Here is a 57,671-nt window from a genome sequence, read left to right on the forward strand (position 1 = left end):
GGTTCCTGGAAGATCATGGTGATCTCGCGGCCGATCAGGCGGCGGCGCTCGGAGGCCGTCATCTTCAGCATGTCGCGCCCGTCAAAGGTCATCTCGTCGGCCGTGACGGTCGCGGTGTCCGGCAGGAGCCCCATGACGGCGAGCATCGAGACAGACTTGCCCGAGCCCGACTCGCCGACGATGGCCAGCACCTCGCGGGCATCCACATGGACATCGATGCCGTCGACGGCGGTGAAGCTGCCCGTCGAGGTGGCGAAGCGGACCGTGAGATTGCGGATGGTCAACAGGGACATGGCTCAGCTCCGCTTCAGCTTGGGATCGAGCGCGTCGCGCAGCCCGTCGCCCATCAGGTTGATCGCCAGCACCGAGACGAGGATGGCGAGGCCCGGAAGCGTCACCACCCACCAGGCACGCAGGATGAATTCCCGCGCCTCGGCAAGCATCGTGCCCCATTCGGGTGCGGGCGGCTGCGCCCCCATGCCGAGGAAGCCGAGCGCGGCGGAGTCGAGCACGGCCGAGGAGAAGCTGAGCGTCGCCTGCACGATCAGCGGTGCCAGGCAGTTCGGCAGGATGGTCTTGAACATCAGCCGCGCGCGGCCCGCGCCGGCGACCTGCGCTGCGACGACATATTCGCGGTTCTTCTCGGCCATCACGGCGGCGCGCGTGAGACGGGCGAAATGCGGCTGGTAGACGATGGCGATGGCGATCATCGCATTGGTCAGCCCCGGCCCCAGCACGGCGACCAGCACCAGCGCGAGGAGCAGCGACGGGAAGGCCAGGATCACGTCCATCACCCGCATCAGCACCGCATCGACCCAGGAGCCGAAGAAGCCTGCGAGCAGCCCGATCAGGATGCCGCCCACGAGCGCGATCGAGACGACCACGATGCCGATGAACAGCGAATAGCGCGCGCCGAAGATCAGCCGCGAGAGGATGTCGCGGCCGACCGCATCGGTGCCGAGCAGGTACTCGGCGCTGCCCTCGGCGGTCCAGGCCGGCGGCACCAGCAGAGCGTCTCGGTATTGCAGGATCGGGTCATGCGGCGCCAGCACGGGGGCGAAGACCGCGGTCAGGACCAGGAGGACGAAGACGACCAGGCCCGCAACGGCGCCGCGGTTCTGGCGGAAGTAGAACCAGAACTCGGCAGCCATCCGGCGGCGGATCGTCCATGTGGAAAGACGTTCGGGAGTCATGTCGGTCATTTGTGCCGGATCCTCGGATTGATCAGACCGTAGGTCAGGTCGACGATCAGGTTCACGATCATCACGATGGCCGCGATCATCAGCAGGCCGGATTGCACCACCGGGTAGTCGCGGCGGGAAATCGAGTCGATCATCCATTTGCCGATGCCCGGCCAGGAAAAGATCGTCTCGGTCAGGATCGCGCCCGCCATCAGCACGCCGACCTGCAGGCCGATCGTGGTGATCACCGGGATCATCGCGTTCCTCAGCGCATGGACCGACACGACGCGGCGCTGGCTCAGGCCCTTGGCGCGGGCGGTGCGGACATAGTCCTCGCCCATCACCTCGAGCATCGCCGAACGGGTCTGCCGCGCGATCACCGCCAGCGGGATGGTCGCCAGCACGATCGAGGGCAGGATCAGGTGCGACACGGCGGAGGCGAAGGCGCCCTCCTGCCCCGAGAGCAGGCTGTCGATCAGCATGAAGCCGGTGACGTTGTCGAAATAGTAGAGCAGCGAGATCCGTCCCGAGACCGGCGTCCAGCCGAGCGTGCCGGAGAAGAAGATGATCAGGAGGAGGCCCCACCAGAAGATCGGCATCGAGAAGCCGACCAGCGCCCCGGTCATCGAGATCTGGTCGAAGAGCGAGCCGCGCTTGATCGCGGCGATCACGCCGACAGGCACGCCGACCAGCGTGGCGATCAGGATGGCGCAGACGGCGAGTTCGACGGTTGCCGGGAAGAGCGACAGGAATTCGTCGAAGACCGGCTTCTTGGTAACCAGCGAGGTGCCGAAATCGCCCTGGAACAGTCCGGCGACGAAATCGGCGTACTGGACCAGGAAGGGGCGGTCATATCCCAGCTGTGCCGACAGCTCGGCATGGCGTTCCGGCGAGATCCCGCGTTCGCCCGCCATCAAGAGGACGGGGTCGCCCGGCAGCACCCGCACGAAGCCGAAGGCGACGATGGTGATGCCGATGAAGGTCGGGATCAGGTATAGCAGCTTTGCGAGGAGAAATCGGAGCATGGGCCCTCCATGAAATCGGGCGCGCCACGAGGACGCGCCCGTCAAAGTCAGGAAACCGGATTTACTCGGCGATGTCGACGGTTTCGAAGGTGAAGTCGCCCAGCGGGCTCATCACGAAGCCTTCGACATTGGCGCGCATCGGCACGTATTGCGTCGAATGCGCGATGGTGGCCCAGGGGGCCTGGTCCTTGAAGACGACCTGCGCCTGTTCGTAGAGCTTGGCGCGCTCCGCCTGGTCAGAGACCTGCTTGGCCTTGGTGATCAGGTCGGAGAACTCGTCATCGCACCACTGCGCGCGGTTCGAGCCGCCATCGCCGGTCGCGGCACAGCTCAGCAGCACGGCCAGGAAGTTGTCCGGATCGCCGTTGTCGCCGGTCCAGCCGAGGATCACCGCGCCCTCGCGCGACGGATCGGTCGATTTCTTCAGGTACTCGCCCCATTCATAGGAGACGATTTCGACATTCACGCCGATCTCGGCAAAGTCGGCCTGCATCAGCTCGGCGGTGCGGCGCGCGTTCGGCATGTAGGGACGCTGCACCGGCATCGCCCAGATCTGCATGTTCAGGTCGCTGACGCCGGCTTCCTCGAGCATCGCCTTGGCGGCCTCGGGATCGTAGGCATCATCCTCGATCGCGTCGTTATAAGACCACATGGTCGGCGGGATCGGGTTCTTGGCCACCTCGCCCGCGCCCTGGAACACGGCGTCGATGATCGCTTCCTTGTTCATCGCCATGTTCAGCGCCTTGCGGACCTTCGGATTGTCGAAGGGCGCGATGGTGGTGTTGTAGGCGAGATAGGCGACGTTCAGGCCGGGCTGGCTGTCGAGCTTGAGGTTTTCGTCGGCCTGGATGTCCGCGATGTCGGCGGGCGCCGGATAGGGCATCAGATGGCATTCGCCGGCCTTCAGCTTCTGCAGGCGCACCGAGGCGTCCGGGGTGATCGCGAAGACAAGGTCGTCGATCGCCGGGGCGTCGCCGTAGAAATCCGCGTTCTTCCGGTAGCGGATGACGGCGTCCTTCTGGTAGGCGACGAAGCTGAACGGACCGGTGCCGATCGGCTTGTTGTTGAAGTCCTCGGTATTGCCCGCCTCCATCAGCGTGTCGGCATATTCGGCCGAGGCGATCGAGGCGAAGGGCATGGCGAGGTTGGCCATGAAGGGCGCCTCGGGGCGGGTCAGGGTGAACTTGACCGTGTAGTCGTCGATCTTCTCGACCGAGGCGATCAGGTCGCCCATTTCCATCGCCGAAAAGTATTCATAGGTGATGCCCGGCAGGTAGCCATGCATCGGGTTGTCGGCATTGCCCTGGCGGTCGAAGGAGAAGATCACGTCATCGGCGTTGAACTCGCGCGAGGGCGTGAAGATGTCGTTGGATTGCCAGGCGACGCCCTGGCGCAGGTGGAAGGTGATCTCGGTGCCGTCCTCGGAGACCTCCCAGCTTTCCGCCAGGCCGGGCTCGATCTCGGTCGTGCCCTTCTTGAACTCGACGAGGCGCGAATAGATCGGGTGGGCCGAGGCGTCGAAGGTGGTGCCTGCGGTGTAGGGCGCGGGGTCGAAGCCCTCGGGGGAGGCTTCCGAGCAATAGATGAACGTCTTGGCGGCTGCCGGCGCGGCAGCGGCAAGCGCCAGCGCGGAGGCCGCGGCAAGGCGGCGGACATAGCGGGTCATCGAGTATCCTTTCACTCGCTGTTGGCACGGGAAACAGTCCCGGTCTCGCGTCTCGGACCGGCTCCTCACATTCCCCTTGTCCGGTATGTCCCGAATCTTGACCATCCGGTCAATCTCTGTCGCGGCGTCACGGCAGGAATTCCGGAATGCGGGCGCTTTGTGCCTCTTTTCACGCCCCCAAACGCCGCAAGGATGTATCGGGCGGCAATCCGCCCGCAACCGGGGGGCCGGCGCGAAAGCCGCATGCAGATCCGCCGCGCGGGGGGAGGCATTTGCCGGCCGGACCTTTATATAGGTCCCCGGCGCGGGGTGTCCCGCGCCGTTTCCGCATAGTTTCCTGGATTGGACCACTCGACGCGCATGGAGATCGCCGCCCTCACCGCCATCGCTGCCGGCCTGTTCTTCTTCGTGGGGGTGTCGGAACCCCTCGCGGACCGGCTGAGGCTGCCCTACAGCGTGATCCTCGCCATAGTCGGGATCCTGATCGGCACCGGTTCCGCCCTGTTCCTGCGGGTGGATTTCGCCAATGAGCTGAACTTCATAGCCGAGAACCTGACCAACCTTCCGGTCCGGGCGAACACCTTCCTCTACATCTTCCTGCCGACATTGCTGTTCCAGGTGACGCTGGGGATCGACATCCGGCGGATCCTCGACGACTGGGTGCCGATCCTGCTCCTGGCGGTGGTCGCGGTGGTGCTCTCGACGCTGTTCATCGGCGGTGCGCTCTACGGGCTGGGGATTACCACGCTCTTCGTCGGGCTGCTGGTCGGCTCGGTCGTCTCGACCACCGACCCTTCGGCGGTGGCCAGCATCTTCCGGTCGCTGTCCGCGCCGAAGCGGCTGGGGCGGATCATCGAGGGCGAGAGCCTGCTGAACGACGCCGCGGCGATCGCGCTGTTCGGCCTCTTCGTCACCTATGTCATGGTCGGCATGCCCGACCCGACCATCGCCGATGCGCTGGAGCAGTTCCCCTATCTCGTCGCCGGCGGCGCCGCGGTCGGCTGGGTGATGGGGCGGCTCGGCATCTGGCTGATGTCGATGCTCAACCGGTTCGAGCTGGCCCAGGTCAGCATCTCGGTCGCCCTGCCCTACATGTCCTACGTGATCACCGAGCAGTTCGTTTCGGCCTCGGGCGTGATCTCGGTGGTGGTCTGCGGGCTGACCGCGAACTTCCTCGGGCCGGGGCGGATCGATCCGGCGCGCTGGTCGAAGCTGACCGAGGTCTGGGACATCCTCGCGCATTGGGCCGGGGCGCTGATCTTCATCCTGGCCGCGATCCTGATCCCCGAACTGATGGCGACGGCGACCTGGATCGACGCGGCCTATGTCGCGGTCGTGGCCATCGCGGCCTTCGCGGCGCGCGCGGCGGTGCTGTTCCTGCTGCTGCCCGGGCTGACGCTGCTGAAGCTCTCGCCCAGGGTGGAGACGCCCTACAAGGCGGCGATCCTCTGGGGCGGGCTGCGCGGCGCGGTCACGCTGGCGCTGGCGCTGGCGGTGACGGAAAACGCCCGCGTGCCCGACTCGATCCAGCGCACGGTCGGCATCCTGGCGACCGGCTTCACCCTCTTCACGCTGATGGTGCAGGGCACGACGCTCCGGATGGTGATCGGCTGGCTGAAGCTCGACCGGCTGTCGCCGATCGACACCGCGCTGTCCAAGCAGGTCCTGGCCGTCGCGCTGCAATCGGTGCGCGAACGCGTCTCGGTGGCGACCGAGAATTACGACCTCAGCCGCGACATCGCCCGCGCCGAGGCCAAGACCTTCGGCGAGCGGCTCGACAAGGCGGTGGAGGCTGCGGAATCCGAAAAAGGCGTGCATGACCGCGACCGCATCACGCTGGGCCTGATCGCGCTCGCGGGGCATGAGCGCGACCTGGTGGACCGCGGCTTCGAATCCGGCCTGATGTCGCCCAAGGTCTACGAACTGGCGCGCGGGCTGGCGGCACGGGTGATGGAATCCACCCGCAGCGGCGGCCGGACCGGCTACCGCACCGCCTATCGCAGCGGCATGGGATTCACCGCGTCCTTCCGGCTGGCGGTGGTGCTCGACAACCGCACCCGCATCTCGCGCCCGCTGGCCAACATGACCGCCAGCCGCTTCGAGTTCCTGCTGGCGCAGCGGCTGGTGATGAAGGGGCTGCACGATTTCATCGACACCCGCATCCGCCGCATCCACCGCCGCCGCGTCGCCGACCTGCTGCACGAGCTGGTCGACCGCCGGATCGAGACGGTGGAACAGGCGCTCGAGGGGCTGAAGCTGCAATATCCCGGCTATGCCGAGAAGCTCGAGCGCCGCTTCATCCGCCGCATGGGGCTGCGCCTCGAACAGCAGGAGCTGGACGACCTGAAGGAAGAGGGGCTGATCGGCCCCGAGCTGCACCAGTCGCTGACCGCGCGGCTCGACAAGCTCGCCGCCAAGCAGCGCCGCCGCCCCAAGCTGGACCTGACGCTGCGCCGCGCCGATCTGGTGCGGCAGCTGCCGCTCTTCGCCGATCTCGACGACAAGACGGTGAAGCAGCTCGGCCGCTCGATGCTGACCCGCTATGCCGGGCCGGGCGAGCTGATCCGGCGGCGCACCGACACGCCGCGCTCGGTTTTCTTCATCGCCTCGGGCGCGGTCGAGGTGAAAACGCAGATGCAGACCTACAGATTGGGGCGCGGCGACATGTTCGGCCAGATCGCCATGCTGACCGGGCGCAAGTTCCGCGGCGATGTCTCGGCCATCGCGCCGACCACGCTGCTGGTGCTGGACGAGGCGCGGTTCATGGCGATGCTGCGCACCAACAAGGCGCTGCGCAATTCGATCCTGGCCAGCGCCGAGGAACGCGACCTGCCCGAAGCGAGCCTGGTCCGGCTCAGGATGATGGTGGGCGAGGCCTGACGGCCCCGCCCGCGCGGCTCAGCCCAGCACCGAGGCGACGGCCTTCGCCGTGGCGCCCGCGATGCGGTCGGCTTCCGCCTCGGTCAGGCAGAAGGGCGGCGCGAAGCGAGGCTTCGGCCGCGCTCGGCAGCACGCCGGCATCCTGCAGCGCTTCGTTGACCGCGTCGCGCAGCGTGCGCGCCTTGGCCACCGGAGCGATCTCCGCCACCGGCTGGTCGGTCTCGGCCAGCTGCACCGGCTCGGGCGCCAGGGTGATTTCCTCGGGAACGACCACATCGGCCGCCGAGGACAGCTCGGTCACCGACATGCCCTGATGCGCGGCCTCGAATCCGCCGGGCGTTTCCGGCGCGACGCGGGCCGGACCTTCGAGCGCGGCGATCACCGGGATGCCGTTGGTTTCCCGCATGGCGAGGTCATAGCCCCACCATCCGACGCCGACGACCAGCGCAAGCGAACAGCCTGCGCCGAGCCAGCCCATGAAGGAAGAGACGACGGCCTCGGAGGATACGTCGTCCGTGAAGTCCTCGGTGAATTCCGGGTTTGCCATCTATGCCCCATGCGGCGGACCTGTTGACCGGCCCGTCCTCTTGTCTGCGGTTCTGCCTCAATGCCCGCCGCCGGGGTCGCCGTTAGATCAGCGCATTTCCTCCAGCGGGGTCACGCCAAGAATACCAAGCCCCGACGAAATCACAACGCCGACCGCACGGGGGAGCGCAATTTTCGCAGCCGTGGCTTGGGGACGTGACGGTGGAGCCGCCGCGCGACGCCTCGCATGGCGACATGGCCACCAATGCCGCGATGGTGCTGGCGAAACCGGCCAAGATGAAGCCGCGCGACATCGCCGAGGCGCTGGCCGCGAAGCTGCTCGAGGATCCGCGCGTGTCCGAGGCCGACGTGGCCGGTCCGGGCTTCCTCAACCTGACGCTGACCGCCGCCACCTGGCAGGCCGAAGTCGCGCAGATTCTCTCCCACGGACCGGCCTATGGCCGCTCGGANTATGGGCGCGGGCAAGAAGATCAATGTCGAGTATGTCTCGGCGAATCCGACTGGACCGATGCATGTCGGCCACACCCGCGGCGCGGTGTTCGGCGATGCGCTGGCGTCGCTGCTGGACTATGCCGGCTATGCGGTCACGCGCGAATACTACATCAATGACGGCGGCGGGCAGGTCGACACGCTCGCGCGCTCGGTTTACCTGCGCTACCTCGAGGCCCATGGCCAGGAAGTCAGCTTCCCCGACGGGACCTATCCCGGCGACTACCTGATCGAGGTCGGCGAGAAGCTGAAGGACAAGGCCGGCGAGGCCTATATCGGCCAGCCCGAAGACGTCTGGCTGGAAGAGATCCGCGAATTCGCCACCGAGGAAATGATGGCGCTGATCCGCGGGGATCTTGCTGCGCTCGGCGTGCGGATGGACAACTTCTATTCCGAGAAATCGCTCTATGGCACCGGCCAGATCGAGAAGGCGCTTGCGGACCTGAAGTCCAAGGGGCTGATCTACGAAGGCGTGCTGGAGCCGCCGAAGGGCAAGGTTCCGGAGGATTGGGAACCGCGCGAGCAGACCCTGTTCAAATCGACCGCCCATGGCGACGATGTCGACCGTCCGGTGATGAAGTCGGATGGCGCCTGGACCTATTTCGCCCCTGATATTGCCTATCATTACGACAAGGTTTCAAGGGGTTACGACGCGCTGATCGACGTGTTCGGCGCCGATCACGGCGGCTATGTCAAGCGGATGAAGGCGGCCGTCGCGGCGCTCTCGGGCGGGAAAGTGCCGCTCGACATCAAGCTGATCCAGCTCGTGAAGCTCTGGAAGGACGGCGCCGAATTCAAGATGTCGAAGCGCGCCGGCACCTTCGTGACGCTGCGCGATGTGGTCGACCAGGTCGGCCCGGACGTCACCCGCTTCGTCATGCTGACCCGCAAGAACGACGCGCCGCTCGATTTCGATTTCGACAAGGTTCTGGAGCAGTCGAAGGACAACCCGGTCTTCTACGTGCAGTATGCGTATGCCCGGATGTCCTCGGTCCTGCGCAAGGNCCGAGGCGCAGGGCGTCGACATCTCCGACGCGGCGATCTCGCAGACCGACCTGTCGCATCTGGCCGATCCGGCCGAGCTGAAGGTGGCGAAGAAGCTGGCCGAATGGCCGCGTCTCGTCGAGATCGCGGCGCGCGGGAACGAGCCGCACCGCATCGCCTTCTACCTGTACGAGCTGGCCAGCGAATTCCACGCGCTGTGGAATCGCGGCAACGACCAGACCGAGCTGCGCTTCGTCCAGGACGGCGATAAGTCAGTGAGCGGCTACCTAATGAAACGGCGCGGGGGCTGCAAGAGGGAAAACGGCAGAAAATTCACTTGGCTGAAAACTTGTCGTTCAGGGCCCTGCGGACATATCTTTCCGCAGACCAGCCGGAGGGTCCCGAAGATGCTTGCACGCATGCTGTCCACCACGCTTCTTGCCGTCGCGCTGCCCGCGGGCGGCTGGGCGCAATCCGCCGCCGTCACCGGCGAGATGTTCGACGCGCTGCGCATCGGCGACCTCCTGGAGATCATGGCAGAGGAAAGCCGCCGCCATGGCGAGGATCTCGACGCCTCCATGCTGCAGGGCCGCGGCGGGGCGGGCTGGGCGCGCATCGTCGAGGCGATCAACGACCCCGCTGCCTGGGAGCCGCAGCTGCGCGGCTCGGTCGGGGCGGCCCGGACGCACGCCCGGGGTGACGATCAGCCGGCCTTCGGATTCCGGCAGGCCGCGGATCAGCGCGGCTTCCTGCGGCGAGGCGATCACCCCGTCAGCCCCGGCGGCCAGCGCCCGCGCGGCGCGCTCCAGCACCAGTTCCTCGACCGGGCCGTCCTGGATCAGCGCGTCGTCCAGATCGGCGCGGTCGAGCGAGGTCAGGATGGTCACCGCGAGGATCTGCGTCTTCGAGCCGGCCGCGCCCTCCTTGGCGGCGCGCACCACATGGGGGTCGCCATGCACGGTCAGGAAATCCAGGTCGAACTGCGCCAGGCCGCGCACGGCGGCCTCGACGGTCGCGCCGATGTCGAACAGCTTCATGTCGAGGAAGATGCGCTTGCCGTGTTCCTGCTTCAGCTCGTTGGCCAGCGCCAGCCCGCCGCCGGTCAGCATGCCGAGGCCGATCTTGTAGAACCCGACCTCCGGTCCGAGCTGTTCTGCCAGCTGCAGCCCGGCAACGGCATTCGGAACATCGAGGGCGACAATCAGGCGGTCATCGGTCATGGGGCGGCTCCTGCGGACGTGAGTTGCCCCTGCCATGGGGTCCCCAGGGCCGAAGGTCAAGCCCGGCGGGCCGATCTCTCACGCGGGCACACTTCGCGGTGAGATGGACGGGGAATTCCGGATTTCCGCTCCGCCGCCGGACGGCGCGTGGCATGGTCGGCCCGCGGCGCGTCGCTTCCACCTAAAGCGAATGGAGAAATCATGTCATTCCAGTCTATTGCGCGACGGGCTATCCTGCCCGCCGTTCTGGCTGCCTGTGCCTTTCCGGCGGCGGCGGCCACCTTGCGGGTCACCGTAACGAACAATTTCGCGGCCGGGGGCTTTTCGCTGACGCCGCTCTGGGTGGCCTTCCAGGACGGCAGCTTCGATGCCTTCGACCGGGGCAGCGCGGCCTCCGGCGCGGTCGAGAGCCTGGCCGAACTCGGCGATCCGTCGGGGCTCGATGCCGCGCTCGCGGCAGCGGACGGCGATGCGGTGTCGGGCGTGATCCCGGCAACGGCGACGGGTCCCGGAACGATCGATCCCGGCGAAACCGGCTCGGCGGAGTTCGAGGTCTCGCCCGCTTCGGCGCGCTACTTCACCTTCATGTCGATGCTCGTGCCGTCGAACGACTCGTTCCTCGGCGCGGAGGACCCGCTGGCGCACGAGCTGTTCGACGCCTCCGGGGGCTTCCTCGGCGATCTGGTCCTGACCCTGACCGCCGCCGATCTGTTCGATGCCGGAACCGAGGTCAACAATGCGGAAAACGGTCCCGCCTTCGTCATCGGCCAGGACGGGACGGCGGGCGAAGACGAGAACGGCGTTGTCGGTCCGGTCTCCTCGCTTTCGGGCTTTGCCGGGATCGAAACGCCTCTGGGCGACCTGATCCTGCCCGATCTGACCGGCGATCCCGCGGGGCTTGCCGTGGCGACGATCCGCATCGAGCAGATCCCCGAAGTCCCGGTGCCTCCGGCGGCGGCGCTGGCCGTGTCGGCGCTGGCCGCGCTCGGGATGCTCCGCCGGCGCAGGGCGTGACAGATCGGCATCCGGGAGCCTTCCGCCCCGGGTGCCGTCCGGGCGGCACGCTCAGGCCGCGCTGGCCCGGGACGCGCCTCCGGAGGCCGTCATTGCCTGGAAGCAGAAATTTTCCATGCGGATTGCCGCGCCGAGCATCAGCCGGGCTTCGATCCGCAGCCGGTCGCGCAGCGTTCCGCCGCCCTCTTCGGGGACGGCTAGCGTCAGGTTGCGGGCCTGCAGTCCGTCGCCGGATTTCAGCAGGACGCTGACATCGACCTCGAGCAGTCCGGGTCCGATCTGGCGGAGGCGGCGGATTTCGAGATCGGCGAGCTCCGGGGAGGCATCAAGCCGGAGCATGGGAGAGGGGGCGTCTTCCATGGTCGATACCTGTTTTGTGTCCATCCAAAGTATGGGCAAACTGCCCATTTTTCAACTTTAGATTTTGTTTCAAACACCCCACTCGCGGAAAACCGCCGAGCCGCCGCATTGTTCCCGCCGTTCATGTCCGGAAAAATCCGGGATGGCCGGTCTTGCGGTGTGATCACAGACCGCCCATCTTCTGTGCAGAGGCCTCTCGGGCCCCGTGCCGCAATGGCGGGCGGGCAGGCAGGGGCGCTTTGAAAAGGGAGAATGTCCATGAACCTCGAGAAGTTCACGGAGCGGTCGCGCGGTTTCCTTCAGGCAGCGCAGACCATGGCCATGCGCGAAAACCACCAGAAACTGACGCCCGAGCATCTGCTCAAGGCGCTGCTGGACGACGAAGAAGGACTTGCGGCCAATCTGATCAAGCGTGCGGGGGGCGCTCCCGAGCGGGTGCGCGAATCCGTCGAGCTGTCCCTCGGCCGCATTCCGAAGGTTACCGGCGATGCCGGGCAGGTCTTCATGGACCCGCAGCTGGCGCGCGTGCTCGACGAGGCCGAGAAGATCGCCTCGAAGGCCGGGGACAGCTTCATTCCGGTCGAACGCATCCTGACGGCGCTGGCCGTGGTACGCTCGAAGGCCAAGGAGGCGCTGGAAGCCGGCGCGGTGAGCGCGCAGAAGCTCAACGAGGCGATCAACGACCTGCGCAAGGGCCGCACCGCCGACAGTGCCTCGGCCGAGGACACCTACGAAGCGCTGAAGAAATACGCCCGCGACCTGACCGAGGCGGCGCGCGACGGCAAGATCGACCCGATCATCGGCCGCGACGAGGAAATCCGCCGCGCCATGCAGGTGCTCAGCCGCCGCACCAAGAACAACCCGGTGCTGATCGGCGAGCCGGGCGTCGGCAAGACCGCGATCGCGGAAGGCCTGGCGCTCAGGATCGTGCATGGCGACGTGCCCGAGAGCCTGCAGAACAAGACGCTGATGGCGCTCGACATGGGCGCGCTGATCGCCGGCGCGAAATACCGCGGCGAGTTCGAGGAGCGGCTGAAGTCGATCCTGTCGGAAATCACCGCGGCGGCGGGCGAGATCATCCTGTTCATCGACGAGATGCACACGCTGGTCGGCGCCGGCAAGGCCGATGGCGCGATGGATGCCTCGAACCTGCTGAAGCCCGCGCTGGCGCGCGGCGAGCTGCACTGCGTCGGCGCGACCACGCTCGACGAATACCGCAAGCATGTCGAGAAGGACGCGGCGCTGGCCCGGCGGTTCCAGCCGGTCATGGTGCAGGAGCCGACGGTGGAGGACACGATTTCCATCCTGCGCGGCATCAAGGAGAAATACGAGGTCCATCACGGCGTCCGCATCTCCGATAGCGCGCTGGTTTCGGCGGCGACGCTGTCGCACCGCTACATCACCGACCGCTTCCTGCCGGACAAGGCCATCGACCTGATGGACGAGGCCGCCAGCCGGCTGCGCATGGAAGTCGACTCGAAGCCCGAGGAGCTTGACGCGCTCGACCGCCAGATCCTGCAGCTGCAGATCGAGGCGGAGGCGCTGAAGAAGGAAGACGACCAGGCCTCCGTCGACCGGCTCGAGAAGCTCGAAGGCGAACTGGCCGAGCTGCAGGAACGTTCTGCCGAGATGACGGCGCAATGGCAGGCCGAGCGCGACAAGCTCGCCGCCGCGCGCGACATCAAGGAGTTGCTGGACGTGGCACGGGCCGAGCTCGACCAGGCCAAGCGCTCCGGCGATTTCGCCAAGGCGGGCGAGCTGCAATACGGCCGCATCCCGGATCTCGAGAAGCGCCTTGCCGCGGCCGAGGAGGCCGAAGACGAGGTGCTGGTCGAGGAAGCGGTTCGCCCCGAGCAGATCGCCGAGGTGGTCGAGCGCTGGACCGGCATTCCGATGTCGAAGATGCTGGAAGGCGAGCGCGAGAAGCTGCTGCGCATGGAGGACGAGATCGGCCGCCGGGTGATCGGCCAGCATGCCGCCGTGCGGGCGGTGTCGAATGCGGTGCGCCGGGCGCGGGCGGGGCTCAACGACGAGAACCGGCCGCTGGGCAGCTTCCTGATGCTCGGCCCGACCGGCGTCGGCAAGACCGAGCTCACGAAGGCGCTGGCCGAGTTCCTGTTCGACGACGACAGCGCCATGGTCCGGATCGACATGTCCGAATTCATGGAGAAACATGCGGTCTCGCGGCTGATCGGTGCCCCTCCGGGCTATGTCGGCTATGACGAGGGCGGCGTGCTGACCGAAGCCGTGCGGCGCCGGCCCTACCAGGTGGTGCTGTTCGACGAGGTCGAGAAGGCGCATCCGGACGTGTTCAACGTCCTTCTGCAGGTGCTCGATGACGGGCAGCTGACGGACGGGCAGGGCCGGACGGTCGACTTCAAGCAGACGCTGATCGTGCTGACCTCGAACCTCGGCGCGCAGGCGCTGTCGATGCTGCCGGACGGGGCGGATGCCTCGGATGCGAAGCGCGACGTGATGGATGCGGTGCGGGCGCATTTCCGCCCCGAATTCCTCAACCGCCTCGACGAGACGATCATCTTCGACCGGCTCGGCCGCCACGACATGGACGGCATCGTCGACATCCAGTTGCGCCGCCTGGCCAAGCGCCTGGCGGGCCGCAAGGTCACGCTGGAGCTGGACGACGCGGCCAGGACCTGGCTGGCCGACGAGGGCTATGATCCGGTCTTCGGGGCGCGGCCGCTGAAGCGGGTGATCCAGCGCGCGCTGCAGAACCCGCTGGCCGAGATGCTGCTGGCCGGCGACGTCAAGGATGGCGCGGTGATCCCGGTCTCGGCCGGGGCTGACGGGCTGATCGTCGGCGACAGGGTCAGCAGCTCGAACCGGCCGAAGCCCGACGACGCCGTCGTCCACTGAGCGGGCCGGACCCTGAATGCGGGGCGCGGGGGGAAACCTCCGCGCCCCTTCCGTTTCCGGCTCCCGCCAGCGTGATCGCCCGTGTGCGTCCGGGACGAAACTTCGCGGCAGAGGGCGCGTTCTCCCGGGGCAATCCGAAGTCAGGAGCATCCCATGACCCGCACCGCCCTTTTCGCCTCTGTCCTGAGCCTCGCCGCAGCGCCGGTCCTCGCGGCCACCGCCACGGCCACGCTCGAGGGCACCGATGGCAGCCCGATGGGCACCGTCACCGTCGAGGACACAGCCTCCGGCATGGCGCATGTCACGGTGGAACTAGAAAACGTGCCCGAGGGCGTGCACGGCATCCACATCCATGAAACCGGCGACTGTTCGGCCGACGACTTCACCTCGGCGGGCGGCCACCTGTCGGGCGATGCCGATCACGGCATCATGGCCGGGAACGGCCCGCATCCGGGCGACCTGCCGAACGCCCATGTGCCGGAGTCGGGCATGCTGACCGTCGAGGTCTTCCAGCCGGATTTCGCGGTCGAGGACATGCTGATGGACGAGGACGGCGCTGCCTTCATCATCCATTCGGGCGCCGACGACTACGAAAGCCAGCCCTCGGGCGACGCGGGCAGCCGGATCGCCTGCGGCGTTTTCGAGTGAGGTGTCCCTGCGGCGCCTCCGGGCGCCGCAACCTTTAGCCCGGCTAAAGCGGAATGAAGCTGCGCGCGGCTTGTCGGAGCGGATGGGACAGGCATACTGACCCGGACAACGACACGCGCGAGGATATCATGGCACGCAGCGACAAGCTCCGGCTGGGCACTTTCGTCTACACTTTCGGCTTCCACCCGGCGGCTTGGCTGCATCCCGAGTCCGACGTGAACGGCGCCAACGACATCGCGCATCTCGCCGAGGTCGCGAAGATCTCCGAGGCGGGCAAGCTCGACTTCATGTTCTTCGCGGACAGCCCGGCGGCCGCGGTCGGCCACCCCGAGGCGCTGGCCCGCCAGCCCACCAAGATGAACCGCTTCGAGCCGATCACCGCGATCACCGCGCTCAGCATGGTGACCGAGAAGCTCGGCTTCGTCGCCACCGCCTCGACCAGCTATTACGAACCCTACAACATCGCCCGGCTCTATGCCTCCGCCGACCATATCTCGGGCGGGCGGGTCTGCTGGAACGTGGTCACCTCGGACCATGACGAGACCGGCTACAACTACAACCGGCAGGGGCTCGATCCGCATGCCGACCGCTACAACCGCGGCGAGGAATTCCTCGACGTGGTCTTCGGGCTCTGGGACAGCTGGGAAGACGACGCGCTGCTGCTCGACCGCGAAAACGGCATGTATCACGACCCGGAGAAGCTGCACCAGCTGGATCACGTGGGCGAGCATTTCCAGGTGCGCGGCCCGCTGAACATCGCCCGCACGCCGCAGGGGCGCCCGGTGATCGCCCAGGCGGGGGGCTCCGAGCGGGGGCGGGAACTGGCGGCGCGCACCGCCGAGATCGCGTTCTCGCTGGCGTCGAACATCGAGAAGAACGCCGCCTTCTACAAGGACGTGAAGTCCCGGATGGCGAAATACGGCCGCGATCCCAAGGATCTGAAGATCATGCCGGGCATCGTCATCAATACCGGCGAGACCCGCGAGGAGGCCGAGGCCCGCGCCCAGGAGATGGTCGACCTGATGCATCCCGAGGTGGGCCTGCTGATGCTGCAGGAATTCCTGGAGACCGACCTGCACGGTGCCGACCTGGACGCGCCCTTCCCGATGGAGCGGATGCCGGAAAAGCCGAAGGGCTCGGTTGCGATGTTCGAGGAGGTGAAGGGCTTCGTCGAGCAGGGCCACACGCTGCGCGAGCTGGTCACCCATTACGCGCGCCAGCACACCGGCAACGGCCTGACCGGCAGCTACATCGAAGTCGCGGATTTCATGCAGGAATGGTTCGAGGCCGAGGCGGCGGACGGCTTCATCCTGATGTTCCCGACCCTGCCGGCATCGCTGCGCGACTTCACCCGTCTGGTCGTGCCCGAGCTGCAGCGCCGGGGCCTCTTCCGCGAGGAATACGAGGCCGACACGCTGCGCGGCAATCTCGGGCTGAGCTGGCCGGTCACCCGCCACGCGGCGGCAAGGCAGGCGGCCGAGTAGCTTTCCTCCCTCTGCCGGTCTACACGGTCCCGCGGCGGGCTTGACCCGCCGCCTCTTCCTTGCCGGAGCCTTGCCATGTCCCATCCCGCAATTGCCGCCCTCCAAGCCCGCTTCGGCGGCCGGATCGAGACCGGACAGGCGGTCCGCGACCAGCACGGGGCAGGGGATAGCTGGCATCCCGCCGCGCCGCCCGAGGCGGTGCTCTTCGCCGAAACGACCGCCGAGGTCTCGGACGCACTTGCGATCTGCCACGCGCACGGCTTTCCGGTGGTGGCCTTTGGGCACGGCTCGTCGATCGAGGGCCAGACCCAGGCGGTCATGGGCGGGCTGTCGCTGGACCTGACGCGCATGGCCAAGGTGCTGCGGGTCTCGGCCGAGGACATGGATGCGACGGTGGAGGCCGGCTGCACCCGCCAGCAGCTGAACGAGGATCTGCGCGACACCGGGCTGTTCCTGCCGATCGACGTGGGCGCCCATGCCACGATGGGCGGGCTGGCCTCGACGCGGGCCTCGGGGACGATGACGGTGCGCCACGGCACGATGCGCGACCGGGTGCTGGGCCTGACCGTGGTCATGGCCAACGGCGAAGTGATCCAAACCGGCGGGCGGGCGCGGAAATCCTCCTCGGGCTACGACCTGACCGGGCTCTTCGTCGGCGCCGAGGGCACGCTTGGCATCATCACCGAGGTCACGCTGCGCCTCGCCGGCATCCCCGAGGCGGCGAAGGCCGGGCTCTACAGCTTCGCCGAGATTGCCGAGGCGACCGCGACGGTGGTCGAGGCGCTGCAATGCGGGCTCTGCCTGAACCGGATCGAGCTCCTGGACGCGCTGCAGATGCAGGCGATCAATGCCTATAACGGCACCGCGCATCCCGAGACCGCGACGCTGATGATCGAGATGGCCGGGAGCGAGGCGCAGGTCGCGGCCGATCTGGAGATGTTCGGCGCGCTGGCCGAGGGCCATGGCGCGGCGGCGGCGCCCTGCGCAACGCCCGAAGCGTACAATGCGCTCTGGAAGCTGCGCCATTCGGCGCTCTACTCGGCGCGGGCGCTGCGGCCGGGTGCAAAGAGCCTGTCCACCGATGTCTGCGTTCCGGTCTCGTCGCTGCCGCAGGTGATCGCCGGGATCCAGGCCGAAATCGCCGCCGCCGGTGTCATGGCACCGCTGCACGGCCATGTCGGCGATGGAAATTTCCACCTGGTGATGCTGTTCGACGGACCGGAGGAGCAGGAGGTCGTGCGCGGTTTGCATGCGCGGCTGATCGCCATGGCGCTGGAGGCCGGAGGCACCGCCACGGGCGAACATGGCGTGGGGCTGGGCAAGAAGCTCTTCATGCAGGCCGAACATGGCCAGGCCCTTGGAGTCATGCGGAAAATCAAGGCGGCCCTCGACCCGCAGGGCATCCTGAATCCCGGCAAGATCTTCGATCTCTGACCTGCCGGGCCCAAGGCTGCGGCGCGCGCGATTGTGACGCCCGGCCCCATGGCGGCCCGCCCCGGCCGGGTGTCTAAGCGGTCCTGCATGCAGCGACGCATGCGGCCCGGCCGCCGCCGCGGACGGCCCGCTGCGGGAAAGGACCGGCCTTGAACCAGAAAACCGTGCCGCCTAGGCTTTCCCCAACGCACCGGTGGGAGACGATCATGTACCGTGTCTGGGGCTTCGTCAGCGAATACTCCCTGCTTCTGATCAGCGGGGCGCTGATTGCGCTCGTCTGGGTGAATGTCGCCCCGCACAGCTACCATGACTTCGTCGAGTTCGTGATCGCCGACGATTTCTTCATCGGCCATCCGCATCTGGACGCAGAGGGCCATGTCCACCGCACGCTGACGCTGCATTACCTGATCAACGACGTGCTGATGGCGCTGTTCTTCGCCATCGCCGCCAAGGAGGTCTGGGAGGCGGTCGTGCTGCAGAACGGCTCGCTGCGGGGCAAGAAGGCGGCGACGCCGCTATTCGCGACCGCGGGCGGCATGGCCGGGCCGGTGCTGGTCTATCTCGGCATCGCCGCGGTCATGGGGTCCGAGACCTTCGACGCGGTGTCGCGCGGCTGGGCGATCCCGACCGCGACGGACATCGCTTTCTCCTATCTTGTCGGGCGGATCGTCTTCGGCGCGGGCCATCCGGCGGTGCGCTTCCTGCTGCTGCTGGCCATCGCCGACGACGCGGCCGGGCTGATCATCCTGGCGGTGTTCTACCCGTCGGGCGAGCTGGCGCTGGAATGGCTGCTGCTGTCGATCGCCGCCTCCGCCGCGGCCTACATCCTGTTCAACGAATTGCCGCGCCGCATGGACCGCGGCGACCAGCTGAGGCTGCATTCGACCTGGGTGCGCCAGCGGCTCGGCTTCTGGCCCTATGCGGTCGCGGGCTGCCTGAGCTGGTACGGCTTCATGCGCGCCGGGCTCCATCCGGCGCTGGGGCTCCTGCCGGTCGTTCCGGCCATCCCCCATGCCGACCGCGCCTTCGGCTTCTTCGCCGATGCCGAAAGCCATCTGCACGACCTGCTGAACGAGATGGAGCACGCGCTGAAATACCCGGTGGAGGTGGTGCTGTTCTTCTTCGGGCTGGTCAATGCCGGGGTGGAGCTGAACGCGATCGGCCCGGCGACGCTGCTGGTCTTCCTCGGCCTGGTGATCGGCAAGCCGCTCGGCGTGACCCTGTTCGGCTGGATCGCGGCGCGGCCCTTGGGGCTCGGCCTGCCCGAGGGCATGCGGGTCGTCGACCTGACGGTGATCGGCTGCGTCTCGGCGATCGGCTTCACCGTCTCGCTCTTCATCGCGACGGTCGCCTTCGAGCCGGGGCTGGTGCAGGACGCCGCCAAGATGGGCGCGCTCCTGAGCTTCGCCGCCGCGCTGCTGTCCTTCGTGGCCGGGCGCGTCGCGCGGGTGAAGCGCCGCCCGGCGTGACTTCCAGCCTGTTAAGCATGTCTTCAGGCCGCATCTGCTAGACCCTCTCCGTCCCCGCTCGCGCGGGCCGGAGAAGGTGCATGATCGAGTTTTCGGGTGTCAGCAAGGCGTTCTGGACGGGAACCCGCTACAAGGTGATCCTTGACCGCGCCAGCTTTGCGGTGCGGCCCGGCAACTCGCTGGGCATCCTCGCCCGCAACGGCACCGGCAAGACCACCCTGATCAACATGATGGCGGGGCTGGAAAAGCCCGACGAGGGCGTGATCCGCCGCAACTGCCGGGTGTCCTTCCCGCTGGGCTTCATGGGAGGCGTTCTGGGGCGGCTGACCGGCATGGAGAATGCCCGCTTCATCGCCCGGCTCTACGGGCTCGATCCGGATTACGTCGAAGCCTTCTGCCGCTGGCTCTGCGGGCTCGACGAGTATTTCGACCGTCCGGTGGGGCAGTACAGTTCGGGGATGAAGGGCCGGTTCTGCTTCGCGCTGATGCTGGCTCTGGATTTCGACCTCTACCTGATCGACGAGGGCATGCCGCGGGCGACCGATGCCGAATTCAACCGCAAGGCCGCGGGCATCCTGAAGGAGCGGCTGCGCAAGACCACGATCGTCATGGTCTCGCACCAGCCCGAAACGCTGGAACGGTTCTGCCGTTCGGCCGCGGTGCTGCGCGACGGGCGGCTCTACCGGTTCGAGACGCTGGAGGAGGCGAGGCGACTCTATGACTACAAAGCCGCAGTCTGACGATCCGGGCGCCGCCCGCCGCAAGGCACGGCTGGAACGCCGCAAGGCCAAGGCAGCGCGGGCGCAGGCGCGGCAGGAAGAACGCCGTGCCGATGTCCGGGCCGAAGGATTCTCGGGCCACCAGCTCAGGAATGCCATGCGGCTGGCCCGGCATCACGGGCTGGCCGCCTCCGACCCGTTCGAGGCCGTGCGGCTCCTGCGCGAGCGCGGCGTCGATCCGCAATCCCCGGCCAATCCGCTGCATCTGGTCGTCGACAATACCCGCCCCGCGCCGGATGCCATGCCGATCCCGGTGATCACGGGAAAATCGCCGGCCCAGATCGCCGACGAGCAGCGCCAGATCCTCGAGATCGAGCAGATCCAGCAGAGCATCCTGCGGCGGCGCAAGCGCAACGTTTCGCAGCTCTGGCTGCGGATCGCCGCCTTCGTGCTGGCCCCGACCCTCGCCGCCTTCCTCTATTTCGCGTTCGTGGCCACGCCGATGTACTCGGCCAAGGCCGAGTTCATCGTCCAGAAAAGCTCGGGCGGCAGCAGCGGCGGGCTGGGCTCGCTGCTGGCGGGCACGGCCTTGGGTTCTTCGCAGGAAGCGGTGGCTGTGCAGCGCTACATCGACTCCAAGGAGGCCATGGTGCGGCTCTCCGAAGAGCAGGGCTTTGCCGCGCATTTCAGCGGCGCGGGCATCGATCCGCTGGCCCGTCTGCCAGAAGGCGCCTCGACCGAGCGGGCCTACCGGCTCTACCGGCACCGGGTGAAGGCGGGCTACGACCCGTCCGAAGGGGTCGTCCAGCTGGAGGTTTCGGCGGCCGATCCGGCAAAGGCGGTGGTCTTCGCCGATGCGCTGGTCTCCTATGCCGAGGAGGTCGTGAACGACCTGACCCTGCGCCAGCGGCGCGACCAGCTGGCCGGGGCGGAGCGCGCCTTCGCGGCCGCAGAGGTCGATGTCCAGGCGGCGCAGCGCCGGGTGCTTGCGCTGGAAGAGGCCCAGGGCGTGATCAGCGCCGAGGCCGAGATCGGCGCGGTGATGGCCCAGATCGCCACCTTCGAGACCCGGCTGCGGCAGGAGGAACTGGAGCTGGCGGGGCTGATGGACAATGACAGCCCCAACCGGGTGCGGGTCGAGGCGACCGAAGCGGGCATCGTGCGGCTCGAGGACACGATCGCCCAGCTGCGCGGCCAGCTGACCGGCACCGACGGCAGCCTGTCCCTGGCGCGGATCAACAGCGACCTGCGCATCGCCGAGACCGGGCTGGCAACCCGCGAGGCGATGCTGCAGGAGGCGCTGCAGGCGCTGCAGGCAGCGCGCCGCGAGGCCAGCCGCCAGGTCGGCTACCTTGCGCTGAACGTCTCTCCGGTGGCGCCGCAGGAGGCCGCCTATCCCCGGGTGGCCGCCAATACGGCCATGGCCTTCCTGATATTTGCTGGTATCTACCTGATGGTGTCCCTCACCGCTTCCGTCCTGAAGGAACAGGTAACAAACTGATGAAAACCATCTCCGTCGGAAATCTGGCCATCGGGAATGACGCGCCGCTGACCGTCATCGCCGGTCCCTGCCAGCTCGAATCCCTCGACCACGCCCTGATGATCGCCGAGACCATGGCCGCGGCCTGCGCCGATGCCGGCGTCGGCTATGTCTTCAAGGCGTCCTACGACAAGGCGAACCGCACCTCCCTGGGCGGCAAGCGCGGGCTTGGGCTGGAAGCCGGGCTCGACATCATGTCCGAAGTGCGCGACCGGCTGGGCTGTCCGACCCTGACCGACATCCACAACGAGGAGCAGGCGGAACAGGCGGCCAAGCAGGTCGACATCATCCAGATCCCGGCCTTCCTGTGCCGCCAGACCGACCTCCTGCTCGCGGCCGGGGAAACCGGCGCGGTGGTCAACATCAAGAAGGGCCAGTTCCTCGCCCCCTGGGACATGCCCAACGTGATTTCCAAGGTGGAAAGCACCGGCAACGAGCGCATCCTGCTGACCGAGCGCGGCGCCTCCTTCGGCTACAACACGCTGGTTGCCGACATGCGCAGCCTGCCGACCATGATGAAGACCGGCTATCCGGTGGTGATGGACGCGACCCATTCGGTGCAGCAGCCGGGCGGGCAGGGCGGTTCTTCGGGCGGGCAGCGCGAATTCGCTCCGGTGATGGCGCGCGCCGCCGTCAGCCTCGGCATCGCGGCCGTGTTCATCGAGACGCACGAGGACCCCGACAGCGCGCCCTCGGACGGCCCGAACATGATTCCGCTCGGTCGGATGGCGGCAATGGTGAAGTCGCTCAAGGCTTTCGACGACCTGGCAAAGGCAGATCCGCTGCGCGTTTGACGCCTGACGCGAGGGCATGGGGCGAAAGGGGGAATTTCTGCGAAAAAAATGCGTTTCGCCCCTTGCGCCCCCCAGCCGCACACAGTAAATCCGCCTCCACTGTTGGGGTGTAGCCAAGCGGTAAGGCAGCGGTTTTTGGTACCGTGTACCGTAGGTTCGAATCCTACCACCCCAGCCACTTTACAAGTACATGATAAATCAACGACCTGCGGGTCGGTGGCGCAGATCTCCCGCGCCTTCGGGCGTTGTTCCGGGCGTCTTGCCCGAGGCGCGGTCACGTGCCGCCTCGATCTGCTGGCTAGGTGCCGGCATGGCGTTCCGTCAGCAGATCAAGGGGCTCGGGTCCCGCCGAAACCGAGCGGCCGCCGGGAAGCCGGCCGCTCCGAAAGCGCGGGCGGGGCTCGCGGCGGCACGGCCAATTCGACAGGTTTGCGCATGGCCGCGGATACTGGAGAAATGGCCTCCGGCGATCCGGCGCCGGCATCTCCTGTCAGATCCGCTCGCCCGGGCGCTCGAGCCGGGTCATGCGGGCCCCGGTCCGACTCGGGAGGCGAAGGCCGGAGCGCCGTATCCGGCAAGGTTTCCCGGGCCCTGTCCCACGCGCGCCCGTCTTGCAGCTGATGGCGGCGTGGGAGGAGACGCTCCGGTCCAGGGCGCCTTGACGGAGACCGGAGGGCACTGCCCGAGGGGCGTCCGCCGCCCCGGTGCCCAGCTGCGGAGAACATGGCGATGGCCGTCCGCGCGATGGCTTGCGGCAGCGGCGGCCATCTCCTTTGTTGCCCTATGAGCCGCTGGCCGCGGGCATGCCGCCGGTGGCCGAATTCTAGGCCTCATGAGCCCCGCTCCATTAATGCCTGTACCGTGCCGCATTCCTTCATTGCCGATTGCGGAGGTTCATCGCCGTGGCATCCTCGGAAGGCGTTGTTGCACAAAGCGGCTCCGGGATTCACTTGGTGAATCCAATGTAGTATCGGGCTTGCATGAGCAGACCGCCGAAGCCGACCTGCCAGACCACCAACTGGCCGGCGTATAATCAGGCGCTGAAGCAGAGAGTGGCGCTTGCCGTCTGGTTCGATCCCTCGATGCAATGGGACGCGGTGCCGTCCGGGCGTCGCGGCCGGCAACGGGCCTATAGCGAATGAGGAGGATCAGGAATTGATCCGGGGGATCAATTCCCCGGCGAATGCAATCCAGGCCTGCCTGACCCTCAAGATCCTCCTCGGGCTGCCGCTCCGCCAGGGTGAGCCAGCGAGGCGCCATCGGTCCGAGCCCGCTGGCGAACGGTTTCGTCGCGAGCCTGCTGGACCTGTCCGGGCTCGACTGGTCCGTGCCCTTCGTCGGGCGATCCGTCCACTTCAATTGCTTATCGATTTTGACGTCGAACTTGGGCACACCAGACTAGGGGAAAGAAGGCTTGAGCCTTCACCGAACTCCCTGGTTCCAAAGCGGCGCGCCCCCAAGCGCGCCGCTTCTGCACGGGTGCGGACTCCCGCAAATCTGCTTCAACCCGCATCTCAGACCCGCCACGTCTTCGCTCCCTACTAATCCGCAAAAAGTAGCGGAACTGCCGCCCGATCGGACACAGACAGGCCAGGCATCGGCAATCCTCCCGAACAGCTCGTCATCAGACACCAAAATGGTTTAAGTTACTGAATTAATTAAAGTTATAGCACCTTACAAAACATTTGGATATGTGATCTTCATTATATTCTGCATGGGTGATTCCAAATGTATACACTGCGAAACCTTGTCATGGCGATCGCGAGCACTCTTTGCCTGCTTTCCGCGAACGCCGCGAACGCAGCCACAGTGACTCTTGCCGATGTCGTACCGGTCACCGGCGGTGGTGCCGCATCAGCTGGGGCGAGCTTTTCCTTCAGCTTTACCGGTGGCGTTCTGGACAGCTTTTCCGGCCTCGTCCTCATCGATGACGGTGTGCCTCCGCCCGCCGTCATTCCCGTGAACGTGACCGGCATCGCGACAAGCTTCATGGCCAACGCGACCGGCGGCGGCGCGCTGCTCCTGTCGGGTGACCTCCTGGACGTGGCAGTGACCCCGCCGAGCACCGTGGAACTGCTCTTCTCGAAGACCGGCGGCAGCTATGCCGGGGCGTTCGGCGGCGACTATCTCATCATGACGCTGACCGCGGCCTCTGGCTCATTCACTCCGGGAATGACCGGCACCTTCAGCGGGACGATGACGCTCACCGGCGCAGAACTCGCAGCTGTTCCGCTTCCCGCGGGCGGTGCACTGCTTGCAGGCGCATTGACCCTTCTGGCCGTCCGCCGCCGCCAGCAGGCCTGACGAGCATCACGACCTCGGTTCAGAACCGAGGACGGCAACGACCTTCGGAGCCCCGCAAGCAAGCTTGCGGGGCTTTCTTTTGTCTGCCCCAAATACCCGCGACCAGCTTTCTGAAGCGCGCAGATTGTGCCTGCCAATCGCACACTGGCCCGTCGTTACTGGGCCACGCCGCCGACGTACCAGGTGAAGGGGTTCGGGCTCGCCTTGGCTGCCGCGATGGCGTCCGCTTCGATGCCGCGGATGTCCTTGTACGGAGTGCCAGCCGGGTCCGAGCCGTCGGACGTGTAGACATCCCAGATCGTGATGCTCTCCACGTCAGCCGTGGCCATGCTGCCCCCGTTGGACAGGCCGAGAAGACGGATCCCGTAGTTGCCCGAGAATGCCCCTGCGGTGCCGGAAGCCTGCGCCCGCACTTCGACCCCATCGACGTAGAGACCGAATGCTCCCGTGGCTGGATCAGCCGTGATGACGAATTCACGCATCACGCCTGCGTATGGCAGCGGCGAAGCGACATCTGTGGAAGATACTCCGCCCGGAACGAAGGAATAGCGCAGCTGAGTGTTGTTGAGCAGCGAGAGCTTGATCTCCCCGCTGCCCACAGGCATCCGCAGAAGGCCCTCCTCTGCGCCGCTCGCCGGGTTTGCAACCAAGCGGAACTTGACCGTCAGGGGCGTGGATGCTCCCCAGTTCGCATCATCGAAGATCGCCGTGGTCCCAGCAACGCTGAACCGCGCTTCTGCGGGGAGCGTGGAGCCCACCTCTGCCTGATCCGGCATCGGGCGGAGAGGCACGCCCTCCACGCCGCTCACCAGTCCCGTGACAATCGGGTAGTTGAGCCAGATGCGGTCGAACAGGTCCGCCTCGATCACGTCGGCATCGGCCAGACCATCTACGGTATGGATACCCACGCCACCGCCCCGCCCGAAGTCGATGCGGGTATTTCCATCGAAGCTGCCGGAGTTCGGCAGAACCCGGACACGCCCGCCGACGATGGTCACGTTTTCGGCGGCTTCCCCGTCGATCTCGAAACCGGCGACATCCGTCCTGTGCGGCAGATCAGTCCCGCCGATAGCCGTCTGGCTGGCGGCGGCAGTCCCTGCCAGCGTGCTCGGCATGGCGGAAATCGACCGGGCAATCCGCGTCGTGGTGATCGGCGGCACGGTGTTCGTGGCAGCCTCGAACCAGAACTCCGCATAGGCGCCCGAGGGCTCCCAGTAGCTGCGGTTGAACCGCGGGCTGTCCTGCGCCTGCGCAATGTCCGGCCCGACACCGAGCGAATGCAGCATCGCCAGGGCCGTGTACTGCGCCCGCCGGGGAGAACCGTCAGGCGAGTAGCGGGACGGGTGCGGGATGTCGATCCAGGAATCCGCCGACGACCGCTCTGCCGTGTAGCTTGCTGCACCGACCGCTTGGAAGCCGCTCTCATAGGACATGATCTCCGGTCCGACGAAACCGGCCATGTGCGGGATGTCCCCGACCGGATCGCAATCGTCGCCGCCGGAATATGCCGTGGCGTAGGCAGGCACGTTCAGCAGCCTGCCCGAGCTGGCATCGACGTTGTTGCCGCAGACCAGCTCCTCATAACCCGTCACCGGGTGGAACAGGTCACCGTCCTGCTGTGCATTGACGATGTTGCCGTAGACGAAGGCCCGGCTCGCCGCATCATTCGACGGGGCGTAGATCGGGAACTGCACAACCTTGCGGTCGCAGAGCGACACGTTCCGGCGGAACGTCATCGTCCCGGGGTTGACCATGTTGCCCGACTGCTGCGCCGACCAGACCAGGAGCCAGTTGCGGGCAATTGCCGACAGGTGCTGGAGACCGGCCCGGCGGAACTCGAACAGGTTCTCCTCCACGACCACCGAGCCGTCCTGCCCGCCGACCGTGAGCATGTCGGAATGCAGGTAGGTGCAGGCGATCCAGTTGGCGTCTTCGACATCCTGGGTCGAGCTGTAGGCCGGAGGCTGGTTGCCTGTATTGCTGCCGATCTTGCTGATCGCCACGTTGGAGCCCCAGAGCACCATGTCGCCCGCAGCGTAGGTCGTGCCTGCGTCATAAGGAGCGAGCGGCAAGGTCGCCGCGAAACGCGGGTTCTCCTGCGCCAGCCGGTTATAGCGGAACGAGATGCCCTCTTTCATGCGGATCACGGCCTGATCGAGACCGGCGCCGTAGATGTTGTTGCCCTCCATGACCAGCCGGGTGACATAGCTGGTGACCCGGATGCCGTTGCCCGGACCCACCCACTTGTCATGCCACGCGTCTCCGGTGAGCGACTGGCGCACATAGCCGCCCGGCCCCCGGATCGTGTTGTTGCGGACAGCGAGGTCGGTGCCGGTGGACTCGATGTCGAGCCAGCCGCCAGCGCCCGGCGTGACGGGCAGGATGTCGTAATCGCCGCCGATGTCGTTCTGGCGCAGCGTGACGTAGCTGCCGGCGCCGGTCACGATCACCTTGCCCGGCACCCGCCAGCCCTCGAAGATTGCCGGATTGCCCAGCGTCCCGAAGAAGGTGCCCGTGTCGATGGTCAGGATCTTGTTGCCCGCGTCCCAGGTGACGCCGGAAGGCAGGGCGTCCACGCCCACGGTCTTGGTCGTGCTCGATGCCGGACCATAGGCCCTTTCCGTGACCGCCCCGTAAAGCGTGTTGAAATCCTTGCCGACGCAGAACAGAGCCAGGGCGTCCTGAGCAAACCGGCGGGTTGACTCTCGCGTGTCTTCCTTGGCGGCAGACAGCTCGGTGTGCTCGAACCGGTGCGGTCCGTAGAAATACGCCTTGGTCTTGGAGGGGTCCAGCTCGCCCCGGCCCTGTCCGGTCAGGTCGTAGAACAGGTAGTCGTAAGGGCGGTTGTTCAGCGGATCGGTGCCCAGAACGTAATCGGCGCCGCCCTGTTCCGGGGCATAGCGACCGGTATAGAGCGGATAGAGCCGCCGCCGGTAGCCGTCACTGGTGGTGGCGGGTGCCGCGGTCCAGGTGGACATCAGCACGCCCGGCTCTGCCCCGTAATCCCTGAGCATCCGCACGCCGCCTGCGAAGGAGCCATCCCAAGTCCGGTCCGACTGTTCGTTGTCGGATACCGCCGGATCATCGCTGGCGAGGTTCCAGTAGGTCGTGCCGGACACGGCAGCCTCGATCATCAGGAACCGCTCGCCCGGCGCGTTCTGGGCCAGGAAGTTCGACATGGCCCCGAGCGACGACGTCAGCATTGCCGAGTTGGTCACCGGCAGGATGCCGTTCGTGGCGTAGTCCGTGCCGGGATAGTCCCCCCCGTTCCGGTAGGAAATGACCCGAAGCGCCTCCTCGTCGGATACGGTCTGCCGGGCCGCCTGGAGATCCGCAGTGTCGAGCCACGGCGAAAACATGTAGGCTTCCTCGGACTGCCCCAGCAGAACAAGGATATGCCCGACCACGACCGGAGTGGCCGCCTGTCCCGAATTGGAACCAACGGGGCGAACCTGCACGCGCATGCGGTGCTGCGAGCGCGGCACCCACGGCACGAAACCGGAATAAGCGCCCGAGGCTGCGGAAATCGCATCGCCTGCTGCGTCCACCAGCGGCGCCCAGGAGACCAGCTCCGCGCCGTTGTCGTACCGGACCATCCGGCCTTCGAGCGCGGTCCCGTCGGGGGCGGTGGTCGTGCCGCTGACCGGGATGTCGGCGCTGTTGCGGTCGAAGGCCGCGCCGCTGTCGAAGAAAGCCACGGACTGCGTCGAGATCGGGGCAACGGTAGTCGTGTAGACCGGGGCTGCCTCGATCACGGCGCTGGCGGCGGCGGTGTCGGAACCGAGCGGCCCGGTGGCGGTGACCGACAGGGACAGCGTGCCGGGCGTATCGGTGACATAGGTGGCGGTGCGCGTGGCGCTGGCGGCGGTGCCCGACCAGACCAGCGTCAGAGGATTGCCGCCGAGCGTGGTCGTGGGCACCAGCGTGTCCACGTCGCCCGTCGCCGACACGGTCAGCGTGAGGGTCGCCCCGACCGTTGCCGTCGCGGCCGAGATCTGCACCGAGGCGACCGGCGGGGTGTATTGCGACACGATCGGCCCGATCGCGTTGGAGACGGACTGGATGCTGCCCTGGCTGTTGGTCGCGGTCTCCCGGCAGCTGATGGAGCTGCCGACGGCCGATTCCGGCACGGCATAGCTCGCCCCGGTGGCGCCGCTGATCGGCGCGCCGTCCCGCAGCCACTGGCGCGCGACCGTGGGGGCCGGGTTGCCGGCATAGCTGGATTCACAAAGTGAATCCTGGAGCATCTTTGTGCAGCAAGGCCTGCCGGGAGTGGACCGCCGCCCATCGCGGCCCGGCCCGATGGCGCAACGATGGCGATCGGCAGGAGAGGCCGCATGGCCATTCCGAACGTCGAAGTTGCCGGGGCTGCCGGGCAATCCGGGTCGCGTGCGGGCTGACCTCGGTCGATGCCGTCGATGTGCCGGCTGGATTGGCCATGGCTTGCGCAATAATCCCGGGATATCCGTTCGGAGTTGCCGGTGCGGTGCCACGGGGGGCGGCCTCGATGGGTGGCGTAGCGGAAGGTCATCGAAGGCAGGCGGCTCGCCGCGGCACCAAATGTCTGCATTCTCAGTCCGGCAATCGCCCGCCGCCCGCCGGATGCAAAAAACTGGCTGTCTTCGCCATCCGTCTCAGAGCGGCCGGCCAGAGGCAATCCGGCGGATCGGCAGGCGGAGGGCGCGCCGCGGAACCTCGGGGGCGTGCTGCAGGAAGGCTCCGGAAGGGGCGCCGCTTGGCTCAGAGCCGGTTCAGCAGCTCGCGCGTCGGCCAGGCATCGGCCGGGAAGCCCAGCCGGACCTGTTCCTTCTGCACCGCTTCGCGGGTCTTCTTGCCGAGGATGCCGTCGATGCCGCCGACGTCATGGCCGCGTGCCACAAGTTTCCGCTGGAGCGCCTGCATTTCGGCAGCCGACAGCCCCGGCGCCGGATTGCCTGCCGCGAAGACCTGCGCGCCCTCCAGCCGGGTCGCGAAATAGGCGGCGGTGGTGACGTAGACGAAGCTCTTGTTCCACTCGAAGAGCACGTTGAAATTCGGATAGGCGAGGAAGGCCGGCCCGTTGCGGCCCTCGGGCAGCAGGAGCGAGGCGGGCAGGGCGGGGAGGCTGCCCTGGCGCGGCCGCACGCCCATCGCCGCCCACTCGCGGGTGGAATAGCTGTGGTCGAGGCCCGAGCGGCGCCAATCGAGGCCGGAGGGCACGGTGACTTCCTGCAGCCAGGGCTCGTTCGGCCGCCAGCCGATCGACCGCAGCATCTTCGCGCCGGAATAGAGCGCGTCGACCGAAGATCCCTTCAGGTCGACATGGCCGTTGCCGTCGCCGTCGACGCCGTTTTCGAGGATGTCCATCGGCAGCATCTGCACCTGGCCGATTTCCCCGGCCCAGGCGCCGGTGCTGCGCACGGGGTCGAAATCGCCGCGCTCGAACAGGGTCAGGGCGGCGAAGACCTGCGGGCGGAACAGCTCGGGGCGGCGGCAGTCATGCGACAGCGTCAGGAGCGCATTGAGCGTGTTGAAATCGCCCTGGACCTGGCCGTAATCGGTCTCCAGCGCCCAGAAGGCCAGCAGGACGCCGCGCGACACCCCGTATTGCCGTTCGATCGCGGCGAAGGTCGAGGCATGGCGCTGCGCGTTGCGCTGGCCGTTCTGGATGCGGTTGGCGCTGATCACGCGGCGGGCGAAATCGGTGAAATTCATCCGGAAGATGCCCTGCGACCGGTCGGCCTTGAGCACGCGCTGGTCCTGCCGCGCATTGGCGAGGAAGCGGTCGACATTGGCCGCGGAATGGCCGCGCTTCACGGCCTCCTGCTTGATGCCGCCGAGGAAGGAGGAAAAGCTGCCGCCGCATTGGGCCTGGGCGGTTCCGGCGGCAAGCGCGAGGCAGAGAGGAAGAAGGGCGTTGCGCATCTGGGGCTCCTTGGTCCGGACCTGCCCCCGTCTACCACGGCCGGGCCGGGGGCGTCACCGCATAGCTGGGGCGAGCGCCGCGATGAGCAAGGCCAGGCCGAGCAGCGCAGCCCAGACCCGCCAGAGAAGCCCGACCGAGGCGTCGATCTCGTCCGCGCCGATCCCGCGCCGCCCCTCGGGGTTCACATAGGGATAGTCGCGCATCTGGCCGTCATAGCTGCGCGGCCCCGACAGCGCGATGCCGAGCGCGCGCGAGGCGGCGGCCTCGGGCCAGCCGGCATTGGCACCGGCTTCCGGTCCGTCCGGTCGCGATCCGCGGCCGGGCGTCCTGCACGCCGCCGGATCGCGTCTTTCGCGCGGCGGGGCAGGTCCATCGCGTCCTGCCCCGGCCCGGACGAAGCCATCTCGCGGACGGGATGCCAAATCAGCCCGCGTGGCGGGCGTACTCCTCCAGGGGAGGTCAAGCTGCCGCCTCCATTCCGCGTGCAGACACGGCCGCGACCGGTGCGGCCCTGGCGTCCGGAGGTCCGGGGGCAGGAACAGGATACGCTGGGCGGGGTTCCGCTGCTCATGCGGCCCGCCGGATCATCCGGAGCGCTGTCCCGCACTCACCGCAAGGGCACGGCCTGAGCGGATGCTGCAGGGCAGGCCTCTTTCGGGGCCGGACCGTTGCGGCAGACGGGAATGGCCGCCAAGGCGCGGCGCGCGCTGGCCGCCCGCAGGGAGCGCAGGCCAATACGCAGTGGCGGCGGCGCGCGTGGACCGGCCATTCCGGCGCCGGGGCGGAGCAGAGAGGGGCTTGGTTTGCCGGGACGGAGTCAGGGCTTTTACAGAGTGGTTTCCGCGTCGGTTGCGCCGCCGCCGTGCCAGGCGGCGGCGGAGTGAAGCAGGCTTCATCCGGCGTTCTGCCGCTATGCGGTGAATCGGGACGCCCCCTGTTGTGGAAGGCGATGCATCCGGCCCTGCCGGATCGGGCTTGGGAAGCGCAGGCAGACCTCCCCGCATATGATGTTCCGCCACAGCCTTTCGGCGAAGGCGCAGCCGCGCTGCGCACCCGTTCCATCCATGCTGATTTTGATCTCGCGGGCGGCCAAGGCCTCGACGGCGTCGATGGAGGTGATTGGCTGCCCCGGCCGCTGCCGGGGACCTCCGGCTGGCCGTGTTTCGCCAAGGCCTCCCCGAGCGCTTCGCGGCCGGAGCCCGCGTCCGGCGCTGTGGATCCCGCCGCGCCAAGATACGGCGTGCGGCCCAGCCGGTCGCCGCCGCGAGGCACGCGAAGCACCGCGCCATCGGTGCGTCCCTGATATCCATCGTCCAGACGTGGGTGGGACGCGTGATCGGCGGGGGCGGCCGCAAGTGCGGACATATCTTGCTGCCCGGCATCGGCCTTGAAGCGCCGGGCTGTCGTTGGAGCGCCTCAAGGTCCATGCGTTTCCCGAGGAAGGCGGCATGCCGGTGCCCCGTCACGTCCCCCCTTCCGGGACCGGCAATCGCGCATTCGGCGGCCCGCGACCGGGAGCTCCATCCGGCAACGGCCGATCCGTTGCATCAGCGGCAGTCCGGCATCTGTGGTCGGTCGTGACGCGCAGCAGGGGCGGCCGCGGCCGATCTCGGGCACTTTTGTCGGCCGCGGCTCAGCGCCGGGGTCCGGCCGATCATCTTCCTGCGCTCTGCCGCAGTCCTGTCTTGCGGGGCGCGTCGGCCACGGAACCGCACTCCAGCGTCCTCACGTCCGCCGCCGGTCCGGCCTTCCCATCTGGTGCCTCGCCGAACAGGCCGGCTGCTCCGTGCGGGGCCCGATCCCGCGACTGGGTGATCCGGTTCGAATGCGGGCCGAAATCCTGCGCCAGCGCGGCGCGTGTTCGGACTCTTGCGCGCCCCCGCTGGGGCCACGGTCCCCCTCGCTGTCGCCGTCGATCGAAGCTGCCTTTGCCTTGGTCGCCGGGCCGTGTATCCGGTGCAGCCGTCCTGAATGGAGAGTCTTCCCGCGCGCAGCATCATGCCGGGCTGCGCGGCAAAACGACCTGGCCAGGCTGTCCGGATTTCAGGAGCCACCGCTCCGGATGCGGTTCCGGGGAGCCTTTGCCGGGGAATGCGCTGACAGCCTGCCGGTCTTCCTGGCGGCTTCGGTTCTGCCCGAATGCCTCGGGCAGGCGCCGCCATGCCTTTGCCCCGGCCACCCTCTCATTGGGGCGACCGCTGTGCCGCTGCCGTCCTCGCCTCTTTCCGCAGTTCCGCAGGGACTCGGGCCTCCCGGACCGGGAAAGGACCGCATGGCGTCGCCCTTTGCCAGTCGCCGATGCAGCGGGAATGGTCCCGAGCATGCCCTCGGCGCCTTGCCATCCGGATCAGGCAGGTGGCCGGACAACATGCAAGCGCGCAGCAGCAGCGCACCTCCGGCGCCGGGGCCGCCCGGAGGGCGGGGTCCGTGTCCGTGACGTCCGGACCGCGTTCGCCGACCCGCTGCCCTGCGGGGAACCGCCTGTTCCTCTGCTGTCCGGAGCTGTGCCGTGCCAGTTCCGTTGGCCGCGCTCCGCCATCAGGAGGCCTTTCCCGGCATCCTGCCGGTGGTGCCCGGTCGCCGCTTGGCGCGCGGCCGGCGCGCCCATCATCCGGACCTGAGCAAGCTGCTGGGCTGGCAGGCGATGCAGAAGGAGGCCGAGCTGCCCGAGGGCCGCTGGGACGAGGAGCGCCGCTGGGCGCTGCGCATGGGCCTGACCGGCGCCGACAGCATCGAGGACAAGTCGATCCCGACCTTCGCACGGGGCGAGCTGCCGCATTTCGCGGGCATCAACACCTTCCTCAAGGCGCCCTATGCCGAGGACGTCACCGAGGTCCAGCATTACGATGCCACCGTGCTGGGCATCCCCTTCGACGGCGGCACGACCTACCGGCCCGGCACCCGCTTCGGACCGCAGGGCGTGCGCAAGATCTCGGCGCTCTACACGCCCTACAACTACGAAATCGGGGTGGATCTGCGCGAGCAGATGACGCTCTGCGACGCGGGCGACGTCTTCACCATCCCGGCGAATATCGAGAAGAGCTTCGACCAGATCTCCCGCGCGGTCAGCCACGTGTTCAGCTCGGGCAGCTTCCCGATCATGATCGGCGGCGACCATTCGATCGGCTTCCCCTGCGTGCGCGGCATCGCCGAATGCACCTCGAAGCGGATCGGCATCGTCCATTTCGACCGCCATGCCGACATCCAGGAAAAGGACCTGGACGAGCGGATGCACACCACGCCCTGGTTCCATTCCACGAACCTGCCGAACGTGCCGGCGGTCAACCTGGTGCAGGTCGGCATCGGCGGCTGGCAGGTGCCGCGCGAGGCGGTGAAGGTCGCCCGAGAGCGCCAGACCAACATCATCACCATGTCCGACATGGAGAAGATGGGCATCGACAGGACCGCCGAGATGGCGCTGGAGATGGCCTGGAAGGACGCCGACATGGTCTACATGTCCTTCGACATCGACAGCATCGATTGCGGCTTCGTCCCCGGCACCGGCTGGCCGGAACCGGGCGGCTTCCTGCCGCGCGAGGCGCTGGCGCTGGCCTCCAAGGTCGCCGCCGAAGGGCTCTGCGGGATGGAACTGGTCGAGGTCTCGCCGCCCTATGACACGTCCGACATCACCGCGCTGATGGGCACCCGCGTGATCGTCGACGTGCTGGGGGCGATGGTCTCGAACGGCACGCTCGGCAAGCACAAGCGCCATATCGACAAGCCGGTCAGCATTCCGCACGGCGAATTCACCGGCAACCGCTGGTCGAACAAGCCGTGACGCCGCCGAAAGGAGACCGCCATGCCGCATGACCACCCGCACGGGCATCATCACCCCCATGATCACGGGCACAGCCACGGCCCGGGCCACAACCATGCCGATGCCGACCACCTGCACAGCCACATGCATGATGGGGACCAGGCGGCCGACCTTCAGGTGCTGGCCGCGCAGTTCATCGACGGCTTCGTGCAGGCGGCGGACAAGCAGGCCTATCTGCGGCTCGCGGGCGTGCCGTTCGAGAAGCCGGGCATCGGCGGGCCGGCCGCGCTGAAGCTCGTCGATGTCGAGCTGAAGACCGAATGGCAGGTCGGCACCGCCTCGCCCTCCTTCGGCTCGCGCGAACTCAGCTATCTGCCCTTTCCGGGGCAGATGATCACCGAGCGCACCAACATGGCGCTCATCTACGTGTCCATGGACGAGAAGGTCGTCACCGATCTCCGCGACGTCCTCAAATCCCGCATGACGGAGCTGTCCCGATGAAATGCCTTGCCTCCCTCGCCGCCCTGCTGGCGGCCTCCCCTGCCTTCGCCCATACCGGCGATGCGCTGCACATGAACCCGCATGGCGGCGGGCTGGCCGTCGTGGCGCTCGCCGCTGCCGCGGGCGGCATCGCCTTGCTGCTGAGGCGCTGAGCGCCCCGCCTGCGTCGCCGTGCCGGCTTCTGCGGGCGCGGCGGCGCGCCGATGATTTCCCAATGGTCAAGAGGGGAGAGGGCAGGTGGCGCAACCGGCAATTCTCTGGGTGATCGTCCGCGGCAGCTTCGACAATGCCGGGCCGCTGAAATGGCTGCGGCTCGGCAACGGCCAGATCCCCGAGGCGTTCCGGGCGCATGTCGAAAGCCTTGCCGCGGGATCGAAGGCCATCGTGCCCGACCTGGAGATGGGCTTCCTCAGCACCGCCGCGCCGCAGGAGGTCGCGGCCGTCCTGTCGCGCCAGATCGGCGCGGCCTTCGCCGCGGGCAATGACGCCGGACAGCCCTTCGGCGAGGTCCGCATCGCGGCCTACAGCGCCGGGGCGCCGATCCTGCGCTATGCGCTGGCAAGGGGCCGGGGCCCGCGGGCCGCTCGCTGGAGCCGGTGGCGCGCAAGGCCGGGGAGTACCGCGCCTGGCGCGAGCTGAACCTGGCGCTGCTGAACCGCTTCGACAGCCACATGTGCGTGTCGCAGCTGGTGGCCGACACAATCACCGGGCTGGGGATGCTGCCGCACAAGGTGCATGTCACGCCCCTCGGGATGGACCTGCACGCCACGCCCGCGCAGATGAGCAAGCGCGCCGCGGCGAAACCCGCGCGCGACCGGCTGCGGCTCTCGTTCATCGGCTACGGCATTCCCTCGAAGGGCCTGCCCTTCATCACCGAGGCGCTGATGAAGGCCGACCTGCCGGTACTGAAGGAAAAGGCCGAGCTGGTGATCTATGCCCGGCTCGGCGAGCATGACATGCTGAAGCTGGCGCCGCTGACCGAGCGCTTTGCCGATGTCCGCGTCGTGCAGGGCTACGAACGCAAGGACCTGGCGAAGATCGCCGGGGATATCGACCTGAACATCGTGCCCTCGATCTGGCGCGAGACCTACAACCAGGTCGCCTACGAGCTGCTGTGTCTCGGGACGCCGTCGCTGCTGTCCTCGACAGTCGGTCTCGGCATGTTCTACGGTGGCCATCCGGAATTCGTGTTCCGTTCGGGCAGCCAGGCAGATTTCGCTGAAAGGCTCGGACGGATCGTTGAAACCCCGCACCTGCTGACGGAATTCTGGCGCAATCCGCCGGAGCTCCCGAGCATGGACCAACATATCGCGACGGCCCTCACGGCGATGCAGGGCGGCAAGAGGAATGAAGCAGCATGAGCAGAACCTCGGCATTGATTGTCAAAGGCACCCCCCGCACCGAGGGACCGCGGACCTACATCGTCTTCGGCGACATGCGCGGGGGCACCACGATGATCGGCGGAGTCATGCGCGCGCTCGGCGTGTTCATGGGCGAGAACATCAACGAGGACAACCAGGAGAGCTTCCAGTTCAACGGTCCCTCGGTCCAGGACATGCGCGACTCGATCGACGCCAACAACCAGAACCACCAGGTCTGGGGCTGGAAATTCCCGCATGCCGCCGACTATCTCGACCATGTCTGGGACAAGATCCGCAATCCGCACCTGGTCTGCGTGTTCCGCGATCCGGTCTCGAACGGGCGGGGCTGGAACCGCTGGCATCCGATCGGCCAGATCCAGGCCGTGCAGCAATGCCTGCTGCGCCAGCAGAAGAACCTGAACCTGATCGCGCTCCGGAACTGCCCCTCGATCCTGATCTCCTACGAGAAGGCCGAGCGCCACAAGGCGGAGTTCCTCGCCGAGTTCTCCGAGGTCCTCGGCATCGAGCCGAACCACGAGCGCTTCGATTTCCGAGGCTTCATGGCGGCCGAGAGCTACAAGAAGCTGTCGGACTACACGCTGGACCCCGCGGCCCAGCCCGAGTGATCCGGATGCGGCGCCCCTGCCGGGCGCCGCGCCTGCGCGGGGCTCAGCCCGCGGCCATCACGCAGAGGATCTCGTAGAGCAGCGAGGCGCCGAGCCAGGCGGTGGCGCTGCCCGCGTCGAAGGGCGGCGAGACCTCGACCAGATCCGCCCCAGCGAGCCGCACTCCCGCCAGTTCCCGCACCACCTGCAGCGCCTGGAAGCTGGTCGGACCGCCGACCTCGGGCGTGCCGGTTCCGGGCGCGAAGGCGGGGTCGACGAAATCGATGTCATAGCTGAGATAGGCGGGCTGCTGCCCGAGGATCTCGCGCGCCTCGGCCATCACGTCGGCGATGCCGCGGGCGAAGAATTCCTCGATGGTGATGATGCGGATGCCGGCGGCCTCGGCGAAGTCGCGGTCCTCGAAATCCCCGGCGGTGCCGCGGATGCCGATCTGGACCATGCGCTTCGGGTCGATCAGGCCTTCCTCGACGGCGCGGCGGAACGGCGTGCCATGGGTGTATTTCTCGCCGCCGAAATAGGCGTCGTTCAAGTCGGTATGGCTGTCGAACTGGAGGAAGCCGAGCGGGCCGTCCTTGGCCACCGCGCGCAGGATCGGCAGCGAGCTGAGATGGTCGCCGCCGGCGGTCAGCGGCCGGATGCCCTCTGCGAGGACCTTGCCGTAGAAGCCGGTGATCCGGTCCATGCTGTCCTGCAGGTTCGTCGGGTTCGGCGGCACGTCGCCCAGATCGGCGACATTCACCGTTTCGAAGGGGCGCAGCCCGGTGACGCCGTGCTGGGCGCGGATCATGGTCGAGGCGTCGCGCAGCGCCCGCGGCCCGTGGCGGGCGCCCGCGCGGTTGGTGGTTGCGGCGCCGCCGCGTGCCCGGAGCGGGTTCCGGCCCCGCCTGCCATCCACGCAGGGGGGCGGCCGGTCCGGACCAATCCGGCCGGGCGGTGCCGGGCACAGCTGGAAATGGGGACAACATCATGGATGCAACGGAACAGATCAGGCGCGCGGAACGCGAACGCAGCTCGCTGATCGAGGAATCCATCCTGCCGACGCTGCTCGGCCAGAGGCCGATCGGCCTTCTCGGCTATGCCTGGATCTGGGTGGGCATCGCCGTCATCATCGCCACCTATTCTCTGGGCGCCGCGGGCGTCGACGGCGGCCTGCCGCTCGGCACCGTGATCCTCGCGATCGCGGCCGCGAACCTGGCGGTCGGCGCCTTCATGGTGCTGACCGCCGATATCGGCACCGAGCACGGGCTGTCCTTCGCGGTCTACCTGCGCGCGCCCTTTGGCACCCGCGGGACCCATCTGCCCTCGGTGTCGCGCGGGCTGGTGGCGGCGATGTGGTTCGGCATCCAGACCTATCTGGGCGCGCTGGCGCTCAACGGCATCGGCAGCTACTTCTTCGGCTTCGACGGCTGGCCGCTCTGGTATGCCGTCTTCGCCGTGCTGCAGGTCGCCAATACCGCGATGGGCATCAAATCAGTCGAGCGTCTGGCCGCGCTGGCGGCCCCGGCGATCATCGCCATTTCCGTCTGGATGTATTTCGCGCTCGAAGGCGTGGCCGAAACCAAGGGCGTCAATATCTGGAACTTCAGCGGAACCGGCGAGATGTCGGTCCTGGTGCTGTTCATCGCAAATCTGGGGTTCTGGTCGACGCTGGCCATCGACATTCCGAACCTGACCCGCTTCGTGCGGACCGAGCCCGGCGCGCGCAGCTTCTTCCGCCGCAACCGCAGCATCTTCCTGGCACAGCTGGTTGCGTTGCCGCTGACCCAGGCCGCGGTTGCAGGGCTCGGCGCGGTGTCCTTCATCGCCACCGGCAACTGGAACCCGGTGGAGGTCATCCAGGGCGAGGGGCAGGGCCTGTCGCTGGTCATCCTGCTGGCGCTCGTCGTCCTGGCGCAGTGGTCGACCAACAACTCGGCCAACCTGATCCCCTCGGCGCTGACCTTCGTGAACCTGGCGCCGCGCGTCATCAGCTATCCGGTCGCGGTGGTGCTGGCCGGGATCGCGGGCACGCTCTGCATGCCCTGGCTGATCCTCGACAACCTGTTCGTTTTCCTCGGCTATTGCGGCGCGATCCTGTCGGCGATCGGCGGAATCATGGTGGCGGATTACTACCTGCTCCGCGGCCGCCGCCTGAACGTGCCGGATCTCTACCGGACCGATGGCCAGTACCGCTACGCGCGCGGCTTCAATCCGGCCGGCCTGATCGCCTGGATCGCCGCGGGCGGGCTTGCCGCCTGGCATCCCGAGCACGCCATCCTGATCGGCCTGCCGGCCGGGCTGGCCTTCTATTGGATCCTGATGAAGGCGGTCGTGCTGCGATCCCATCCGCAGGCGGAAATCGGCACGGCGCATCCGGACCGCTACCTGGCCACCTCGGCCGGCATGAACTGGGTCTATCTCGGCGCGGGCCGGTTCGAGCGGATGAGCCCGGCCGAAACCCATGGCGAGGCGGTCCGGCGCGAGGATCTCTGACCGCGGAGCCGCCCTGCCGGATGGGCTTGCGGCCGCGGGCCGGTCGGGGCGGTGAGGCGTGAACAGGCCCGTATCTTGGCACCAACAAGCCCCCCTCCGCCTCGAGCGAAAGGCGGAGGTCATGCAGACAGCTCCGGTGCCGCCCACGGTTCCGGGCCGCGGCTCGGCCGGAGCGTGCTGTCGGGATGCGCCGGAAAGGGGTCAGCCCGACGAAAGGTAGGCTGCGACCCGAGGAGGCCGAAGCGGACCGCCCGAGGGGCAGGGCGCGGCGACGGGCGGCTGTTTCGGCGGCCGAGACGGCGCCGACACATCGCCAAGGGTCGAGCGCCATGAGCGGACAGCTCGACCGCATCCGCGGCGCGCTGATCGGGCTCCGGATGCCCCGTGCCCTCGAAGCGCTGGAACACATCCTGGCCCGGCTCGAGCGCGGCGAGATCGCCGCTGCCGAGGCGATCGACGCGCTGCTGGGCGAGGAACGAGCCATTGTCCGCCATCGGTCCGGGGACGATGGCGCGTGCAACGCGCGAGGGCCGCCGCATCGAGGCCGCCCTGCGCACCGCCAAGCTGATGCCCCCTCTCGGCGAATGCATGCATTCACCGAGAGGGCAACGCATCCAGACGCTGGAAAGCACCGACTTCGTTTTCGCGGCGATCTGTCCCCCGGACAGATCGCTCTGCGCTCGAACTCCAGCCGTCGCTGGAGCGGGAGCGGAGTTCGGAATGAGGCCGCCATGGTCCGAAGCCCATGCCGGACGCGCTTGCCCAGCTCGACTTCGTCCGCCGTTCGAAGGTGGTCCATTTCCTTGGCCCGCCTGAGTCAACGTCATGATGCACACCTGTATATGTTATTGAAAGTACATGGTTTTCGGATTCAGATCGGATGTTCGCGGACGTCCTGACTGTAGTTCCGCGGTCCTGATCGCCGAGAGCTGCGCTTCCGGAATGGCCCACGGCGCCCCCTTGCAGACCTGGCTCGCGGTGATCGTGCCCGCACTGATCAGGCGCAGCACCGTCATCTTGCCGACGCCGAGCCGCTTGGAGGCCTCTTCCAAGGTCAGCCCGCCGCGTTCGGCCATTTCCGCCGGGCGATGCACCGGCACCTCGTGCTTGCTGCGGAAGCTGCGCACCCGGGCTTGCGTCCATGGAGTGCCGCGGCCGGTCTTCCGTCCGGGGCGGTTCAGCGTGGCGGCGACCCCGCCATATGACTGCTGCCGGGCCAGGCTGCGGATCAGGTCATGCAGATCTGCGCCGGTGCTCCATCGATGCTGCCCCCTCCGGTTGCGCGGCACGGCCAGACGGGTGTGGTCGCCGCCGCGCCATTGGAGCAGCCTCTCGATCCGCGTCTCGGCCAGGGGCACGACAATTTCCTCGAGCACGGTGCGCAGGATGCGCTTCCTGGTCTCGGCCGCGGCGCCGGGGTGCGACCAGGCCGTCTCGAGGTCGGCCCCGAGGGCCAAGAGCCGGTCCTTCTCTGCGGTTTCCAGGGCGTCGGGACGATCATCCGCTGCCGCTGCGACACGCTCCTCCTGGCGCTGCCCGTCCACCAGGCGATCATTCCAGCGCCGTTCCAGCTCTGCGGCCACAAGGCGCTTCGCCGGATCTACCGCGTCGCACTGGCGGCGCGCCAGATCTGCTTCGTAGCGCGCCTGGGGAAGGGCAAGCTCCGCCTGCCGCCGCCTCCTCGCCCCTGTTCGCGACCGCCGCAATCGCGGCTTCCACGCCCAGTGGAGAGATTTGGGCCGGGACCTCCTCCGACACAGCGGCATCGACGCGGAGGCCGCCGAAGGCGATGCACGCCCGCGTGCCGTGGTTGACATGGGCGCCGCGGCAGCTGTGGCGGACGCAGGTGCCGTCGGTGCCGCTGTAGGAAACATGCAGGCACCGCCCGCAATGGCCACAGCCCAGCAGCCCGGCCAGAAGCGCGCCGCCGCGGCGGACGGCCCCGCGCACCATGAGGCCCCGGCCGTTGGCGTTGCCGGCGATCAGGCGCTGGTTCCTTTCGAACTCCTCCCAGGCAATCTAGCCTTCGTGGTGATCCACGATCAGCACATCCCAGTCGTCCCGGTCGCGGCGGTGGCCCCGGCTGACCCGCTTGCGCCCGTTCTCCACGGCGATGCGGCTGGACGTCCGCCCGAAAGCATAGGCGCCGGCATAGACCGGATTGGTGAGCAAGGCGCGCACCCAATTGTAGACCGGCAGCTTCCAAAAGATCCGCAGGCCGTCCCCGCCCATCTCGACGCAGGGCGGCGGCATCTGCTCCTGGCGCAGCCACAGATGGACCTGGCGGATGCTCCGGAATTCCCCGAACTTCCGGAACACCATCCCGGTCGCCCCGCGCACGCGCTCGTCGGGGTCCCCGGCAATCCGGCCATGCCGGACCTTCACGCACCCCACCGCGACCGCGGGGAAGAGACCGCCCCTCCGCGCCTACTGGCGCAGTGCCTCGAACGAGCGCTGGCGCAGGATCGACAGCTCCATCTCGCTCATGGTGCCCTTTCATGCCGAGAAGGAGGCGGTCGTTCGGGAGGCGCGGATCGCAGAGCCCGCCCCGCCCTCCGGGAGCCCCCCACCAGACCGCAGAACTCCAGCAAGGTGTGCCAGTCGCGCCCGTTGCGCGCGAGCACGAGGCCGACACGCCCCTCGCAGATGGCCGGCAGCAGCCGCTCGAAGCCCGGCCCGACGATGCCGCCGCCCGAACGCCCGAGGTCGTCATCGATCACAACTGGCGCGTCCCAGCCAAGCTGCCGTGCCCGGTCGGCCAGCGCATACTGGCGGCGGCTCTCGTGGTTGTGAAGGATCTGGTCCTGCGTCGACTGCCGCACATGGACGACGGCCTCGCGGCCGAGATGGTCAGGCCCGGTCTTCGCCATTGCCGTCCTCCCGCGGTCCCGCTGCCGGCTCGCCTGCCGCAAGTGTCTCGAGACGCAGCGCTGCAAGAAGCGGCATCAGTGCTGCCCTTGTCGGAGGCGACATTGCGGCCCCCGGTTCGATCAGCCCCGGGAAATTCCCCTGCCGCGGCGCTCCCTGCGGTTCCATGCCTCTCTCCTCCAGCCGGTTCCGGGGACGGGGATAGGGCAGCATCGGGAGCGAGGCGGAGTTCGCGCAGCGCCGCCGGTGCGAGGCGCGGATGCCCGCGGACGGACATCGCCGCCGCAGATGGCTCGAACATCCATGCCGGAACCTGCGCAAGCGTCCCGCCAGGCTGCTGCACGACCGGCATCCTGGTCCCGCCGAGCCGATGGCCGCGCACAATCCGCGCGCGATCGCCGCTGCGTGGATGGACCGGATAGGAGATCGTCGCGTCGCGACCCTGATATTGGGCAATATGCGGTTGGTTCCACCGGGACCGGCAAGAGCCATCTTGCGACGGCGCTTGGCGTGGCGGCGGTAAAGGCCGGGCGCACGGTCTGCCGCGCCACTCTTGCCGAACTGACCGAGGCGCTGTCCCGGGCCGAGCGGCCAGACCGCCTGCCGGAGAAGATCCGGTTCCATACCCGGACCTCGCTGCTGATCGCCGGCAAGATCGGCTATCTGCCGATCACCCGCGGCGGGGCGTACGTTCCGGGGGCTTCCGCGGCCGCACCGCGGCCACGGCCCGCCTCCAATCTTCCAGCTGGTCAACGCCCGCTGCGAAAAGGGAGCGTTCGCCATGGGGCTCGAACCATGGCTCCCTCCTGACCTCAAACCGCGGCTTTGCCGAATGGGGCGACCTCTTCGGCGATCCGGCCGTCGCCAGCGCGCTGCCCGACCGGCTTGTGCACCACGCGGTCCCCGTCCGGATCGAGCGCGCCAGCTGTCGGCTGCGCGCCCATGCGGACCGCATTCCCGGGCATGTCCGCGCAAACGCCCCGATCACCCCGCCACCATCGCCGAAGCGCCGCCGACAGCCGCCGAAACTGAAGAACGGAGCTGCCGATCACCGAAACCGGCTGATCGCCGGACCCGCAAAGTGGGGAACTTTGACCCGCTCCGGCTTGCCCGGGTGGCATTTCGTTCCACGCGTCAATCCTGCTCCCGCAACCAAAATCAACAAGGGCTTGGTGCTGTGATGGCGCCAAGCCTTTTTTTGTTGTGTCCGGCTGGTGTCCGATTCCCGTCCCGTTTCCGTAGCTACCGCGCTCCGCCCTCATGTCGTGACGATGCTCCCGACATGCCGTGCGAGCGGGCAGGGGGGCTGTCGCTCCCCTAAGGGGTACCACGATTTTTCCGGGCCAGGAAGCACGCGCCTGCTCACCATGCCACGTCCAGTCGCTTGCGAATTTGAAAAATTCAGGTGAACCAACGATCGGGACACTGCTCTGCGGCATTTCGGTTCGGGCATTCACATACTGTGTGGCGAGGTCGACCGATCAATGTCATTGAAGCTAAGAACTCGACGACGTGTAGCAGGACTGACGGCCTCAAGGCCGCTGATCTGCACCCTTGGCGAGGCCGGGAGAAGGCGCAGCCTGAAAACAGATGCCGCTTGCAACTCCAATGAAACCCAACGCCCTGGCTGCGGCGGGAAGATGTCCGGCGGATGCAAGATTCGGCAAGAATTCAACAGAATTGATGCTTAGCCAAAAAAATCACCTGGCGTTAACCCTATCCGGCGTCCGGAGGGGCCCGGGGACCTGAAGTCCGGGCCGGCTTTGGCGCACCACGATGCGCCCCGCGCGGCGCCGAGACCCCGCTTTCCGGCCGAGGCCGGATCCGCGATGCCAGGAGACCGCGATGCCCCCCGTCCATCCCCGCCCCTTTCCCGCAATGACTCAGCGCGCCCGGCTGCGCGTTGCCGCTTCGGCTCTTGCCCTCGGAACACCCGCACCGCTCTGGTGGCGGAGTTTGGGCCGCGTCCTGCGGAGCTTCGGCCGGATCCTGCCATCCGCCGCGGCCTCTGGCCTGGGCGCGCTCGCGCTGTCGGGGCCGGCCGTGGCAAGCTGCGTCTCGATGGACAACAGCGGCTACCGATGGGAGGCCTGCCAAGGCGACAGCGGCACCGGCAGCAGCAAGCATGGCAAGGCGGGGGACAACGTGGTCATCGACACCGGCACGGCCTCCCATGATGCCGGCTATATCGCCAGCGGCTACCTGCTGAACGCTCCGGTCGGATACGGGGTGGTCATGGGCGGATCGATCGGCGGGCGCGGCCAAGACGAGGCGGAAGGCGGAATCGCAGGGACAGTCAACCTGACCAATGGCGGCACGGTCAGCCTGAGCGAGGATGCCGACCAGGGATTCCTGTCCAGCCTGCTCCTGGGATACAGCATCGGCGGCGCAGGCGATCCGCAGAACGACAACTACCGCTCCAGCGGCGGTGGCGGCGGCAGCGGCAACAACGTGAACGTCACGAATGCCGGCCTCTTGGAAGTGCTGTCGCTGACGGCCAGGGCAGGGCGCGGCATCAGCGGCATCCTTGCCCATAGCGGCGGCGGAACGGGCGGCGCGCAGAATGGCGGCCTGACCGGGGACCAGGCCGGCGGGGCGGGCGGGCCGGGCTGGTCTGTCTTCCTGACCAACAGGAACGCCGTGACTTTGGGCAGCCAGAATGCGCCGCTGCGGAACCTGGATTATGCCTGGGGCATCGCCGCGCGGTCCGTGGGCGGCACAGGCGGCGCAGACAACGGCGCCGGCGGCGCGTCCAACCTCGTCAGCGTGGTGAATGGCGATACGTCGGATGCTCCGATCTACATCCATGCAGACACCTCGGGCAGCGTGCGCGGCATCTACACGCTGAGCCGCGGCGCCGACGGCATGGCTTCTCAGGACAGCAGCGATGACGGGGGCACCGGCGCGGACGCCTTCCACGCGAGCGTCACCACCCATTCGGACATCACTGTGATCAACACCGGCGAGGCCTCCGAGCTTTCGGGCGGCATTGTTGCGCTGAACCAGGGCGGCAATGGCGGCGCGGGCTACGAGGACGGCAATGGTGGCCAGGGCGGCGTCGGCGTCCCGACCGACACGAAGCTGGCGGTGAACGTCCTGGACGGCGCGACCGTATCGGTCCATGGCGACAATGTCCTGGGCGTCGTCGCGCTGGCAAGCGGCGGCAAGGGCGGCGCGGGCGATGACGACAGCTCGGGCGGAACCGGCGGCTATGGAGGCTGGGTAGACCTGACGATCGAAGGCAACATCAGGACCGACGGGACCAATGCCTATGGACTGCTCGGGCAGAGCATCGGCGGCCAGGGCGGGGATGCTGCCAATGCGGGCGGGCTGCTGGGCGAGGCTGGCGGCGGCGGCTTCGGCGGCAATGCCGATACCGTCCAGGCCGATCTGAACGGCGACATCGAGACATATGGCGACTTCGCGGCCGGTGTGACGCTGCACTCGATCGGCGGCGGCGGCGGAACCGGCGGCGATTTCGTCGACGTGCTGGGCGGCGGTGCGGGCAATGGCGGCGCCGGCGGCAACGGGGATCACGCGATCTTCTCCAGCGATGGCGGCACGATCACCACCAATGGCGCGCATTCGCTGGGTATCCTCGTCCAGTCGATCGGCGGCAGCGGCGGCCACGGCGGCATTGCGGCGGGCGCGACGCTGGAACTCGGCGGCGACGGCGGCGAAGGGGCCGTCCAGCGCCGCCGGGCCGTGTCCGACACGTCCCCCGCCGCCGCCACCGCGCCGCGCGGCCCCGGAAAGAAGCGCAGGGTCAGCCGGTCGACCAGCTTGTATGTCAGCTCGGGATTGCCGAACGGCCCCTCGGCATCCGCCGCCCCGGCAAATGCCGCCAGCATCTCGGGATCGAAGGCCAGCCCGGCTTCTTCCGCGCCTCCGGCGATCCAGCCCAGCGTCTCCATGCCCAGCCCCTGATGGCCCTCGGTCAGCGACCCGCCGACCGTGCCATGCACGCCCGGAAACCAGAGCTGGCGATAGGGCTGCCCCTCGGCCTTCGCGTTCAACTCCGCCAGCTTCTCCGCATCCCAGGGCACCGACTTGTAGGTGGCCCGCGGCTCGTCGATCGAGATCACGTGGCGCGCCGCCATCACCATCGACGACAGCTTCTGGTCGTGGAAGCGGTAGCGCTTGTTGACCCGTGCCAGCCCCGGCCAGAGCTCGGGCACGCCGAGCGCGCCGACCGTGTCGAATATCCCCATGTAGCGGATGCGCAGCAGCTCGCAGGCACCGGGACGGCTCTCCGCCTCTTCCGGTTCGGTGGCAAGGCCGGGATTGACCCAAGCACGCAGCGACCGCGCCCGCGCTTCCCAAGGGGCATCGCCCGGACGGCGGCTGCGATAGACGCCCATCAGATGGCCGAGCAGCGCCGGCTCGTCCGAGAGCGGCAGGCTGCAATTGCGCAGCAGCCCGACCAGCGAGCGCGCCGTGTAAGCGCCGCGCGAGAAGCCGAAGACGAAGATTTCGTCGCCCGGTTCGTAGGTGCGGATCAGGAAGCGGTAGGCCTTGAGGATCTTGTCGTCGAGCCCCCAGCCAAACACGCCGCCGCCGACCTTGTCGATCGTGTGGCGGATGCGGCCGACATCGCCCGGCGTGCCGACCCCGTCGATATAGAAGACCTTCTGCGCAATTCCGTCCGGCGCCATGCCGTCGACCGCCGCCTCCGACAGCCGAAGGATGTTGGTGATCGGCCGTCCCTCCTCCGCCAGCACGGCCCGATCGCTGCGGTTCCAGGTGCCGTCGCAGAAAATTGCAATGCGCTTCATGCCAAATTTACCCTCTCGCCGTCCCAGTGGAGCATGGCCGCTGCCGTCGCGACACTCAACGCCGAACTGCCCCGCCCTCACGCGGTTTTGGCTTGTATACGAACGTATGCAATGCTGGCCCCCGGCGGAGAAATGCTGTAATGCGGCACCAGATCTACACAACGCTCCCGACTCAGAGGACCACCGATGACCAAGATCAAGGTAGACAACCCGATCGTCGAAATGGACGGCGACGAGATGACCCGGATCATCTGGGATTTCATCAAGCAGAAGCTGATCCTTCCCTATCTTGACCTCGATCTCCTCTATTACGACCTCTCGATCCAGGAGCGCGACGCGACCTCCGACCAGATCACCATCGACGCGGCCGAGAAGACCAAGGAAATCGGCGTCGCGGTGAAATGCGCGACGATCACCCCCGACGAGCAGCGGGTCGAGGAATTCGGCCTGAAGAAGATGTGGCGCAGCCCCAACGGCACGATCCGCAACATCCTCGGCGGCGTGGTCTTCCGCCAGCCGATCATCTGCCGCAACGTGCCGCGCCTCGTCCCGGGCTGGACCCATCCGATCGTGATCGGCCGCCATGCCTTCGGCGACCAGTACCGCGCCACCGATTTCCTGATGCCGGGCCCGGGCAAGCTGATCCTGAAATTCGAGGGCGATGACGGGCAGGTCATCGAGCGCGAAGTCTACCAGTCCCCCTCCGCAGGCGTCGCGCAGGCGCAGTACAACCTCGACAGCTCGATCATCGACTTCGCCCGCGCCTCGATGAATTACGGGCTGAACCTCGGCTGGCCGGTCTACCTGTCGACCAAGAACACCATCCTCAAGGCCTATGACGGCCGCTTCAAGGACCTGTTCCAGAAGGTCTACGAGGAAGAGTTCGAAGAGAAGTTCAAGGCCAAGGGCATCTGGTACGAGCACCGGCTGATCGACGACATGGTCGCCTGCTGCATGAAGTGGTCGGGCAAGTTCGTCTGGGCCTGCAAGAACTACGATGGCGACGTGCAGTCCGACACCGTGGCGCAGGGATTCGGCTCGCTCGGCCTGATGACCTCGCAGCTGATGACGCCGGACGGCAAGATCGTCGAGGCCGAGGCGGCGCACGGCACCGTCACCCGCCACTACCGCCAGCACCAGGAAGGCAAGTCGACCTCGACGAACTCGATCGCCTCGATCTTCGCCTGGACCGGCGGGCTGAAGCACCGCGCCAAGCTCGACCAGAACACCGCGCTCATGGCCTTCGCCACCACGCTGGAGAAGACCATCGTCGAGACCGTGGAATCGGGCTTCATGACCAAGGACCTGGCGCTGCTCGTCGGCCCGGACCAGGGCTGGCTGACCACGATGGGCTTCCTCGAGAAGATCGACGAGAACCTCAACAAGGCGCTCGTCGGCTGAGCCGATCCTCCGCGGACCGCTCCGGCGGTCCGCTTTCCCCGGCGACCGGGTCCGCCACCGCTGCGGACAGCCAAAAAAGGGCGGCGACAGGTTGCACCCGCCCCACGCTGCCGTCCGTCATGGGCGCCCTGCTGCAAGCCTGCCGGAAGGCGTCCCAAGGGTGCCTTGAAACCTAGCCATGCGCGCGCCCTGCACGCCGGAGGCTGTCATCCCGGCACAGCTTCTGGCCGGACGGCAGCCTCCCGGTCACGACGGATTTTCCGCCCGCTCGCCCGAAGCTCCCGCATGCCCCGGCCGCGCCTCCGCCATGGCCGGGTCCGATCCGGATGGCGGGGCCTGCATACCCGCACCCCCGGGAGGACGGCAGAATCGCACCATGCGGCCGGACAGCTCCGCCGCTCTCTTGCCAAGCCGCTCGCCGGATAGGCAGGCCGCATGGTTTCCCATCCAAAACGCGGCTGACGTTGCGTCCCGGAGCCCCCGCACCTTGCGCTCGGCCCGGCAAACGGGTTTGAGTTGGGTCAGAATCCCTGCCCTTCCTGACGGAGCCCGCCATGCCCGCACCGATGCCCATTCCCGCGACGGACGCAACCGAGCACAGCGTGCTCGACGACGTGCAGGGGCTGTCCACCGGCATCGTGATGTGCTCGCTCGGCCTCGTCCTGCTGACCCATCTGGGCTTCATGACCGGCCAGACCGCGGGCGCGGCGGTGATCATCTCCTACCTGACCGGCTATTCCTTCGGGAAAGTGTTCTTCGTCATCAACCTGCCCTTCTACTGGCTGGCGGTGAAGCGGATGGGCTGGGAATTCATCCTGAAATCATTGGGCTGCGTCACCGCGCTGGCGGTCTGCACCGACTACATGCCGCTCGGCTTCCAGATCGAGCGGCTGAACCCCTATCTCGGGGTCGCCTTCTTCGGCACCGTCACCGGCATCGGCCTCCTGGCTATTTTCCGCCATGGCGGATCGCTCGGCGGGCTCGGCATCGTCGCCCTCTACATCCAGGACAATTTCGGCTTCCGCGCAGGCTATGTCCAGCTGATCGTCGATGCCGTGCTGTTCCTGATCGCGGCGCTTCTCTTTCCCTTCACGGTGGTCTACTATTCGCTCATCGGAGCGGCGATCCTGAACATCCTGATCGCCTTCAACCACCGCAGGGACCGCTATATCGCGCGGTAACACGCCGAATGGGTCAATTCTGCTGTCTTTAGGACTAGCCTTCCGCGCTGCAGCGCTGTAGGGCCAGCGCAACTTCAGACAAGGACGCCTCCCATGGATCTGCGCAATATCGCGATCATTGCTCACGTTGACCACGGCAAGACGACCCTCGTGGACGAACTGCTGAAACAATCCGGCACCTACCGTGAAAACCAGGCGACGACCGAGCGCGCCATGGACTCCAACGACCTCGAGCGCGAACGCGGGATCACCATCCTCGCGAAAGCGACCAGCGTCGAGTGGAAAGGCACGCGGATCAACATCGTCGACACGCCCGGCCACGCCGATTTCGGCGGCGAAGTCGAACGCATCCTGTCCATGGTCGACGGCGTCGTCCTGCTGGTCGACGCGGCCGAAGGCCCGATGCCGCAGACCAAGTTCGTGACCTCGAAGGCGCTGGCGCTCGGCCTGAAGCCGATCGTCGTGCTGAACAAGGTCGACAAGCCGGATGCGGAACCCGACCGCGCGCTGGACGAAGTGTTCGACCTCTTTGCCTCGCTCGACGCCAATGACGAGCAGCTCGACTTCCCGTCGCTCTACGCCTCCGGCCGCAACGGCTGGTGCGATGCCGAGCTCGACGGCCCGCGCAAGGATCTGTCGGCGCTGTTCGACCTGGTGCTGAAGCATGTCGAGCCGCCGAAGCAGATCGCCAAGAAGGACCAGCCGTTCTCCATGCTGGCGACCACGCTGGGCGCGGACCCGTTCATCGGCCGCCTGCTGACCGGGCGCGTCGAGTCGGGCACGCTGAAGGCCGGCACCACCGTCAACGCCCTGTCGCGCGACGGCAGCCGCGTCGAACAGTTCCGCGTCACCAAGATTCTCGCCTTCCGCGGCCTGTCGCAGCAGCCGATCGAGCTGGCCGAGGCCGGCGACATCGTCAGCCTCGCAGGCATGTCGAAGGCCACCGTGGCCGACACGATCTGCGATCCGTCGATCACCGAGGCGATCCCGGCCCAGCCGATCGACCCGCCGACCATCACCGTCACCTTCGGCATCAATGACAGCCCGCTGGCCGGCCGCGACGGCGACAAGGTCCAGTCGCGCGTCATCCGCGACCGCCTGATGAAGGAAGCCGAGTCGAACGTCGCCATCAAGATCTCCGACACCCCCGGCGGCGAGGCCTTCGAGGTTGCGGGCCGCGGCGAACTGCAGATGGGCGTCCTGATCGAGAACATGCGCCGCGAGGGCTTCGAGCTGTCGATCTCCCGCCCGCAGGTTCTGTTCCGCGAAGAGAACGGCCAGCGCCTCGAGCCGATCGAGGAAGTCACCATCGACGTGGATGACGAATACTCCGGCGCGGTGATCGAGAAGCTGACCGGCCCGCGCAAGGGCGAGATGACCGAAATGCGCCAGAACGCCGGCAAGACCCGCATCATCGCGCTGGTCCCGTCGCGCGGCCTGATCGGCTATCACGGCGAGTTCCTGACCGATACCCGCGGCACCGGCGTGATGAACCGCGTGTTCCACGAATGGGCCCCCCACAAGGGCGCGATCCCCGGCCGCCGCGCGGGCGTTCTGATCTCCATGGAGAACGGCACTTCCGTCGCCTACGCGCTGTGGAACCTCGAGGAACGCGGCAAGATGTTCATCGGCGCGCAGGAGCCGATCTACCAGGGCATGATCATCGGCGAGCACAGCCGCGACAACGACCTGGAAGTGAACCCGCTGAAAGGGAAGAAGCTGACCAACGTCCGCGCCTCGGGCACGGATGACGCGGTCCGCCTGACCACGCCGGTCACGCTGACGCTGGAACAGGCCATCGCCTATATCGACGATGACGAGCTGGTGGAGGTGACGCCGAACGCGATCCGCCTGCGCAAGCGCTATCTCGATCCGCATGAGCGCAAGCGGATGGCGAAATCGGCCTGATGCGGGCCTGACATCCGATGGTTTTGGCGGCGCCTTCCTCGCGGAGGGCGCCGCTTTCCGTTTCAAGAGCTGCCGCCGGAAAGTTGCATCACGGCGGACTCACATTTCCGCCAGAGGCCTCGCGCTGCGCTGCGGCATCCCCATATGATCTTGAGTTCCCATGTTTTTCTTCAGGATGGTCATATGTCCGAACGCACGCCTATTCTCGACACGCAAGATGGCTACGGTCTTGTCACCCGCATTCTCCACTGGGCGCTGGCCGTCCTGATCCTGTGGCAGCTGACCGGCATGGGCTTCAAGCTGCTGCTCGGCGACAGCGCGGTGACGAATTTCTTCCGGGGCCATCATGGCGATCTGGGCGCGGCGATCTTCGTCCTGGCCGTCGCCCGCGTTGCCTGGGCGGTTGCAATGCGCAACCGTCGCCCTTCGCATGGCAATGCGCTGCAGCGGATTGCCGTCAAGGCGGGCCATGGCGCGCTCTATGCGCTGATCGTCTTCGTGCCGCTGGCCGCAATCCTGCGCGCGATCGGCGGCACGCGGGGCTTCGCGCCCTTCGGCATCGAGCTCGCCGCGCCGCGTGAGGTGCCGGTGGAATGGATGGTCAATCTCGGCAATGCGCTGCATGGCGAGGCCGGCTGGGTGATGGCCGCGCTGATCGCAGGCCATGTCGCCATGGTCGCCCTGCATGAAGGCGTGCTGCGCGACGGCACGCTGCGCAAGATGGCTGGGCGCGCCTGAACCGGTTGCAACCTGCAACTGTCGGCCTGACAGACAGGACCCCCGCGCGGAATTCCGGCGGGGGCCTTTTGTTTCCATCGATTTGAAGCCTCAAGTTGAAGCGGATCAGAACATCTCTTCCTGATCTTCGCCATCGTCTTCGTCCTGGCCCTCGTCCCCGCCCTGCGGCCGCGCGGTCTCGTCGGCGCCCGGCATCCGCCGCGCATCGAGAAGCCCCGCGGCGCGCAGCTCGTCGAGCCCCGGCAGGTCTTTCGGCGAGGACAGCGAGAAATGGTCGAGGAAGGCCTCGGTGACGACGAAGGTCACCGGCCGACCCGGTGTCTCGCGCCGCCGCCCGACCCGGATCCAGTCGAGGTCAAGAAGCAAATCGATCGTGCCTTTCGACACGGCGACGCCGCGGATCTCCTCGATCTCGGCGCGGGTGGCAGGCTGGTGATAGGCGATGATCGCCAGGGTCTCGATCGCGGCACGGCTCAGCTTGCGGGTCTCGACCACTTCCTTCTGCATCAGGAAGGACACGTCCGGCGCAGTGCGGATAGCCCAGGCCTCGCCGACCTGAACGACATTGACGCCGCGGCCGCGGTAATGGTTCTGCAGCATCGCGACGGCAGTGCGCACGTCGCAGCCCTGCGGCATCCGCGTGCCCATCTCGCGCAGCGTCAGCGGCTCGGAGGTCGCGAAGAGCATCGCCTCGACCATCCGCTCCTGTTCGGCCAGGGGCGGAGCATCGAAGAGTCCCGGGTCCTCCAGTGCCCCCATTTCCTCGGGATCGGCACCGGCCGGCAGGTCGTCGTCTTGGGTATTCATTCAGGTTTCTTGCGCAGCTCGATGAGGCCGAAGATATCGGACTGCCGTATCTCCACCCGGCCCTCCTTGGCAAGCTCAAGCGTCGCCGCAAAGGTCGCCGCAAGCGACGAGCGCCGCCGCGCCGCATCGCCCTGCCACTCCACCGGCAGGTAGCTCGACAGGTCCGACCACTGCCCGGCGAAAGCAATCATGCCGCGCAGCCGGTCGAGCGCCTGCTCCATGGTCAGGATCGCGTCGCGGTCCATGACATAGGGACGGAAATCATCCTTGGTGCGGATGCGGGCATAGGCCTGCATCAGGTCCAGCAGAGTGGCCTGGTACATGACGTTGCGATGGGTCGAGATGCCCTCGGGCATGCCGCGGGCGAAGACGTCGCGGCCCAGGCGGTCGCGGCCCATCAGCCTTGCCGCCGCCTCGCGCATCGCGGCAAGACGTTCCAGCTGGAAGGCCAAATGATCTGCCAGTTCTTCGGCGCTCGGTCCCTCTTCCTCGGTGCTGAAGCACATTCCCGGCCATGGCCGCGGCACCTCGGACAGCCATCTCGAGCTGCCCCGCGTCGGGGCCACGCTGGCCCAGCTGCGCGCGGTCGATTTCGCCGCCTTCCAGGCGCTGGCCGACCTGCCGATGGGCATGACCGCGCATATCGTCTATCCGGCGATCGATCCGGATCTGCCCGCCACCCAGTCAAAGCCTGTGATCGATGCGGTCCGCCGCGNAGATCGGCTTCGACGGCCTGCTGATGACCGACGACCTGTCGATGCAGGCGCTGTCGGGGCCCTTCGCCGAGCGCGCTGCCCTTTCGCTTGATGCCGGCTGCGATGTCGTGCTCCACTGCAACGGCGACCAGGCGGAGATGGAGGCGGTCATGGTGGGCACCGGCGCGCTTGCGGGCAAGGCGCTCTACCGCGCCCACAGGGCGATGATGCTGCGCGGTGCGGTCGAAGAGGCCGATATCGCGGCGCTCGAGGCGGAGCTGGCGGAGATCCTGGGGTGACGGAGGAGACGGCCNTCCAACGTCACGGNAGATCGAAGCCNCGCCGCGCCGCCGAAGCCCTGATCGTGGATGTCGACGGCTTCGAGGGGCCGCTCGACCTCCTACTCTCGCTGTCGCGCACCCAGAAGGTCGACCTGCGCACCATCTCGGTTCTCGCGCTCGCCGAGCAGTATCTGGACTTCGTCGACAAGGCCAAGGCGCTCCGGATCGAGCTGGCTGCCGATTATCTGGTGATGGCGGCCTGGCTGGCCTTCCTGAAATCGAAGCTGCTGCTGCCGCCCGATCCCAGTCGGGTTGATGACCATGTATTCCATCACGTCGGAGAATTCCGGCGAGCGGTGGCTCGGCTGGTTCTGCCCGACGACCGAGCGGGTCTCGAAGGTGACCTTGCCGCTGTCGATGATCTTCGCCGTGAAATCCGGAATGTTCACCCAGATATGCCGCTTGCCGAGCGGGAAGTTCATCCAGCGCTCGCGTTCCATCGCGGCGAGGACCGAGGCCAGCCGGTCCTCGGGCTCCTTGTTGAGTTCCCCCAGCGTGCCCTTGCCCGCCACGCCGTCGGTGGCCAGCCCGTGGTCGCGCTGGAAGGCCGCGACCTGCTGGACCACGCCGTCGTCATAGGCGGAACTGCCGCCGCGGCCATAGCCCATCGCGGCGAGCCGCGCCGCCATCTGCGCCACGGCCGGGCCCGACTGCCCCTTCTGCAGGGCCGGGGCTGCGACGGGACGCGCACCGGCTATGTCATCGTCTGGACCGACGAGAGCGGCGCGGACGGGGCGGGCCACGGCGTCTACGGCCAGCGCTATGCCGCCGACGGCGGGCGGATCGGGCCGGAATTCCGGGTGAACGAGGGCACCGCCTCGAACCAGTCCCAGCCGCAGGCGGCGGGGCTTGCCGATGGCGGCTTCGTGGTCGTCTACCACTCCGACCGCACGGCGGCGGGCAGCGAATACCGCGACGTGCTGATGCGCCGCTACGATGCCGCCGGAACGGCGGCACCCGCGGTCAACCTGACCCAGGCCGAGTTCGGCACCAACACCGAGTCCCTGCCGCATGTGGCGGCGCTCGATGACGGCGGCTGGCTGGTCAGCTGGCAGTCGAGCCTCGGCGACGTGCATGCCCAGATCTTCGATGCGGCCGGAAGTTCCTCCGGGTCCTTCCAGGTCAACCAGGCGACGGCCGCCGCGCAGACCCAGATCCGGGCCGCGCAGATGGAGGACGGCGACATCGTCTTCGTCTATTCCGCGGGGAGCTCCGGCGCCGAGGGCGACGGATCGCAGACCGGAATCTACGCGCGCCGCTTCGGCGCCGACGGCACGCCGGACCCGGCGGGCGAATACCTGGTCAACACGGTGACCGCCGACCGGCAGGAATACGGCCAGGCCGCCGCGCTGACGACCGGCGGCCATGTCGTGGTGTGGCATTCGCTGAACCAGGACGGCTCGGGCTGGGGCGTCTACGGCCAGCTCTTCGATGCCGCCGGAGCGCCGGTCGGGGCCGAGTTCATCGTCAACAGCTACACAAGCAGCAGCCAGTACAGCTCCGTCGTGGCCGCGCTGGCCGATGGCGGCTTCGTGGTCGCCTGGTATGACGACTGGTCGAGCGGAGAACAGTACCGCGATGTCTTCGCGCAGGTCTACAATGCCGATGGCAGCCGCCGCGACGGCGATTTCAAGGTCAACCTGCCCGATGCCGGCTACCAGTCCGCGCCGGCCATCACCGCGTTTTCCGATGGCGGCTTCGCCATCGCCTGGCAATCGAGCGCGGGCGAGGATGGCGACGGCTACGGCATCCTGCACCGGGTCTACGGCTCGGACCAGTCGGGGGTGCTGCAATTCGACGGCTGGGACCTGCGCGGCAGCATCGGCGAGTCCGCGCTGAATGCCGGGCTGGTGGCGCTCGATGCCGACCGGGTGGCGACGGTGGACCTGTCGGGCGGCGCCTCGCTGGACGGGGCCGTGCTGACGGTCACCGGCACGGTCCCGGCCGATGCGCGCTATCCGCTCACGTGGCCGCGGAGCTGCGCGGGCTCGGGCGCGACGAAATCCTGGCGCGTCTGGGCGGCGAAACCGTGGCCGCGCAGGCGGCCCGGCTGGCCGCACTGAAGGCGCGTTTGCCGGCCGCATAGATCAATGTGAAAAAACTTTAATTTTCGTCTTGCAGCCGCCGGAGAAAACAGTAGAAGACCCAAGCTTGGCCAGCTTGAGGCCCTGGCCCTGGTAGTTCGAGGCCAGATCCGCGCCGTAGAGCACGTCCGGCCGCTCGGTCATCCGTTCGTAGAGCAGCCGTCCCACGACCTGGCCGTGATCGAGCGCGAAGGGCGCTTCGTGGCAGCGGACTTCGAGCACGCCGCGGGCGCCGTGGCCGCCCGCGGCAGCGTGGCCGAAGCCCGGATCGAAGAAGCCCGCGTAATGCACCCGGAACTCGCCGACCATGGCGAAATAGGGCGCCATCTCGGCGGCGCAATCGGGCGGAATGGTCACCGCCTCGCGGCTGACCAGGATGTAGAAGGCGCCGGGGTCGAGGATCAGGCGGCGGTCCTCGGTCTCGAGCCGCTCCCAGAATTCGCGCACCGGNATAGGCGCCGATCCGGTCGAGGTCGATCACTCCGGTATGGGGCTTGGCGCGGTAGCCGACGAGGCCGCCCGGGCCNGGGGCTGAGATCGACCGAGAAGCCGAGGCCTTCCGAGATCACCGCCGGGCCGCCATCGACCAGCGGNCTCGGCNCGCGTGGCGCGCTGCCAGCTCGGCATCCTCCAGAACGGCGCGGCCGCGGCGCAGGCGCAGCTGGTTCAGCCGCATGCCCGGGCGCACCAGCACGGAGAAGCTGCGCGGGCAGATCTCCGCATAGAGCGGGCCGTCGTAGCCTGCGGGAATCCGGTCGAATTCGGTGCCGTTATCGGTGACCAGCCGGGTCAGCAGGTCGAGCCGCCCGGTGGAGCTTTTGGCATTNCGCCACGCCTTCGAGCCCTTCGGGCATGCGCAGGCGCTCCATCAGCGGGACGAGATAGACGCAGCCCTTCTCCAGAACGGCGCCGTCGCTCAGATCGATGCGGTGCATCAGGAAATCGGGCAGGCGGTCGGAGATCTTGGCGTCCTTCCCGGCAAGGAAGGAGGCACGCAGGCGATAGGCGGTATGGCCGAGCCGGAGATCCAGCGACGCTGGCTGGATCTGCCCATCGACGAGCGGCTGGAGCGGCGCNGATCACGCCGGTCTCAACCANGCTGCGCCAGCTCCTGANCGTGGCAGAACCCCCTGTCCGTTGGATTCGGTCATGGTTCCTCCACGTATCTTCGTGCGGTTATATGGTCGGGCCAGCGAGATTCGAACTCACGACCTTCCGTCCCCCAGACGGACGCGCTAACCAGGCTGCGCCATGGCCCGACGTAGGACTCGGTAAAGGCGGCGCGCTTCGCCGTGGCGGTGAAGCAGCTGGCCGGCGACGCGGCCTATGAACAAGTGCATGACGCGCTGATGACGATGCGCGGCAATGTCACCGACGACGCGCTGGCGCGGATCGGCAAGGATGCCGGCGTCGGTGTCGCGGCGGTCACCGCCCAAATGGACGACGCCTCGGTGACGGCCGAGCTGCAGGCCAATCACGAGCTGGCCGGAAAGCTGTCGATCTCGGGCACGCCGACCTTCATCATGGGCGACGAAATCCTGCGCGGCTACCTTCCGCTCGATGCGATGCGCCAGGTTGCGGAACAGGAACGCGCAGACGGCTGATTTCCGGGCGCGGCGC

42 protein-coding genes, 2 tRNA genes and 7 pseudogenes (1 of these 51 cut by a window edge) are annotated in these 57,671 nt (G+C 67.5%); 31 read left to right on the forward strand and 20 right to left on the reverse strand.

Annotated features, from left to right (window positions below):
- The 4 genes from C7T91_RS22510 to C7T91_RS22525 form a co-directional block, all read right to left on the reverse strand.
- On the reverse strand, positions 1 to 293 hold the 5' end (the start) of the coding sequence (locus tag C7T91_RS22510; RefSeq protein ID WP_108261340.1) for an ABC transporter ATP-binding protein. The gene continues 547 nt to the left of window position 1, outside the view; the window shows 293 of its 840 coding nt (coding positions 1-293); the start codon lies at positions 291 to 293; the stop codon falls past the left edge of the window.
- Between the two features lie 3 nt (positions 294 to 296).
- The gene (locus C7T91_RS22515) at positions 297 to 1,193 is read right to left on the reverse strand and encodes an ABC transporter permease subunit (protein WP_407943332.1); all 897 of its coding nucleotides are present in this window, start codon (positions 1,191 to 1,193) and stop codon (positions 297 to 299) included.
- A gap of 5 nt (positions 1,194 to 1,198) precedes the next feature.
- A complete protein-coding gene (locus C7T91_RS22520; protein ID WP_108261344.1) occupies positions 1,199 to 2,206 on the reverse strand; it encodes an ABC transporter permease subunit in 1,008 nt (335 codons plus the stop codon).
- 61 nt (positions 2,207 to 2,267) lie between these two features.
- Positions 2,268 to 3,872 carry an ABC transporter substrate-binding protein gene (locus C7T91_RS22525; RefSeq protein ID WP_108261346.1) on the reverse strand — a complete coding sequence of 535 codons (1,605 nt, stop codon included), beginning with the start codon at positions 3,870 to 3,872 and terminating at the stop codon, positions 2,268 to 2,270.
- Positions 3,873 to 4,232: 360 nt separating this feature from the next.
- Between C7T91_RS22525 and C7T91_RS22530 the strand changes: the two genes are divergently transcribed.
- Complete coding sequence (locus tag C7T91_RS22530; protein ID WP_108261348.1) at positions 4,233 to 6,752, forward strand: cation:proton antiporter; 2,520 nt, start codon at positions 4,233 to 4,235, stop codon at positions 6,750 to 6,752.
- Here C7T91_RS22530 and C7T91_RS32830 read toward each other — a convergent pair.
- Positions 6,727 to 7,299 carry a hypothetical protein gene (locus C7T91_RS32830; protein ID WP_161556057.1) on the reverse strand — a complete coding sequence of 191 codons (573 nt, stop codon included), beginning with the start codon at positions 7,297 to 7,299 and terminating at the stop codon, positions 6,727 to 6,729. The two genes, C7T91_RS22530 and C7T91_RS32830, sit on opposite strands and share 26 nt — an antisense overlap.
- Before the next feature lie 191 nt (positions 7,300 to 7,490).
- Here C7T91_RS32830 and argS point away from each other — a divergent pair.
- Positions 7,491 to 9,043 (forward strand): annotated as a pseudogene (gene argS, locus C7T91_RS22540) (arginine--tRNA ligase); the annotation flags it as partial.
- A 404-nt stretch (positions 9,044 to 9,447) separates the two neighbouring features.
- Here the strand turns inward: argS and pyrF are convergent.
- Positions 9,448 to 9,991 (reverse strand): annotated as a pseudogene (pyrF, locus tag C7T91_RS22545) (orotidine-5'-phosphate decarboxylase); the annotation flags it as partial.
- Positions 9,992 to 10,192: 201 nt separating this feature from the next.
- Here pyrF and C7T91_RS22550 point away from each other — a divergent pair.
- Positions 10,193 to 11,005 (forward strand): spondin domain-containing protein, encoded by an 813-nt coding sequence (locus C7T91_RS22550; protein WP_108261350.1) that lies wholly within the window; start codon positions 10,193 to 10,195, stop codon positions 11,003 to 11,005.
- A gap of 51 nt (positions 11,006 to 11,056) precedes the next feature.
- Here the strand turns inward: C7T91_RS22550 and C7T91_RS22555 are convergent, their stop codons facing one another.
- Entirely contained in the window at positions 11,057 to 11,344 is a 288-nt protein-coding gene (locus C7T91_RS22555) for a hypothetical protein (protein ID WP_108261352.1), read from the reverse strand.
- Between the two features lie 279 nt (positions 11,345 to 11,623).
- On the opposite strand from C7T91_RS22555, the gene clpB reads away from it, so the two are divergent.
- The 11 genes and pseudogenes from clpB to C7T91_RS31810 all read left to right on the forward strand — a co-directional run bounded on the left by clpB (position 11,624) and on the right by C7T91_RS31810 (position 24,631).
- Complete coding sequence (gene clpB / locus C7T91_RS22560) at positions 11,624 to 14,239, forward strand: ATP-dependent chaperone ClpB (protein ID WP_108261354.1); 2,616 nt, start codon at positions 11,624 to 11,626, stop codon at positions 14,237 to 14,239.
- Between the two features lie 153 nt (positions 14,240 to 14,392).
- Complete coding sequence (locus C7T91_RS22565; RefSeq protein ID WP_108261356.1) at positions 14,393 to 14,887, forward strand: superoxide dismutase family protein; 495 nt, start codon at positions 14,393 to 14,395, stop codon at positions 14,885 to 14,887.
- 128 nt (positions 14,888 to 15,015) lie between these two features.
- Complete coding sequence (locus C7T91_RS22570) at positions 15,016 to 16,371, forward strand: LLM class flavin-dependent oxidoreductase (protein ID WP_108261358.1); 1,356 nt, start codon at positions 15,016 to 15,018, stop codon at positions 16,369 to 16,371.
- A gap of 75 nt (positions 16,372 to 16,446) precedes the next feature.
- On the forward strand, positions 16,447 to 17,805 hold the full coding sequence (locus C7T91_RS22575; protein ID WP_108261360.1) for an FAD-binding oxidoreductase: 1,359 nt from the start codon (positions 16,447 to 16,449) through the stop codon (positions 17,803 to 17,805).
- A gap of 206 nt (positions 17,806 to 18,011) precedes the next feature.
- A complete protein-coding gene (locus C7T91_RS22580) occupies positions 18,012 to 19,274 on the forward strand; it encodes a Na+/H+ antiporter NhaA (protein ID WP_108261362.1) in 1,263 nt (420 codons plus the stop codon).
- An 80-nt stretch (positions 19,275 to 19,354) separates the two neighbouring features.
- Positions 19,355 to 20,014 carry an ABC transporter ATP-binding protein gene (locus tag C7T91_RS22585; RefSeq protein ID WP_108261364.1) on the forward strand — a complete coding sequence of 220 codons (660 nt, stop codon included), beginning with the start codon at positions 19,355 to 19,357 and terminating at the stop codon, positions 20,012 to 20,014.
- On the forward strand, positions 19,992 to 21,494 hold the full coding sequence (locus C7T91_RS22590; RefSeq protein ID WP_108261366.1) for a capsule biosynthesis protein: 1,503 nt from the start codon (positions 19,992 to 19,994) through the stop codon (positions 21,492 to 21,494). The genes C7T91_RS22585 and C7T91_RS22590 overlap by 23 nt, the downstream gene beginning before the upstream one ends.
- Positions 21,494 to 22,327: a 3-deoxy-8-phosphooctulonate synthase gene (gene kdsA / locus C7T91_RS22595; protein ID WP_108261369.1), complete on the forward strand. Its 834-nt coding sequence runs from the start codon at positions 21,494 to 21,496 to the stop codon at positions 22,325 to 22,327. Before C7T91_RS22590 ends, kdsA begins: the two co-directional genes overlap by 1 nt.
- A gap of 103 nt (positions 22,328 to 22,430) precedes the next feature.
- Positions 22,431 to 22,505 (forward strand) — tRNA-Gln (locus C7T91_RS22600).
- 802 nt (positions 22,506 to 23,307) lie between these two features.
- Positions 23,308 to 23,660 (forward strand): annotated as a pseudogene (locus C7T91_RS22605) (transposase); the annotation flags it as partial.
- A 419-nt stretch (positions 23,661 to 24,079) separates the two neighbouring features.
- Positions 24,080 to 24,631 (forward strand): hypothetical protein, encoded by a 552-nt coding sequence (locus C7T91_RS31810; protein WP_145962984.1) that lies wholly within the window; start codon positions 24,080 to 24,082, stop codon positions 24,629 to 24,631.
- Between the two features lie 155 nt (positions 24,632 to 24,786).
- On the opposite strand, the gene C7T91_RS22615 is transcribed toward C7T91_RS31810, so the two are convergent.
- The 3 genes from C7T91_RS22615 to C7T91_RS38620 form a co-directional block, all read right to left on the reverse strand.
- Positions 24,787 to 28,878 carry a hypothetical protein gene (locus tag C7T91_RS22615; protein ID WP_108261373.1) on the reverse strand — a complete coding sequence of 1,364 codons (4,092 nt, stop codon included), beginning with the start codon at positions 28,876 to 28,878 and terminating at the stop codon, positions 24,787 to 24,789.
- A gap of 493 nt (positions 28,879 to 29,371) precedes the next feature.
- Positions 29,372 to 30,535, reverse strand: a complete 1,164-nt coding sequence (locus tag C7T91_RS22620; protein WP_108261375.1) for a lytic murein transglycosylase — start codon at positions 30,533 to 30,535, stop codon at positions 29,372 to 29,374.
- A 54-nt stretch (positions 30,536 to 30,589) separates the two neighbouring features.
- The gene (locus tag C7T91_RS38620; RefSeq protein WP_201742205.1) at positions 30,590 to 30,958 is read right to left on the reverse strand and encodes a hypothetical protein; all 369 of its coding nucleotides are present in this window, start codon (positions 30,956 to 30,958) and stop codon (positions 30,590 to 30,592) included.
- Between the two features lie 2,087 nt (positions 30,959 to 33,045).
- Here C7T91_RS38620 and C7T91_RS22630 point away from each other — a divergent pair.
- From C7T91_RS22630 to C7T91_RS22650, 6 genes are all read left to right on the forward strand, one after another.
- A complete protein-coding gene (locus tag C7T91_RS22630) occupies positions 33,046 to 34,314 on the forward strand; it encodes an agmatinase family protein (RefSeq protein WP_236638417.1) in 1,269 nt (422 codons plus the stop codon).
- A gap of 21 nt (positions 34,315 to 34,335) precedes the next feature.
- Complete coding sequence (locus C7T91_RS22635) at positions 34,336 to 34,794, forward strand: hypothetical protein (protein WP_108261377.1); 459 nt, start codon at positions 34,336 to 34,338, stop codon at positions 34,792 to 34,794.
- On the forward strand, positions 34,791 to 34,946 hold the full coding sequence (locus C7T91_RS33805; protein ID WP_201742206.1) for a hypothetical protein: 156 nt from the start codon (positions 34,791 to 34,793) through the stop codon (positions 34,944 to 34,946). Before C7T91_RS22635 ends, C7T91_RS33805 begins: the two co-directional genes overlap by 4 nt.
- Before the next feature lie 85 nt (positions 34,947 to 35,031).
- Positions 35,032 to 35,433: a hypothetical protein gene (locus C7T91_RS22640; RefSeq protein WP_108261379.1), complete on the forward strand. Its 402-nt coding sequence runs from the start codon at positions 35,032 to 35,034 to the stop codon at positions 35,431 to 35,433.
- Positions 35,391 to 36,155 (forward strand): glycosyltransferase family protein, encoded by a 765-nt coding sequence (locus tag C7T91_RS22645; protein WP_108261381.1) that lies wholly within the window; start codon positions 35,391 to 35,393, stop codon positions 36,153 to 36,155. Before C7T91_RS22640 ends, C7T91_RS22645 begins: the two co-directional genes overlap by 43 nt.
- Positions 36,152 to 36,781, forward strand: a complete 630-nt coding sequence (locus C7T91_RS22650; protein WP_108261383.1) for a hypothetical protein — start codon at positions 36,152 to 36,154, stop codon at positions 36,779 to 36,781. The genes C7T91_RS22645 and C7T91_RS22650 overlap by 4 nt, the downstream gene beginning before the upstream one ends.
- Before the next feature lie 43 nt (positions 36,782 to 36,824).
- On the opposite strand, the gene speB is transcribed toward C7T91_RS22650, so the two are convergent.
- On the reverse strand, positions 36,825 to 37,676 hold the full coding sequence (speB, locus tag C7T91_RS22655) for an agmatinase (RefSeq protein ID WP_236638418.1): 852 nt from the start codon (positions 37,674 to 37,676) through the stop codon (positions 36,825 to 36,827).
- A 71-nt stretch (positions 37,677 to 37,747) separates the two neighbouring features.
- Between speB and C7T91_RS22660 the strand changes: the two genes are divergently transcribed.
- Positions 37,748 to 39,253 (forward strand): NCS1 family transporter, encoded by a 1,506-nt coding sequence (locus C7T91_RS22660; RefSeq protein ID WP_108261387.1) that lies wholly within the window; start codon positions 37,748 to 37,750, stop codon positions 39,251 to 39,253.
- A gap of 845 nt (positions 39,254 to 40,098) precedes the next feature.
- On the opposite strand, the gene C7T91_RS22670 is transcribed toward C7T91_RS22660, so the two are convergent.
- The 3 genes from C7T91_RS22670 to C7T91_RS33820 all read right to left on the reverse strand — a co-directional run bounded on the left by C7T91_RS22670 (position 40,099) and on the right by C7T91_RS33820 (position 42,123).
- Positions 40,099 to 40,959: an excisionase family DNA-binding protein gene (locus C7T91_RS22670; protein ID WP_236638419.1), complete on the reverse strand. Its 861-nt coding sequence runs from the start codon at positions 40,957 to 40,959 to the stop codon at positions 40,099 to 40,101.
- 313 nt (positions 40,960 to 41,272) lie between these two features.
- Complete coding sequence (locus C7T91_RS33815; RefSeq protein WP_201742207.1) at positions 41,273 to 41,638, reverse strand: recombinase family protein; 366 nt, start codon at positions 41,636 to 41,638, stop codon at positions 41,273 to 41,275.
- Positions 41,639 to 41,736: 98 nt separating this feature from the next.
- Positions 41,737 to 42,123: a serine integrase family protein gene (locus C7T91_RS33820; protein ID WP_201742208.1), complete on the reverse strand. Its 387-nt coding sequence runs from the start codon at positions 42,121 to 42,123 to the stop codon at positions 41,737 to 41,739.
- A gap of 301 nt (positions 42,124 to 42,424) precedes the next feature.
- Between C7T91_RS33820 and C7T91_RS33825 the strand changes: the two genes are divergently transcribed.
- Complete coding sequence (locus tag C7T91_RS33825; protein WP_330848873.1) at positions 42,425 to 42,931, forward strand: ATP-binding protein; 507 nt, start codon at positions 42,425 to 42,427, stop codon at positions 42,929 to 42,931.
- Complete coding sequence (locus C7T91_RS38625) at positions 42,928 to 43,302, forward strand: ATP-binding protein (RefSeq protein ID WP_108261391.1); 375 nt, start codon at positions 42,928 to 42,930, stop codon at positions 43,300 to 43,302. Before C7T91_RS33825 ends, C7T91_RS38625 begins: the two co-directional genes overlap by 4 nt.
- 2,352 nt (positions 43,303 to 45,654) lie before the next feature.
- Here C7T91_RS38625 and C7T91_RS22690 read toward each other — a convergent pair.
- The gene (locus C7T91_RS22690; protein ID WP_108261393.1) at positions 45,655 to 46,896 is read right to left on the reverse strand and encodes a DUF2235 domain-containing protein; all 1,242 of its coding nucleotides are present in this window, start codon (positions 46,894 to 46,896) and stop codon (positions 45,655 to 45,657) included.
- Positions 46,897 to 47,082: 186 nt separating this feature from the next.
- On the opposite strand from C7T91_RS22690, the gene C7T91_RS22695 reads away from it, so the two are divergent.
- The 4 genes from C7T91_RS22695 (at position 47,083) to C7T91_RS22710 (ending at position 52,124) form a co-directional block, all read left to right on the forward strand.
- The gene (locus C7T91_RS22695) at positions 47,083 to 48,297 is read left to right on the forward strand and encodes an NADP-dependent isocitrate dehydrogenase (protein ID WP_108261395.1); all 1,215 of its coding nucleotides are present in this window, start codon (positions 47,083 to 47,085) and stop codon (positions 48,295 to 48,297) included.
- A 554-nt stretch (positions 48,298 to 48,851) separates the two neighbouring features.
- Positions 48,852 to 49,478: a YitT family protein gene (locus C7T91_RS22700; protein WP_108261397.1), complete on the forward strand. Its 627-nt coding sequence runs from the start codon at positions 48,852 to 48,854 to the stop codon at positions 49,476 to 49,478.
- Between the two features lie 93 nt (positions 49,479 to 49,571).
- Positions 49,572 to 51,386 carry a translational GTPase TypA gene (gene typA, locus C7T91_RS22705; RefSeq protein WP_108261399.1) on the forward strand — a complete coding sequence of 605 codons (1,815 nt, stop codon included), beginning with the start codon at positions 49,572 to 49,574 and terminating at the stop codon, positions 51,384 to 51,386.
- Between the two features lie 183 nt (positions 51,387 to 51,569).
- A complete protein-coding gene (locus C7T91_RS22710; protein WP_108261401.1) occupies positions 51,570 to 52,124 on the forward strand; it encodes a cytochrome b in 555 nt (184 codons plus the stop codon).
- A gap of 105 nt (positions 52,125 to 52,229) precedes the next feature.
- Here the strand turns inward: C7T91_RS22710 and scpB are convergent, their stop codons facing one another.
- A complete protein-coding gene (scpB, locus tag C7T91_RS22715) occupies positions 52,230 to 52,931 on the reverse strand; it encodes an SMC-Scp complex subunit ScpB (protein WP_407943324.1) in 702 nt (233 codons plus the stop codon).
- Complete coding sequence (locus tag C7T91_RS22720) at positions 52,928 to 53,563, reverse strand: segregation and condensation protein A (RefSeq protein WP_236638420.1); 636 nt, start codon at positions 53,561 to 53,563, stop codon at positions 52,928 to 52,930. The genes scpB and C7T91_RS22720 overlap by 4 nt, the downstream gene beginning before the upstream one ends.
- On the opposite strand from C7T91_RS22720, the gene C7T91_RS38085 reads away from it, so the two are divergent.
- The 3 genes and pseudogenes from C7T91_RS38085 to C7T91_RS22730 form a co-directional block, all read left to right on the forward strand.
- Positions 53,478 to 53,738 carry a glycoside hydrolase family 3 N-terminal domain-containing protein gene (locus tag C7T91_RS38085; RefSeq protein WP_269102432.1) on the forward strand — a complete coding sequence of 87 codons (261 nt, stop codon included), beginning with the start codon at positions 53,478 to 53,480 and terminating at the stop codon, positions 53,736 to 53,738. The two genes, C7T91_RS22720 and C7T91_RS38085, sit on opposite strands and share 86 nt — an antisense overlap.
- Complete coding sequence (locus C7T91_RS22725; RefSeq protein ID WP_456237855.1) at positions 53,689 to 53,925, forward strand: hypothetical protein; 237 nt, start codon at positions 53,689 to 53,691, stop codon at positions 53,923 to 53,925. The genes C7T91_RS38085 and C7T91_RS22725 overlap by 50 nt, the downstream gene beginning before the upstream one ends.
- A pseudogene (locus tag C7T91_RS22730) lies at positions 53,922 to 54,215 on the forward strand (segregation and condensation protein A); the annotation flags it as partial. The gene C7T91_RS22725 and the pseudogene C7T91_RS22730, both read left to right, overlap by 4 nt.
- Before the next feature lie 300 nt (positions 54,216 to 54,515).
- Here the strand turns inward: C7T91_RS22730 and C7T91_RS38630 are convergent.
- The 3 genes and pseudogenes from C7T91_RS38630 to C7T91_RS22745 all read right to left on the reverse strand — a co-directional run.
- Positions 54,516 to 56,051 (reverse strand): annotated as a pseudogene (locus C7T91_RS38630) (hypothetical protein); the annotation flags it as partial.
- A gap of 3 nt (positions 56,052 to 56,054) precedes the next feature.
- A pseudogene (locus tag C7T91_RS22740) lies at positions 56,055 to 57,149 on the reverse strand (2'-deoxycytidine 5'-triphosphate deaminase).
- An 83-nt stretch (positions 57,150 to 57,232) separates the two neighbouring features.
- Positions 57,233 to 57,310: transfer RNA gene (locus C7T91_RS22745), tRNA-Pro, on the reverse strand.
- Between the two features lie 18 nt (positions 57,311 to 57,328).
- On the opposite strand from C7T91_RS22745, the pseudogene C7T91_RS22750 reads away from it, so the two are divergent.
- A pseudogene (locus C7T91_RS22750) lies at positions 57,329 to 57,655 on the forward strand (DsbA family protein); the annotation flags it as partial.
- Positions 57,656 to 57,671: the final 16 nt, after the last annotated feature.

Origin of the sequence: Mangrovicoccus ximenensis, assembly GCF_003056725.1 — a bacterium.
GTDB lineage: Bacteria > Pseudomonadota > Alphaproteobacteria > Rhodobacterales > Rhodobacteraceae > Mangrovicoccus > Mangrovicoccus ximenensis.

Excerpts from the sequence above, each read along its gene's own strand:
- C7T91_RS22570 (WP_108261358.1), top strand. The coding sequence starts at position 15,016 with ATGGCACGCAGCGACAAGCTCCGGCTGGGCACTTTCGTCTACACTTTC.
- C7T91_RS22725 (WP_456237855.1), top strand. The coding sequence starts at position 53,689 with ATGCAGGCGCTGTCGGGGCCCTTCGCCGAGCGCGCTGCCCTTTCGCTT.
- C7T91_RS22720 (WP_236638420.1), bottom strand. The coding sequence starts at position 53,563 with ATGCCCATCGGCAGGTCGGCCAGCGCCTGGAAGGCGGCGAAATCGACC.
- C7T91_RS22580 (WP_108261362.1), top strand. The coding sequence starts at position 18,012 with ATGTACCGTGTCTGGGGCTTCGTCAGCGAATACTCCCTGCTTCTGATC.
- C7T91_RS22590 (WP_108261366.1), top strand. The coding sequence starts at position 19,992 with ATGACTACAAAGCCGCAGTCTGACGATCCGGGCGCCGCCCGCCGCAAG.
- C7T91_RS32830 (WP_161556057.1), bottom strand. The coding sequence starts at position 7,299 with ATGGCAAACCCGGAATTCACCGAGGACTTCACGGACGACGTATCCTCC.
- clpB (WP_108261354.1), top strand. The coding sequence starts at position 11,624 with ATGAACCTCGAGAAGTTCACGGAGCGGTCGCGCGGTTTCCTTCAGGCA.
- C7T91_RS22575 (WP_108261360.1), top strand. The coding sequence starts at position 16,447 with ATGTCCCATCCCGCAATTGCCGCCCTCCAAGCCCGCTTCGGCGGCCGG.
- C7T91_RS22620 (WP_108261375.1), bottom strand. The coding sequence starts at position 30,535 with ATGCGCAACGCCCTTCTTCCTCTCTGCCTCGCGCTTGCCGCCGGAACC.
- kdsA (WP_108261369.1), top strand. The coding sequence starts at position 21,494 with ATGAAAACCATCTCCGTCGGAAATCTGGCCATCGGGAATGACGCGCCG.
- C7T91_RS33820 (WP_201742208.1), bottom strand. The coding sequence starts at position 42,123 with ATGGCGAAGACCGGGCCTGACCATCTCGGCCGCGAGGCCGTCGTCCAT.
- C7T91_RS22550 (WP_108261350.1), top strand. The coding sequence starts at position 10,193 with ATGTCATTCCAGTCTATTGCGCGACGGGCTATCCTGCCCGCCGTTCTG.
- C7T91_RS33805 (WP_201742206.1), top strand. The coding sequence starts at position 34,791 with ATGAAATGCCTTGCCTCCCTCGCCGCCCTGCTGGCGGCCTCCCCTGCC.
- typA (WP_108261399.1), top strand. The coding sequence starts at position 49,572 with ATGGATCTGCGCAATATCGCGATCATTGCTCACGTTGACCACGGCAAG.
- scpB (WP_407943324.1), bottom strand. The coding sequence starts at position 52,931 with ATGAATACCCAAGACGACGACCTGCCGGCCGGTGCCGATCCCGAGGAA.
- C7T91_RS31810 (WP_145962984.1), top strand. The coding sequence starts at position 24,080 with ATGGCGATCGCGAGCACTCTTTGCCTGCTTTCCGCGAACGCCGCGAAC.
- C7T91_RS22520 (WP_108261344.1), bottom strand. The coding sequence starts at position 2,206 with ATGCTCCGATTTCTCCTCGCAAAGCTGCTATACCTGATCCCGACCTTC.
- C7T91_RS22615 (WP_108261373.1), bottom strand. The coding sequence starts at position 28,878 with ATGCTCCAGGATTCACTTTGTGAATCCAGCTATGCCGGCAACCCGGCC.
- C7T91_RS22515 (WP_407943332.1), bottom strand. The coding sequence starts at position 1,193 with ATGACTCCCGAACGTCTTTCCACATGGACGATCCGCCGCCGGATGGCT.
- C7T91_RS33825 (WP_330848873.1), top strand. The coding sequence starts at position 42,425 with ATGCCGGAACCTGCGCAAGCGTCCCGCCAGGCTGCTGCACGACCGGCA.
- C7T91_RS22710 (WP_108261401.1), top strand. The coding sequence starts at position 51,570 with ATGTCCGAACGCACGCCTATTCTCGACACGCAAGATGGCTACGGTCTT.
- C7T91_RS22530 (WP_108261348.1), top strand. The coding sequence starts at position 4,233 with ATGGAGATCGCCGCCCTCACCGCCATCGCTGCCGGCCTGTTCTTCTTC.
- C7T91_RS22525 (WP_108261346.1), bottom strand. The coding sequence starts at position 3,872 with ATGACCCGCTATGTCCGCCGCCTTGCCGCGGCCTCCGCGCTGGCGCTT.
- C7T91_RS22635 (WP_108261377.1), top strand. The coding sequence starts at position 34,336 with ATGCCGCATGACCACCCGCACGGGCATCATCACCCCCATGATCACGGG.
- C7T91_RS22650 (WP_108261383.1), top strand. The coding sequence starts at position 36,152 with ATGAGCAGAACCTCGGCATTGATTGTCAAAGGCACCCCCCGCACCGAG.
- C7T91_RS22695 (WP_108261395.1), top strand. The coding sequence starts at position 47,083 with ATGACCAAGATCAAGGTAGACAACCCGATCGTCGAAATGGACGGCGAC.
- C7T91_RS22660 (WP_108261387.1), top strand. The coding sequence starts at position 37,748 with ATGGATGCAACGGAACAGATCAGGCGCGCGGAACGCGAACGCAGCTCG.
- C7T91_RS22700 (WP_108261397.1), top strand. The coding sequence starts at position 48,852 with ATGCCCGCACCGATGCCCATTCCCGCGACGGACGCAACCGAGCACAGC.
- C7T91_RS22565 (WP_108261356.1), top strand. The coding sequence starts at position 14,393 with ATGACCCGCACCGCCCTTTTCGCCTCTGTCCTGAGCCTCGCCGCAGCG.
- C7T91_RS22555 (WP_108261352.1), bottom strand. The coding sequence starts at position 11,344 with ATGCTCCGGCTTGATGCCTCCCCGGAGCTCGCCGATCTCGAAATCCGC.
- C7T91_RS22585 (WP_108261364.1), top strand. The coding sequence starts at position 19,355 with ATGATCGAGTTTTCGGGTGTCAGCAAGGCGTTCTGGACGGGAACCCGC.
- C7T91_RS22690 (WP_108261393.1), bottom strand. The coding sequence starts at position 46,896 with ATGAAGCGCATTGCAATTTTCTGCGACGGCACCTGGAACCGCAGCGAT.